Annotated in this window: 50 protein-coding genes and 1 other annotated feature (2 of these 51 cut by a window edge); of the genes, 12 read left to right on the forward strand and 38 right to left on the reverse strand. The window is 43.6% G+C overall.

All coding sequences use genetic code 11. The annotated features are described in order from the left end of the window. Together RL70_RS03785 and RL70_RS03790 are read right to left on the reverse strand one after the other, a co-directional pair. A protein-coding gene (locus RL70_RS03785) for a GTP pyrophosphokinase family protein (protein WP_025786076.1) crosses the window boundary here: on the reverse strand, positions 1-360 show its 5' portion. Its footprint begins 315 nt before the window's first position; only the first 360 of its 675 coding nucleotides appear in the window; the start codon lies at positions 358-360; its stop codon lies off the left edge, out of view. 27 nt (positions 361-387) lie between these two features. After that, positions 388-780: a hypothetical protein gene (locus tag RL70_RS03790; RefSeq protein WP_052245751.1), complete on the reverse strand. Its 393-nt coding sequence runs from the start codon at positions 778-780 to the stop codon at positions 388-390. A gap of 127 nt (positions 781-907) precedes the next feature. Here RL70_RS03790 and RL70_RS18305 point away from each other — a divergent pair, with 127 nt between their 5' ends. The 3 genes from RL70_RS18305 to RL70_RS03805 all read left to right on the forward strand — a co-directional run bounded on the left by RL70_RS18305 (position 908) and on the right by RL70_RS03805 (position 2,941). Further along, positions 908-1,645, forward strand: a complete 738-nt coding sequence (locus RL70_RS18305) for a lytic transglycosylase domain-containing protein (RefSeq protein WP_304413260.1) — start codon at positions 908-910, stop codon at positions 1,643-1,645. A gap of 94 nt (positions 1,646-1,739) precedes the next feature. Further along, positions 1,740-2,132, forward strand: coding sequence for a globin (locus RL70_RS03800; RefSeq protein WP_025786079.1), 393 nt, complete (start codon positions 1,740-1,742; stop codon positions 2,130-2,132). Then, on the forward strand, positions 2,129-2,941 hold the full coding sequence (locus RL70_RS03805; RefSeq protein WP_039042086.1) for a DsbA family protein: 813 nt from the start codon (positions 2,129-2,131) through the stop codon (positions 2,939-2,941). Before RL70_RS03800 ends, RL70_RS03805 begins: the two co-directional genes overlap by 4 nt. 849 nt (positions 2,942-3,790) lie before the next feature. Here RL70_RS03805 and pepF read toward each other — a convergent pair. The 4 genes from pepF to spxA all read right to left on the reverse strand — a co-directional run bounded on the left by pepF (position 3,791) and on the right by spxA (position 8,320). After that, on the reverse strand, positions 3,791-5,599 hold the full coding sequence (gene pepF / locus RL70_RS03810; protein ID WP_039042087.1) for an oligoendopeptidase F: 1,809 nt from the start codon (positions 5,597-5,599) through the stop codon (positions 3,791-3,793). 53 nt (positions 5,600-5,652) lie between these two features. Continuing rightward, complete coding sequence (locus RL70_RS17205) at positions 5,653-6,819, reverse strand: competence protein CoiA (RefSeq protein WP_369795187.1); 1,167 nt, start codon at positions 6,817-6,819, stop codon at positions 5,653-5,655. A 159-nt stretch (positions 6,820-6,978) separates the two neighbouring features. Further along, positions 6,979-7,641, reverse strand: coding sequence for an adaptor protein MecA (mecA, locus tag RL70_RS03820; RefSeq protein WP_039042088.1), 663 nt, complete (start codon positions 7,639-7,641; stop codon positions 6,979-6,981). 280 nt (positions 7,642-7,921) lie between these two features. After that, positions 7,922-8,320 (reverse strand): transcriptional regulator SpxA, encoded by a 399-nt coding sequence (spxA, locus tag RL70_RS03825; RefSeq protein ID WP_025786060.1) that lies wholly within the window; start codon positions 8,318-8,320, stop codon positions 7,922-7,924. Between the two features lie 439 nt (positions 8,321-8,759). Then, positions 8,760-8,979 (forward strand) — a binding site (T-box leader). Positions 8,980-9,033: 54 nt separating this feature from the next. Between spxA and trpS the strand changes: the two genes are divergently transcribed. Beyond that, complete coding sequence (gene trpS / locus RL70_RS03830) at positions 9,034-10,020, forward strand: tryptophan--tRNA ligase (RefSeq protein WP_039042089.1); 987 nt, start codon at positions 9,034-9,036, stop codon at positions 10,018-10,020. Between the two features lie 301 nt (positions 10,021-10,321). Here the strand turns inward: trpS and fabF are convergent, their stop codons facing one another. Continuing rightward, positions 10,322-11,560 (reverse strand): beta-ketoacyl-ACP synthase II, encoded by a 1,239-nt coding sequence (fabF, locus tag RL70_RS03835; protein WP_039042090.1) that lies wholly within the window; start codon positions 11,558-11,560, stop codon positions 10,322-10,324. 79 nt (positions 11,561-11,639) lie between these two features. After that, positions 11,640-12,572, reverse strand: coding sequence for a beta-ketoacyl-ACP synthase III (locus RL70_RS03840; protein ID WP_039042091.1), 933 nt, complete (start codon positions 12,570-12,572; stop codon positions 11,640-11,642). A 187-nt stretch (positions 12,573-12,759) separates the two neighbouring features. Between RL70_RS03840 and RL70_RS03845 the strand changes: the two genes are divergently transcribed. Next, positions 12,760-12,945: a DUF2929 family protein gene (locus tag RL70_RS03845; RefSeq protein WP_039042092.1), complete on the forward strand. Its 186-nt coding sequence runs from the start codon at positions 12,760-12,762 to the stop codon at positions 12,943-12,945. A 98-nt stretch (positions 12,946-13,043) separates the two neighbouring features. Here the strand turns inward: RL70_RS03845 and RL70_RS03850 are convergent, their stop codons facing one another. From RL70_RS03850 to RL70_RS03865, 4 genes are all read right to left on the reverse strand, one after another. After that, positions 13,044-13,229, reverse strand: a complete 186-nt coding sequence (locus RL70_RS03850; protein WP_039042093.1) for a hypothetical protein — start codon at positions 13,227-13,229, stop codon at positions 13,044-13,046. A gap of 253 nt (positions 13,230-13,482) precedes the next feature. Next, positions 13,483-15,624 (reverse strand): ATP-dependent Clp protease ATP-binding subunit, encoded by a 2,142-nt coding sequence (locus tag RL70_RS03855; protein ID WP_156137887.1) that lies wholly within the window; start codon positions 15,622-15,624, stop codon positions 13,483-13,485. A 196-nt stretch (positions 15,625-15,820) separates the two neighbouring features. Continuing rightward, positions 15,821-16,129, reverse strand: a complete 309-nt coding sequence (locus tag RL70_RS03860; protein WP_039042094.1) for a metal-sulfur cluster assembly factor — start codon at positions 16,127-16,129, stop codon at positions 15,821-15,823. 52 nt (positions 16,130-16,181) lie between these two features. Beyond that, entirely contained in the window at positions 16,182-16,952 is a 771-nt protein-coding gene (locus RL70_RS03865; protein WP_039042095.1) for a prolyl oligopeptidase family serine peptidase, read from the reverse strand. Positions 16,953-17,089: 137 nt separating this feature from the next. Here RL70_RS03865 and RL70_RS03870 point away from each other — a divergent pair, with 137 nt between their 5' ends. Beyond that, on the forward strand, positions 17,090-17,905 hold the full coding sequence (locus RL70_RS03870) for a Cof-type HAD-IIB family hydrolase (RefSeq protein WP_039042096.1): 816 nt from the start codon (positions 17,090-17,092) through the stop codon (positions 17,903-17,905). Between the two features lie 18 nt (positions 17,906-17,923). Then, the gene (locus tag RL70_RS03875) at positions 17,924-18,772 is read left to right on the forward strand and encodes a DegV family protein (protein ID WP_025786049.1); all 849 of its coding nucleotides are present in this window, start codon (positions 17,924-17,926) and stop codon (positions 18,770-18,772) included. 117 nt (positions 18,773-18,889) lie between these two features. Here the strand turns inward: RL70_RS03875 and RL70_RS03880 are convergent, their stop codons facing one another. The 7 genes from RL70_RS03880 to RL70_RS03910 all read right to left on the reverse strand — a co-directional run bounded on the left by RL70_RS03880 (position 18,890) and on the right by RL70_RS03910 (position 31,704). Beyond that, positions 18,890-20,341, reverse strand: coding sequence for an alpha-amylase family protein (locus RL70_RS03880; protein ID WP_082003294.1), 1,452 nt, complete (start codon positions 20,339-20,341; stop codon positions 18,890-18,892). 542 nt (positions 20,342-20,883) lie between these two features. Then, on the reverse strand, positions 20,884-21,255 hold the full coding sequence (locus tag RL70_RS03885; protein WP_039042097.1) for a YisL family protein: 372 nt from the start codon (positions 21,253-21,255) through the stop codon (positions 20,884-20,886). Between the two features lie 79 nt (positions 21,256-21,334). Then, positions 21,335-22,234: a fumarylacetoacetate hydrolase family protein gene (locus RL70_RS03890; RefSeq protein WP_039042098.1), complete on the reverse strand. Its 900-nt coding sequence runs from the start codon at positions 22,232-22,234 to the stop codon at positions 21,335-21,337. A gap of 43 nt (positions 22,235-22,277) precedes the next feature. Continuing rightward, positions 22,278-23,474, reverse strand: coding sequence for a DUF418 domain-containing protein (locus RL70_RS03895; protein WP_039042099.1), 1,197 nt, complete (start codon positions 23,472-23,474; stop codon positions 22,278-22,280). Next, positions 23,471-27,181, reverse strand: a complete 3,711-nt coding sequence (gene addA, locus RL70_RS03900; RefSeq protein ID WP_039042100.1) for a helicase-exonuclease AddAB subunit AddA — start codon at positions 27,179-27,181, stop codon at positions 23,471-23,473. The genes RL70_RS03895 and addA overlap by 4 nt, the downstream gene beginning before the upstream one ends. After that, positions 27,156-30,656: a helicase-exonuclease AddAB subunit AddB gene (addB, locus tag RL70_RS03905; protein WP_039042101.1), complete on the reverse strand. Its 3,501-nt coding sequence runs from the start codon at positions 30,654-30,656 to the stop codon at positions 27,156-27,158. The genes addA and addB overlap by 26 nt, the downstream gene beginning before the upstream one ends. A 421-nt stretch (positions 30,657-31,077) precedes the next feature. After that, positions 31,078-31,704, reverse strand: coding sequence for a TVP38/TMEM64 family protein (locus RL70_RS03910; protein WP_039042102.1), 627 nt, complete (start codon positions 31,702-31,704; stop codon positions 31,078-31,080). 120 nt (positions 31,705-31,824) lie between these two features. Between RL70_RS03910 and RL70_RS03915 the strand changes: the two genes are divergently transcribed. Next, the gene (locus tag RL70_RS03915; protein WP_039042103.1) at positions 31,825-32,547 is read left to right on the forward strand and encodes an AzlC family ABC transporter permease; all 723 of its coding nucleotides are present in this window, start codon (positions 31,825-31,827) and stop codon (positions 32,545-32,547) included. Beyond that, complete coding sequence (locus RL70_RS03920; protein ID WP_025786040.1) at positions 32,547-32,855, forward strand: AzlD domain-containing protein; 309 nt, start codon at positions 32,547-32,549, stop codon at positions 32,853-32,855. Before RL70_RS03915 ends, RL70_RS03920 begins: the two co-directional genes overlap by 1 nt. Positions 32,856-32,949: 94 nt before the next feature. On the opposite strand, the gene RL70_RS03925 is transcribed toward RL70_RS03920, so the two are convergent. From RL70_RS03925 to flaG, 19 genes are all read right to left on the reverse strand, one after another. After that, on the reverse strand, positions 32,950-33,210 hold the full coding sequence (locus RL70_RS03925; RefSeq protein ID WP_039042104.1) for a CsbA family protein: 261 nt from the start codon (positions 33,208-33,210) through the stop codon (positions 32,950-32,952). 24 nt (positions 33,211-33,234) lie between these two features. After that, positions 33,235-34,404, reverse strand: a complete 1,170-nt coding sequence (locus RL70_RS03930; RefSeq protein ID WP_039042105.1) for a PDZ domain-containing protein — start codon at positions 34,402-34,404, stop codon at positions 33,235-33,237. Between the two features lie 107 nt (positions 34,405-34,511). After that, positions 34,512-35,960, reverse strand: coding sequence for a S41 family peptidase (locus RL70_RS03935; protein WP_231567227.1), 1,449 nt, complete (start codon positions 35,958-35,960; stop codon positions 34,512-34,514). A 267-nt stretch (positions 35,961-36,227) separates the two neighbouring features. Beyond that, positions 36,228-36,800 (reverse strand): redoxin domain-containing protein, encoded by a 573-nt coding sequence (locus tag RL70_RS03940; RefSeq protein ID WP_039042107.1) that lies wholly within the window; start codon positions 36,798-36,800, stop codon positions 36,228-36,230. Next, positions 36,797-37,447 (reverse strand): hypothetical protein, encoded by a 651-nt coding sequence (locus RL70_RS03945; protein ID WP_039042108.1) that lies wholly within the window; start codon positions 37,445-37,447, stop codon positions 36,797-36,799. The genes RL70_RS03940 and RL70_RS03945 overlap by 4 nt, the downstream gene beginning before the upstream one ends. A gap of 189 nt (positions 37,448-37,636) precedes the next feature. After that, the gene (locus RL70_RS18310) at positions 37,637-38,980 is read right to left on the reverse strand and encodes a murein hydrolase activator EnvC (RefSeq protein WP_304413258.1); all 1,344 of its coding nucleotides are present in this window, start codon (positions 38,978-38,980) and stop codon (positions 37,637-37,639) included. A gap of 33 nt (positions 38,981-39,013) precedes the next feature. Beyond that, positions 39,014-39,898, reverse strand: coding sequence for a permease-like cell division protein FtsX (ftsX, locus tag RL70_RS03955; protein ID WP_039042109.1), 885 nt, complete (start codon positions 39,896-39,898; stop codon positions 39,014-39,016). Next, positions 39,888-40,574, reverse strand: coding sequence for a cell division ATP-binding protein FtsE (gene ftsE / locus RL70_RS03960; protein WP_039042110.1), 687 nt, complete (start codon positions 40,572-40,574; stop codon positions 39,888-39,890). The genes ftsX and ftsE overlap by 11 nt, the downstream gene beginning before the upstream one ends. Before the next feature lie 272 nt (positions 40,575-40,846). Beyond that, positions 40,847-41,179: a cytochrome c551 gene (cccB, locus tag RL70_RS03965; protein ID WP_369795188.1), complete on the reverse strand. Its 333-nt coding sequence runs from the start codon at positions 41,177-41,179 to the stop codon at positions 40,847-40,849. Between the two features lie 315 nt (positions 41,180-41,494). Further along, a complete protein-coding gene (locus RL70_RS03970) occupies positions 41,495-41,938 on the reverse strand; it encodes a hypothetical protein (RefSeq protein ID WP_039042111.1) in 444 nt (147 codons plus the stop codon). A gap of 138 nt (positions 41,939-42,076) precedes the next feature. Next, positions 42,077-43,178 (reverse strand): peptide chain release factor 2 gene (prfB, locus tag RL70_RS03975; protein WP_156137898.1). Its coding sequence is split into 2 segments (ribosomal slippage): positions 42,077-43,105 and positions 43,107-43,178, totalling 1,101 coding nucleotides; the frame shifts between segments, so codons are not numbered across the junction. A gap of 39 nt (positions 43,179-43,217) precedes the next feature. Then, the gene (secA, locus tag RL70_RS03980; RefSeq protein ID WP_039042112.1) at positions 43,218-45,725 is read right to left on the reverse strand and encodes a preprotein translocase subunit SecA; all 2,508 of its coding nucleotides are present in this window, start codon (positions 45,723-45,725) and stop codon (positions 43,218-43,220) included. Positions 45,726-46,345: 620 nt separating this feature from the next. Then, positions 46,346-46,918, reverse strand: a complete 573-nt coding sequence (gene hpf, locus RL70_RS03990; protein WP_039042114.1) for a ribosome hibernation-promoting factor, HPF/YfiA family — start codon at positions 46,916-46,918, stop codon at positions 46,346-46,348. A 123-nt stretch (positions 46,919-47,041) separates the two neighbouring features. Beyond that, the gene (locus RL70_RS03995) at positions 47,042-47,404 is read right to left on the reverse strand and encodes a PilZ domain-containing protein (protein WP_039042115.1); all 363 of its coding nucleotides are present in this window, start codon (positions 47,402-47,404) and stop codon (positions 47,042-47,044) included. A gap of 228 nt (positions 47,405-47,632) precedes the next feature. After that, positions 47,633-49,105: a methyl-accepting chemotaxis protein gene (locus tag RL70_RS04000; protein WP_039042116.1), complete on the reverse strand. Its 1,473-nt coding sequence runs from the start codon at positions 49,103-49,105 to the stop codon at positions 47,633-47,635. Positions 49,106-49,233: 128 nt separating this feature from the next. Then, positions 49,234-49,587 (reverse strand): hypothetical protein, encoded by a 354-nt coding sequence (locus RL70_RS04005; protein WP_052245753.1) that lies wholly within the window; start codon positions 49,585-49,587, stop codon positions 49,234-49,236. Beyond that, positions 49,584-49,985, reverse strand: a complete 402-nt coding sequence (gene fliS / locus RL70_RS04010; RefSeq protein WP_039042117.1) for a flagellar export chaperone FliS — start codon at positions 49,983-49,985, stop codon at positions 49,584-49,586. Before fliS ends, RL70_RS04005 begins: the two co-directional genes overlap by 4 nt. A gap of 35 nt (positions 49,986-50,020) precedes the next feature. Beyond that, complete coding sequence (locus tag RL70_RS04015) at positions 50,021-51,472, reverse strand: flagellar hook-associated protein 2 (RefSeq protein WP_039042118.1); 1,452 nt, start codon at positions 51,470-51,472, stop codon at positions 50,021-50,023. Between the two features lie 13 nt (positions 51,473-51,485). Continuing rightward, entirely contained in the window at positions 51,486-51,848 is a 363-nt protein-coding gene (gene flaG, locus RL70_RS04020) for a flagellar protein FlaG (protein WP_052245754.1), read from the reverse strand. A 225-nt stretch (positions 51,849-52,073) separates the two neighbouring features. On the opposite strand from flaG, the gene RL70_RS04025 reads away from it, so the two are divergent. The 3 genes from RL70_RS04025 to RL70_RS04035 all read left to right on the forward strand — a co-directional run. Next, positions 52,074-54,053 carry a methyl-accepting chemotaxis protein gene (locus RL70_RS04025; protein WP_039042119.1) on the forward strand — a complete coding sequence of 660 codons (1,980 nt, stop codon included), beginning with the start codon at positions 52,074-52,076 and terminating at the stop codon, positions 54,051-54,053. A gap of 225 nt (positions 54,054-54,278) precedes the next feature. Further along, positions 54,279-56,261 (forward strand): methyl-accepting chemotaxis protein, encoded by a 1,983-nt coding sequence (locus RL70_RS04030; RefSeq protein WP_039042120.1) that lies wholly within the window; start codon positions 54,279-54,281, stop codon positions 56,259-56,261. A 338-nt stretch (positions 56,262-56,599) separates the two neighbouring features. Continuing rightward, positions 56,600-57,671, forward strand: the 5' portion of a protein-coding gene (locus tag RL70_RS04035; protein ID WP_082003298.1) for a glycosyltransferase family 2 protein. 383 nt of this gene lie beyond the right edge of the window; 1,072 of the gene's 1,455 nt are visible here — the first part of the coding sequence; the start codon lies at positions 56,600-56,602; the stop codon falls past the right edge of the window.

Below are 57,671 nucleotides of genomic sequence, written 5' to 3' on the forward strand. Positions count from 1 at the left end.
CGAGCGGTAACCGCTCTGCTTTTTGTTCGATATGTAGTCTCTCTCTTCGACAATCTTTAAGTCATTCCGCTGTCTAAGCATGCCAACTACACTGCCGATATCATCGACAAACTGACACATTATCCGAAGTCCTGCAATGTCAGGGACTTCAGCAGCAAGTTCTGGAGATGGCTCGAATGGAATGTTTTTTTCGAGAGTTTTGTCATAAATGCTTGCAAGCGGTTTAACGCGTCCTGTCACAAACTCAACTGGCGCATGCAAGTCTTCCAACTTGTATTGATGCCGCAAGCCTTTTAACTTCACCTTAAGCTCCACAACCGCTTGCTTATAGGGAGCAAGAAAATCATTCCACATTCTCATACAAATGCCTCCTCCCGTCCGTTCATGTTAGCTAGTTTGTTGTAGTGTCTGTTTGAATGCTTGCTCCACAGCGAGCATGAACTCTTCTCCGTAATTTCCATTACCTTCTATATTAAAAATCAACATCATCAATTCTTCTGTAAATCCAATTAGTTGAACAGATCCATCTTCACTCTCTATTAAAGGATCCCCATTATCCATTTCAATTAGTTGTTGCATGAGTGCCCATACTTCTTGCGTAAAATGCAGGTACTGATATTCTTCTCCATCTTCAAATAGATACACAAAACTAAGTGCATCTGAATCAGTAATCATCTTCCCTGAGGGGGAATCTCCAAGCATTTTTGTTGTCCCATCATAAGTGAAACAAACGGTTCCTTCTTTTAATTGTCCTTCAGTAATTCGATGTTCTATACGCACTTTTCCCTCTTCCCTTCCCCTATCAGTCAGTATGAATAGTTTACCATAGAGTCGTCACTGTTGCAGTCAGGTTTGTGCTTTCAGTCATGAAATTGATATACTGACAGAAGAACTAGAATTGCCACGGATGATTAAGTATCGGAAAGGATCGATTAGTATGGACACGAAAATGATTCGTACATTGTTCGAATTGAATTCACTACAGGCTCTAGGGGCTGTTCACTCTGCAACCGAAACGAAAACAGGAGGCACGGATTTCTTTCAATCGTTATTAAACGAAATGACGAGTGAGAGCTCCATTTCTGATTCGCTTTCAAGCTTCTCAGCGACAACACTTGGTAGTATTCAATCTCCACAAGGGATGAATTCGTTTGCGTTCTACTCCCCTCCATCTGTCCATTCGCCTACTGATGCAACTCAATACATTGAACAAGTTTCAGCGAGCAGACCTCCGCTCTCGTATAACGGAGGCAGTGTCAGCACTGCTTATGCGCCATTAATCAGCAAAGCTGCAAAAAGATATGACGTTCCACCTAGTCTGATTGCCGCTGTCATCAAGCAAGAATCAAATTTTAATAAAGATGTAGTCAGTCACGCTGGTGCAACAGGACTTATGCAACTCATGCCCGGCACGGCCAAGTTTCTTGGTGTTTCGAACGCATCCGATCCAGAGCAAAATATAATGGGCGGCGCTAAATACTTACGACAAATGCTCGACCAGTTCGGAGGCGATTTGAAATTATCGCTTGCTGCTTATAACGCAGGTCCAGGAAACGTCCGTAAATACGGAGGAATCCCGCCATTCCGCGAGACACAAAATTACGTCACCAAAGTTATGAACAACTATAATACCTTTAATGCGTAAGTTGAACCAGACGAATGAAAGCTATTTATTTGTGAAAGTTTTATGTGGTTGCTAAAATAGAAGTACAGAGTTACAACAAAGGAGAATGACATCCATGACACGAAAGCCTTTGATACCCTTTGAGGAGATCGGTGAAGCACGTTTGTCGGATCTTATCGACCGGTTTTACGCCAAAGTGGCTGTTCATCCGGACTTAATTCCCATTTTCCCATCAGACCTAACAGAAACTGCCCGTAAACAAAAGCAATTTCAGACACAATATCTGGGCGGACCTAATATATATACAGAAGAACACGGACATCCGATGATGAAAGCTAGACATATGCCATTCGCAATCACACCCACACGAGCCAAAGCCTGGCTAGCTTGTATGGCTGAAGCGATGGATGAGGTTGGTCTTGATGGACCACTTCGTGAAATTTATTACCAACGCCTCGTCTTAACAGCCAATCACATGGTGAACCGGAGCGAGGAGGGAGATCAGTGAATCGAAGAACTTTTGCAGAAGTTGAACAGCAGCCGATTGCGCATCCTCGGCCAATTGAATTATACGTATTTCTAGATCCGTTATGCCAAGATTGCTGGGCACTGCAACCCATCCTTAGAAGATTACAAGTGGAATACGAACGCTATTTCACGTTGCGAATCGGTCTGCTTACGTCCCTACCGAAGATGAATTACAAAGCACTTCCTTTAGTAGACGACGAATGTGAAGAGATGAGCGGATTTGAAAAAGCACATCCTGCGTTCCCAAGCATTGCGATCAAGGCAGCGGAGTTCCAAGGAAAACGTGCGGGCTTTAGATTTCTCACAAAATTATTCGAGTATTCATTTCTAAAATCACGTAACGTCAAATCATTTGCAGTACTCGTTGAAATTGCCGAGAAACTGAAATTGGACAAACAGGAATTCATAAGCGATTTCTTCTCCAGAAACGTACTGCAATCCTTGCAAGTCGATTTACATTTAGCAAAAGAGATGGAAGTTGTGAAATCCCCTACCTTCGTATTTTTCAACGAAAACATTGAAGACGAAGGCCTCATGGTGGACGGTTCATACAGCTATGAAATCTATGAACAAATTTTAGAAGAGCTCACGGGATCTCCTATCATACGGGACCGCGCACCTTCATTGGAAGAGTTATTCAGCCGGTTCGAAATGCTTGCAACCGCTGAAATTGCAGCCATTTACGGTGTCCCTGAAAAAGAGAGCGAACGTGAACTCAAGAAACTTTTACTGAAACAAGAAGTAGAACGCATTTTCATTGATGATAGAGTCTTATGGCGCAAACGCTAAAATAATTGATATAGCAAACAGATGGAGAGTTTTTCTCCATCTGTTTTTTTGTTTTGAGGTGAGGATTGGGTGGGTGTAGTGGAGAGGATTGGTTGGCTTATTCTAGGTTAGGAGCTTTTTTTTGGGGTTATGATCAATTCCCACTCTTTATGAGCACATTTCCTGGGTTATGATCACTTTTCGTGATTTATGAGCACTTTCCCTGGGTTATGATCACTTTTCACGCTTTATGAGCATTTTCCCTGGGTTATGATCACTTTTCGCGCTTTATGAGCACTTTCCCTGGGTTATGATCACTTTTCACGCTTTATGAGCACTTTCCCTGGGTTATGATCACTTTTCATGCTTTATGATCACTTCCCACGCTTTATGATCACTTTCCCTGGGTTATGATCACTTTTCATGCTTTATGATCACTTTCCCTGGTTTATAATCACTTCCAGCGCTTTATGATCACTTCCCACGCTCTATGAGCACTTTCCGCAATTTATGATCACTTCCCACTCTCCAACCACACACTCACCATCATGCAACCTTCGATATTCCTCCAAAAATAAAAAGAACACCGCTCCTGGGGGGAAGCGGTGTTCATATAAAGGGAATGGGAAAAATGTTCACGTTCAAACAAAAGGGGTGTATGTTTGGTTTGTGAGTTTCATTCACAAGTTAAATCTATCACAAAATAATTGTTACATCAACAATTCACAAGCGATTTCATGGATTTGTCACATATGATCTCTTTGAAAACGCTTACTTAAAGGACTTTTTTCCAAACATAAAAACAGACATTCATGCAAACTGCACATGAATGTCTGTTTAAACACTATTTCGGTATACTAAATTTCACATTTATTGTTTCGCGAGCAATTGTTCTAACTCATTCAAACGCTCTTCGAATACTCGGCATGCTTCTTCAATTGGCGCAGTCGTTGTCATATCGACTCCTGCTTTCTTCAACACTTCAATTGGATAATCCGACGATCCAGCTTTCAAGAAGTTTGTCACATAGCGCTCTACAGCAGGCTCACCTTCAGTTAGGATCTGATGGCTCAACGCAACCGCAGCACTGTATCCAGTTGCATATTGGTACACATAATAATTCATGTAGAAGTGAGGAATCCGTGACCACTCTAACCCAATTTCCTCATCGACTGTCATTGCGCCACCAAAATACTTTTCATTCAAAGCATAATACTCTTCCGTAAGCTTCTCAGCCGTCAATGCCTCACCCTGCTGATCCAACTGATAAATCCTATGCTCAAACTCAGCAAACATCGTCTGACGGAATACAGTTCCACGGAATCCATCCAGCCAATGATTCAACAAGTAAATGCGTTTCTGATCATCATCTGTAGTCTTCAACAAGTAATCGTTGAGCAACGCCTCATTTACAGTTGAAGCCACTTCAGCTACAAAGATTGAATAGCCGCTATAGATGTATGGTTGGTTTGAACGCGAGTAGTAACTGTGAGCACTGTGACCAAATTCATGAGCAAGCGTGAACATGTTATTTACATTGTCCTGCCAGTTCATTAAAATGTATGGGTTCGTACCATATGAACCTGAAGAATAAGCACCAGATCGTTTTCCTTTGTTCTCACGGACGTCTACCCAACGGCTTTCGAGTCCTTTTTTGATGATTGAACGGTACTCTTCACCCATCGGCTCAAAGCTTTCTAGCATAGTTTTTGCTGCATCCTCATACGTAATTTTCATATCTAAATCTTTCACAAGTGGTGCGTAGAGATCCCACATGTGAAGATCATCCAATTCAAATACTTTCTTCCGAAGTGCGATATAGCGGTGCAACAACCCAACGTTATCCGAGATTGTATTCACAAGGTTCTCATACACTTGCTCCGGAATATGATTGTTTGACAACGCAGCATCACGAGCGGATTCATAATTACGGATAGTCGCATTGACGTTATTCGTCTTCACATTTCCTGATAGAGTAGATGCAAATGTGTTTTTGAACGAACCATACGTTGCGTACATCGCTTTGAATGCTTCTTCACGAACAGAACGATCCGGGCTTTCTAGGAAGTTGATGAAGCGGCCTTGAGATAGCTCAACTTCTTCCCCTTTTTCATTTTTTACAGTTGGAAACGTCAAGTCTGCGTTATTCAACATGCTGAAAGTTTTGGATGAACCTTGGGCAACTTCAGACATTTGTGCAATCAGTGATTCTTGCTCTGCAGGAAGCACGTGAGGACGCATGCTGTTCAATTCTTTCACTTCTTGCTTGTATAGGGAGAGTCCTTCATTTTGTTCTACCATTTGATCGAGCTTTGCTTCCTCTATGGAAAGCAACTCTGGTAAGAAAAACGAGAGCTTCGTGGAAACTTTTACAGCCAGTGACTTGGCACGGCTATCCATCGCCTGGTATGTGCTATTTGTTGTATCTTGATCGGTCTTTAAATGTGAATATGTGTATAGCATCCCTAACCGTTGTGAGAGTTCGTCACGATAAGTAAGTGCGTTCAAAAGGGCTTCAGGTCCATCATTCAAAGTTCCTTGGTATGATTCTGCTTGTGTTGAAAGTTTTTCAATTTCCTCATACTCTGCAGTCCATGCCGCATCGCTTTCAAAAATGTTTTCTAAGTTCCATGTTTCTTCAACTTTGACTTCATCACGCGTAAGTAATTTCTCTGCCAATGTAATTCCTCCTTGATCCCGATAATTCGAGAATCGAATCTTTTTCCATTTTCTCAATTTTCTATCTGCATTGCAAGGAATCGCTCTAGAAGTATGTGAACAATCTCTTTCTCTATTCGCTCATTCGGGATGGACTCCTTCTTTTCCCAGTCAATTCTTTGAAGGAACTGTAAATAATCCATACAGGCTTCAATTTGTTGCTTACTGCGACCCGTATAGGCGTGTACAAATTGGCGCAATCGCTGGATGGGAACACCGGTTGGTGAAAACTCGAAACGTCGCAACAAGTAAATTAAGCCAAGCTGCCATTCGCAATCATGAACAGCGAATGCACGATTCCCTTTCACTGGGACACCTATCCACAGAGGGAGTTCTGCCGGACGTAATTTCAGTTCATAACAATGACGTAAAAAAGGATCCTGGACGCCACGTCGATTCAAAAAAATTGAACGCTGTAAGTACGTCGTTCGATGTATTTTGTAAGACTTGTAGTAGTGAAGGAGCAAATGCTGATCAGGGAGTTTTGGACGTGCGAACGGAAAGGTTTGTAAATGAGCCGGTAACTTCCGATGGATTGCGATGAAACGATTTCCTTCAATGGGGAGAAGATGACTAAAATAATGGAATTGCTTTGTCTCTGGGGATAATGTGAGCAGTGTATGTTCTGGGGATACGCTCGTTGTAAAGAACAATTGATGGAAGGCTGAAAAACTAAACAGCCCCATTCCTTCAGAGCGCTCTTTATATTTTTCAGGAGTTTGTAATATCCAAATAGGCTCCATTCCTATGGAGCGGTACCCTTCTGTGCGACTGGATTTCACTTCTTCCGGCAAGCGGCTACATTGGAATTCAATCGGGATTGCACTTCCCTCATGTTGCACAAGTAGGTCAGGTCGCTGTGCAATCTCGGGTATAAGTGGTTCTAAAACAGAAGTTTTTTCTAAGCGCTGAAAGAACGAGTGCAGGAGCTGCTTTCCTTGAAGATGTGGAATTGACTCCCCTTCGGAAAAGCTGCCTGTACATGGTGAGTCCACTTCATGAGCAAAATGAGGAATTCGTATGGAGCCAACTTTCAATAAAACTCGATCACCACATTGGGGACAACGGAATTGTTGCTCGGTTCGCCACGTTCTCAGGTGCTCTCGTTTAACAGTATCATCGAGAACAACGGGCGTTCCATCGTTTAAATTTGCAGTTAGTATATAAAACACTCCTTTCACTGAATAGTTTACGAATTTAAATGTGAAATAGCAAATTTAACCTCATCACCGGTTTATCCTTACAATAAATTACGAAGAAACGCTCAGTTTAGTCGTTGCACAACATGAAGTTTGTTTTTGGACATAAAAAAACCACCTCGAAAGGTGGCTGTGAATCATTTAGAAATAAGATTCGATGGTTTGGAACACATTTGAACCCATTACTTCTGTTCCATACTCTCTCAAGCGATGGATTGTCAAGTTGGTAGGTGTTCCATACTCAAGGATTACACTTTCCACATCGATTTTATCTGAAACTTCTTTATCTGATGAACTATAGTCAATATACAAGTAATACTTGCCTTCGAATGAATACAATGAAGTTGTTTCATCAAAATTAGAAAGTTGAGAAGCCAAAGGGATTAAATCATCAAACTCTTTGAACACGAACAACTCTCGTGCTGTCGTCTTTTTGTTATCTGAAATAGGCTCATTTGTCGACTCAGAAGAGTCATCCGTTCCTTCAAGTTCAGGCTGGAAGAGTTTACGAGGATCGTCAATGCCATAAGGATATTCCGTCGATTCCCCTTCTTCTGGTAACTGAGCTCGCGTAACGAGAACTTCAATTCCACCACTCATTGCATGGACTTGAATCCATAAAGGACCTTCTATTTCAAACTCAATATCAGACTCCGAATCGATTTCTTCCATCATATCCCAAAACAATTCCTCACTCTTATCGCGGTTATACCACACTTCCTCACGAGTAAAGCCCCGCTCTTCGATATCCATGTAGGACAAGTAAAATTTGACCGTATTCTCATTGATTCTCTCGATTTCCACGATTTCTCTCTCCTTTCCCCTGAAGTAGACGTACCGTCCAACTTCTTTTTCGTTCCCGCGATGCTTCTTCTACTATATGTTCAATTCTTCAGTAACGAAAGGGTTTTGCCTCGAAGGTTGCAGACAAATTTTTTTTAGTAAAAAAAAGCCATTCCCTACGCTAATTTACTAAGTAGAATCTATCCACTGCACCGTGCACGGAAACTAGGAGAATGGAAAAAGCTGATAGGTTTACGGCATTCACCATGACATCCCCTATCAGCTTATTTATAAGTATTCGTTAGTTAACCATGCGACGTGCTTCTAGTAACTGATAGGCTCTAACCTTTCTTGGTAAGAAGCGGCGAATTTCATCTTCATTATACCCTACTTGAAGACGTTTTTCATCTAGAATGATTGGTCTTCTTAATAGACCAGGATGTTCTTGGATCAGTTCATATAATCGTTGAAGTGGCAAGCTCTCAACGTCAACATTTAGTTTTTGGAAGATCTTAGAGCGAGTAGAGATGATTTCATCTGTTCCATCTTCAGTCATTCGAAGAATTTGTTTGATTTCATCAATATTTAGAGGTTCAGAGAAAATATTACGCTCCTCGTAAGGAATTTCATGTTCCTCCAACCATGCTTTCGCTTTTCGACATGATGTACAGCTTGGTGATGTAAATAATGTAACGCCCATTTGCTGACACTCCCTTTCAATCGGCTTCATATAATGGTGACTACCTTTTTTACATTAGAATTATTTTAAATTAATGTTCATATTGACTATTATACACACATTTGTTCTCAATGAATACACTTTTAAAAAATTATTTCTGGCACTCTTCAAGTTTGTAACAATTCCGCAATAATCGTCACTTCTCAACACCGTATTTATGTAATCTCTACTGTTATTCCCATATCAGAAAGAAATTAAACATCAAATTTTTTCAAATCGTATTATCAATTACAAAACCGAAGTGAAAATGTGTTCTTGTCTACTAGTACGTTTCAAACGTCAAAAGGTTCCAATTTTGAAGAAGTTTCGTTGATTATTTTGAGTATTCCCGAAGAATCCATTTTGAAACCGATTGTACTTGCATTCCATGTGTGAGCATATTATAATTACTCCAATTATAAGAACGGCTTAGACGGAACAAGTACTTTTAATGGAGCTTCTTAAGAGAGCCTGTGGGTGGTGTGAACAGGTGAAGCGGTTAAAAGGAATGGGCTCCCGAGCTCGGTTGAATGTGTAGAACACCACTACTATTCCACTGCGTTCCCCCGCGTTAAGGGGTTTGAGTGGCCTTCGGGCAATTCGGGTGGCACCGCGGTTCCTACACATCGACCGTCCCTATTTTTATAGGGATGTGTCGGTGTTTTTTTGTGTTTAAATTTGAGGAGGAAATAACAATGACAACTATTTTTTCAGGTGTTCAACCGACAGGTATTATTACGTTAGGAAATTACATTGGGGCATTCCGACAATTCATCGAGCTTCAGCATGAGGCGGATTGCATTTTCTGTATCGTTGATCAGCATGCGATTACCGTTCAACAAGATCCTGATGAGTTGAAACAAGCGATCCGTTCGCTAGCTGCAACCTATATTGCAAGCGGGATAGATCCTGAGGAGTCTGTACTCTTCATCCAATCGGAAGTCCCTGCTCATGCACAAGCAGGATGGATTATGCAATGTACGTCTTCCATCGGCGAGCTCGAGCGCATGACACAGTTCAAAGATAAGTCGGATGGGCAAGATGGAGTTTCTGCTGGCTTGCTAACGTATCCACCATTAATGGCAGCTGATATTCTCCTTTACAACACAGATGTTGTCCCCGTTGGAGAAGACCAGAAACAGCATTTAGAATTAACACGTGACTTAGCGGAGCGATTCAATCGCCGTTATGCAGATGTGCTGACGATGCCAGAAGTACGCATACCAAAAGTCGGCGCGCGCATTAAGTCGCTGCAAGATCCGTTGAAAAAGATGAGTAAATCGGATCCGAATCAGAAAGCAACGATTTTCTTAATGGATACGCCGAAACAAATCGAGAAGAAGATTAAAAGTGCCGTGACAGATTCTGAAGGAGTTGTCCGTTTTGACGTTGAGAATAAGCCAGGTGTCTCGAATTTATTGATCATCGAATCTGCACTGACCGGTGTTTCTGTAGAGAACCTAGTTGCTAGGTATGATGGTCAGGGGTATGGTGCTTTTAAAGCGGGTGTTGCCGAAAGCGTCATTAATCACCTAGCGCCCATTCAAAAGACTTATCATGAATTGATGGAGTCCGACAAATTGGATACGATTCTGGATGAAGGCGCCGTTAAAGCGAACGCAATTGCATCAGCGACACTTACGAAAATGGAAGCCGCGATGGGACTCGGACGTAAACGGTAAGCAATAGTAAAATAATTGCCCCTATAAATAGCGCAAAGTCCGCGGATTTCAGGATAAAAAGCCCAACAGTCCGCATATCGAAGCCCATCGATGTGTAGTTCAAATACGTGATCATTGTTGTACATGTGGTGACAATGAGTCCATAGCTAAGTAGGAATAAGAATAGTCGCGTCATGACATCGATCCTTTTTTAGTTTTGTCCTACTATATGAAAACTATCCACTTTTTAAGACTGACACACTACGCATGAAAAAAAGAGCTACTTCGGATTATCCGAATAGCTCTTTTTGAGTGGAATGAATTAGATTTTCTTGAAAATAAGTGATGCGTTATGACCACCGAATCCAAGTGAGTTGCTCATTGCATACGTGACGTCCGCTTTACGAGGTCCGTCTGTAATGTAGTCGAGGTCACACTCTGGATCTGGGTTTTCAAAATTGGTTGTTGGAGGCAAGATGCCTTCTTGCAACGCTTTTGCAGTAAAGATTGCTTCTAGTCCACCTGCAGCTCCAAGCAAATGCCCTGTCATCGACTTTGTTGAACTAATAGCGAGTTTGTACGCATGTTCGCCAAATACGGTTTTCGCTGCCATCGTTTCAAACAAGTCGTTATAAGCAGTACTTGTTCCGTGTGCGTTAATGTAGCCGATTTCATCAGGTGTAATTCCTGCTTGCTGAATCGCTTGTTGCATTGCACGCACTGCACCTTCACCTTCAGGAGCAGGAGCTGTAATGTGGTGTGCGTCACCTGTCGATCCATAGCCAATTACTTCTGCATAGATTTTAGCTCCGCGTTTTACTGCGTGCTCATATTCTTCCAAGATGAGAATTCCTGCACCTTCACCAATGACAAAACCATCGCGCTCTTTATCGAACGGACGTGAAGCTGTGTTTGGATCTGGATTAAGTGATAATGCTGTATTTGCACAGAATCCTGCGACAGACATTGTTGTGATTGGAGCCTCTGCTCCCCCTGTGATCATGACATCTGCATCGCCTCGAAGAATGACTTCGAATGCATCTCCAATCGAGTTTGTACCTGAAGCACATGCTGTCACGGTACAAGAGTTAATGCCTTTGGCACCAAAGTGAATCGATACTTGACCAGAAGCCATGTCAGGAATCATCATGGGAACGAAGAACGGGCTGACACGTCGATAGCCTTTTTCCTGGAATGTAAGGAACTGCTTTTCGTGTGTTTCCATTCCACCGATTCCAGAACCGATCCAGACGCCTGTGCGTAGCCCCGTTGCTTCATCCAATTCTGCAAGGCCAGCATCTTTCATTGCCATGATGGAAGCCGCCATTGCATAGTGAGTGAAACGATCCATTTTACGAGCTTCTTTTTTTGGTAAGTACTCTTCAATGTCGAAATCTTTTACTTCCGCTGCTACTTTTACCGGGAATAACTCAGTATCGAGTCTCGTCAACGGTCCGATACCTGACTTGCGGTCAAGAACGGACTGCCATGATTCCTCAGCTGTATTTCCTACCGGGGAAACGGCCCCGATTCCGGTAATGACTACGCGTCGTTTTTCCATTAGTTGAACTCTCCTTCGTCTCATAGATAGCATAGTTGCTTCCATCTGTATGGGTTAGTGTCATAAATGTCTTGTAAACTTACTTGCCCCAGCGCATGCAAATGCCGCCCCAAGTGAGGCCGCCGCCGAAACCGACAAGTACGAGAATGTCGTCGTCTTTCACACGACCCTCTTCGATATCGTCATGTAACGAAATCGGAATCGATGCTGCGGATGTGTTGCCATATTTGTGTACGGATTTGGACATCTTTTCGGGTGGAAGTCCTAGACGTTCACGAGATGCTTCCATGATTCGGATATTCGCTTGGTGTGGAATGAGGAAGTCCACATCCTCTTTTGTCAGCCCGGCTTTTTCGATGACATTTACTGCGGACTCTCCCATCTGTCGAACTGCAAACTTAAACACTTCGCGCCCGTTCATATGCAAGTAACGATCCTGATAAAGATGCTCACCACCTGTGCCATCTGCACCCAACTCGAATGCAAGAATACCACGATCCCCACTTACTTTTCCAACGATTCCCGCGCCAGCACCGTCTCCGAATAAGACAGCTGTATTACGATCTTTCCAATCTGTAATCTTGGATAGTTTTTCAACACCTACTACAAGGACATAATCGTGTGTACCAGCTTCTACGAAATGCTTGGCAGTGACAACGCCATACATGAATCCTGCACAAGCTGCAGAAACATCCATTGCAGCAGCATTTTTTGCACCAAGACGAGCTTGAAGCATCGTTGCTACAGATGGAAATGGACGATCTGGTGTTACAGTTGCCACTAAAATCATTCCGATTTGTTCAGGCTGGATGCCTGCTTTTTCTATCGCTTCTTTTGCAGCTGCGTAAGCCATATCTGATGTATCTGTACTATTATCAGCAATACGGCGTTCTTCAATTCCTGTGCGTGTACGAATCCATTCGTCTGATGTATCCATTCTTTTTTCAAGATCTGCGTTTGTCAGCACGTGTTCAGGGACATACTTGCCAATACTTAGAAGTCCTACACCCATTGCTCATACCCCGTTCCTTGTTATCTATTGTTAGTACCTGGTATCAATCATAGTGGATATCGTGATATTTTTCAACAATGGAGACACGAAACCGTCAAACTCTTTTATCGAGGATGTAAATTAAGTTTCGAAACGAGCGTCGCTATGATATGATGAAAGGTGAAAAAGTATTCTAGAGGTGATTTCTATGAAGTTCATCATGACGTTTGTTTGGTCATTCCTATTGGTTTCTATGCTCAACTATGTAGCAGGTTCCATTGCGAACGTACCAACGTTTGAATTTACAACTGGAATCATTGTCTCACTCGTTTTGTCTGTGATGGTATTCGCAATTACAGCGATTATTCCGGACGAGCCAGTTGCAGAGCATTGATCCATATCGCAGCGAAAGGGTTTGTTCCCTTTTGCTGTTTTTTTGTGGGGAAGATCGCATATTTTGAATGGAGAGATGTGGTATAGCGTCACATCTCCTTAAACAAGTGATGCGCCTCCAATTAATTCATTTACGTAGTTGATTTGTGTCTCGATGCCGATTAATTCACTGTTATTGCCGATTGTGCTCTCCATTTTGCCGATTCTTCCCTCGATACTTCCGATACTCCCTATCATATTGCCGATTGCTCTGTTTATTTTTCCGATTCCGATATTCCATGGCATATCCCATTCCAAAACAATCTTAATGCAACCAATCCTCCCTTAACGTCGTTGAATTGTGTCCCGTTATCGAGAAACTTCTCCATGTGTCGGAGAAGTTGTCAGGGGTGATGGACAAGCTTGCTTTAGAGTCGGAGAAAACCCACTTAGTGTCGGACAACTACAGAGTTCTGATCGAGAACTGCTCCCCATGCCGGCATTCATTCTCTCAAAAAAAAGCCACCTTTCGCACTACACGAAAAGTGGCCCCAATTTTTTATAGTATATCTACAACCAACGCCCCGTCTTCCATCCGAAGATGCAAGCGTTGATCTTCCGCTAGATCGCCTTTGATGACTTCCTTCGCAACTGCTGTTTCCACATACCGTTGGATGAACCGTTTCAATGGACGCGCTCCGAAATCGGCATCTGTCCCTTCTTCAACGACCCAATCGAGGACAGGCTCCTCATACGTCAACGGGATATCCTGACCTTCCAATCTACGTATTAAATCGTCCAACATCTTCCGTGCGATTTCAACAAACGCATTGCCCGATAGTGAATGGAAAATGATAATGTCATCCATCCGATTCAGCAACTCTGGCTTAAAGTGATTGCGCAATTCCGCCATCACCAAGTCTTCTGCAGCGTGTTCATCAGACTCGAACTGACCGCTCATTAAGTACTGCGAACCAATGTTGGACGTCATGATGACTACAGTATTCCTAAAGCTCACAAGACGACCTTGGCTATCCGTAATGCGACCATCATCTAAGATTTGCAATAAAATATTCGAGACATCCGGATGAGCCTTCTCGATTTCATCCAACAAGACAACTGAGTACGGATTGCGACGGACCGCTTCCGTCAATTGTCCACCCTCTTCATAACCGATATATCCCGGAGGTGCTCCGACAAGTCTGGATACGCTGTGTTTTTCCATATACTCTGACATATCGATACGGATGAAATGATCCACAGAGTCGAATAATGTACCTGCGAGCGTTTTCGCAAGCTCCGTTTTACCGACACCTGTTGGACCAAGGAATAGGAACGATCCAATTGGTTTATCAGGGTCTTTAATGCCCGAACGAGCACGCCAGACCGCTTCCGTCACAAGTTGAACGGCATTATCTTGACCAATGACACGCTCTTTCAACGTATCAGCCAATCGTAACAACTTCTCACGTTCACCTTCCATCAGTTTCGTCACTGGGATACCTGTCCATCGCGCTACGATCATCGCGATTTCATCTTCAGTTACTTCTTCGCGAATCAAACGGTTTTCTGCCCCACCTTTAAACTGCTCTTCTAATTCATGCAGTTGGTGTTCCAGCATAGGGATTTTACCGTGACGTAATTCTGCGGCTTTGTTCAAATCGAATTTGTTTTCCGCGTCTTCCAATTCACGACGAAAGCGATCTAACTTCTCGCGCACGTCTTGCACTTCTTGTAGTTTTTTCTTTTCATTATCCCATTGCTCGCGCATACCTGATGAAGAATCTTTCAACTCTTTAAGTTCATCTCGCAATGCTGCGAGTCGATTTTGACTAATAGGGTCCTTTTCTTTCGTCAACGCCTGTTCTTCAATTTCAAGCTGCAAAATACGACGTGTCACTTGGTCAAGTTCTTGCGGCATCGAGTCAATTTCTGTACGAATCATGGCACTCGCTTCATCCATCAGGTCAATCGCCTTGTCTGGCATGAATCGCTCTGTCAAATAACGATCAGACAACGTTGCGGATGCAACAAGAGCACGGTCATGGATGCGTACACCATGGTGCAATTCAAAACGCTCTTTTAATCCACGTAAAATCGAAATCGTATCTTCCACAGATGGTTCGCGCACCATCACTTGCTGGAAACGTCGCTCTAGAGCTGGATCTTTTTCGATATACATCCGATATTCGTCCAACGTTGTGGCACCGATACAGTATAATTCGCCTCGCGCAAGCATCGGTTTCAACATGTTACCAGCATCCATCGCGCCTTCCGTCTTCCCTGCGCCGACAATTGTATGGATTTCGTCGATGAACAGAATAATTTCACCGTTACTATCTTTTACTTGTTTTAACACCGCTTTTAGGCGCTCTTCAAATTCACCGCGATATTTTGCGCCTGCAATTAAAGAACTCATATCGAGTTCGTGAATTTGACGGTCCTTCAGCCCTTCTGGCACGTCACCTTTCACAATACGTTGAGCAAGTCCTTCAACGATGGCTGTCTTACCAACACCAGGTTCTCCGATCAATACTGGATTATTTTTCGTTTTTCTCGATAAAATTCGGATCACATTTCGAATTTCTTCATCTCGGCCAATAACAGGATCCATTTTTCCGTTTTTCACATCTTCAACTAGGTTTCGTCCAAATTGTTCTAATGGGGAACGCTGATCTTCTTGTACGCCGTCCATTCTCATGAACCATCACCTCATTATAATTTTTAGTTAGTTTGACTTTGACTATCTTTGACTAATCTTAGTATACCTCGCTTTTCATCGTGTGTAAAGTCAGATGCTTAGGTCTCATTAACTAGTATTTCCCGCGCAGATTATATTAAAACGACAAAAAATCCGACCAGTGAAAAACTCACCAGCCGGATCTAATTCTGCTTATTTATCGCACGCCTAGTGCCATTTTTGCATAGCGTGACATGTTTTCACGTGACCAAGGTGGATTCCAGACGATGTCGACTTCGACTTCTTTCACTTCTGGAAGCTCCATCAGTTCTTGCTTCACATTAGCAACAATTTGTGGTCCCATCGGACAACCTATTGATGTAAGTGTCATCGTGACTTTACCGATGCCACCTTCAAGCAATTCTGCGTCATAGACGAGCCCAAGATTTACGATATCTACACCTAGCTCAGGGTCAATAACATTTTCAAGTGCGCCCATCATGCTTTCTTTCATTTCATCAGCCATTGGAATTCCCCTTTCTATTTCAATTCGTTGTACTCATCATAGCAAAACGAACTCAATCGTTCAAATGGTCTGCAAGAAAGTCCACTGCACGCAACATTCCTTGCCTTGAAACTGCGTGACCTGCATGCTCGTCCACCATGAACTCAAAGTCTTCTGGATGCTCATTGTATTTCACTTTTACAGCATTGTAGAAATGGCGTGTCGGTTCAAACGGTACCATTGTATCGTTCATGCCATGCCAGAAAAAGACAGGACGGCCATTCAAACGTTCTGGATGTTGAGTCAAATCAAACTCAGCGAGCGTACTCAGTAGCTTGTGGACATCTTCGTCTTTCATCGGAAGCTTGAATCCTTTATTCTCAAATTGCTTCATTTGACCTTTTGCAAGTTTTACATATCCAGGTGTACCCATCATAACCGCTGCGCTTTTGATCCACGGATACGCTGCTAAGCAACCAAGAGTCGTAATCCCCCCCATGGACGTTCCTGAAAATGCGATTTGATCAGAATTCAACAACCCTTTTTCTTTCAATTGTTGGTGTAAAAATCCTGCTTCTTCTATGGAAGTCAGTATGATCTCCCAGAATCGCAAACTGAGTTGAACTTCGTCGAGTGCTTCGGACCGAACACCATGAAGATGCGCTTCAGGCAATAATACACGGATTCCCTTCTTCGCCAGATTGAAAGCGTAATGCAAGTTATGTTCTTTCGCACTCGTAAAGCCGTGGAAAAAGATGACGACCGGCATTTCAGATGATTCCTGCTTCTCATCTACAATATGCAATAGAGGGACTGTTCCCCATTGTTCTTCTCTGATAATCATCCTTTTCACCTCGTTTACAGTTTTGTTGAGCATACCAATATTTTTCTAGAAAAACAAAAGTTGCGCATGGGTAATTACTTTTTTGACTTGTACACTTCCAAAAGGCTACACTTGAATAAGGAAGGAGGCGTTTTGCCATGAAACCACATTTAATTGCACTCGATTTAGACGGAACGTTATTAAATGATAAAAAAGTAATCTCTGAGAAAACGCTAGCTACACTCAAACAGGCGGAATCAGAAGGGCATCAAATCATGATTGCAACTGGACGCCCCTATCGCTCCAGTGAAGTCTATTACCGTCAGCTAGGACTAAAAACACCGATTGTTAACTTTAATGGAGCGTTCGTACATCACCCAACTGATCGTACTTGGAAAACCGTCCATGAAACTATTGATTTATCTGTCGCTAAAGAAGTTATCGATGCCATGCAAGACTTTAACTTAAAAAACATTGTCGCGGAAGTCATGGATGACGTCTATTTACATTACCACGATGAGAAATTGCTCGATATCTTCAGTACCGGGAGTTCAAAAATTCAAGAAGGTGATATTCGCCAATATCTACAAGTGAACCCGACGAGTCTTCTCATTCAAGGTGGCGAAGGCATGGCCGATCCGATTCGTAAGCACTTGGAAGAAGTTCATGCAGAAGTCATTGAGCATAGACGCTGGGGAGCTCCTTGGGAAATTGTTGAAGTCATTCGTCATGGGCTAAACAAAGCGGTTGGAATTTCTAAAGTTTCCGAGTGGATTGGTATACCACAAGAACGAATTATTGCATTTGGGGATGAAGACAACGATTTGGAAATGCTCGATTACGCGGGGATCGGTGTTGCAATGGGCAACGGGATTGATCAGCTGAAATCGATTGCGAATGAAGTAACTTTGACGAATAACGAAGACGGTATTGCCATAATGTTACAAGAACGACTTAATTTAAAATCTTCATAAAGAGATTGGAGGATTCTCATGAAAATTTTCGTAGATAGTGGTTGTGACTTGCAAAAATCGTATTTAGATGAAAATGATGTCACATTGCTTCCTTTGACAGTGTTACTTGATGGAAAAGAATATCAAGATATCGTGGATATTGACGCAAAAGAAGTATTCCAAGCCATTCGAGCTGGCAAACAACCGAAAACATCTCAAGTCTCTCCAGATCGAGTGCTTGCTCTCTGGAAAGAATTTGCCGAGACTGGAGAAGATGGAATTTACATCTCATTCTCTTCCGAATTGTCGGGTACATATCAGACATCTGTCATGATGCGGGATCAGGTGAAAGAAGGCAATCCGCGCATGAACTTAATCGTTGTCGATACACGCTGCGCTTCCCTTGGCTGTGGATTAGTCGTTCAGGAAGCTGTTCGTTTACGAGATGCAGGAGAAGATGTCCGGACCATCGAGCGCAAAATTCGTAAAATGGCAAGTAACATGGAGCATTTGTTCACAGTAGAAGATCTCGATTACCTCGCTAAAGGCGGTCGTGTCTCGAAAGCAAGCGCATTTTTCGGCGGACTGTTGAACATCAAACCGCTACTTCACGTAGAGAGCGGTCGATTGGTGCCGATTGAAAAGCATCGCGGAAGAAAAAAAGTGTTCCGGCGTATTCTAGAGCTCATGGAAGAACGCGGGGATCATGTTTCCGAACAAGTGATTGCGATTAGTCATGGCGATGACGAAGAAGGGGCTCTTGAGTTACGGGACTTGATCGAGGAAAAGTTCCATCCTAAAGAAATTCAAGTCCACATGATCGGCTCTGTCATTGGCTCTCATGCAGGACCAGGAACTCTCGCCGTATTTTTCTTAAACAAACAGTAAGTTAAGTATAAGCAACTCCGTCGTTCATATCCATTGACGTCTGAGCTGCTTTTTTTTGGGCCTTGTTACAGATTTTCTCCAAACAAAAAGAGAGCACCTATGCGCTCTCTTTCAGCCTTACTTCTTGGCTTCCGCTTTCCGTTCTTGTCGTGCTTTTCTACCTTTTCTCCAAACTGCCCATAGGAAGCTTAAGAATAGGACATATACCATAATCGATGCGATCAGATAAGGGATATTGAATCCTTTGTCTTCTTTCACCAAATAGATTTCTGCCATTTCACGGTCCAAAACGACGTGATATTTGTCATCTTCGGTTTCCACAATTTGGTCACTATCCAGTAATCCACGTAGACGCTTCTTACTGCCAATCTCATCTGGATCTAATGCATAACTTTGTGTTTCAGATGTGTTGTTGATGGCGACGATCCACGATTCGTCTTCATCGTAAATTTTGTATACCATGTATCCATCTTTATTGTGCAGCATTTTGAAATTACCGTTACGAAGCGTATTCGATTGGTTTCTTAATGCATTTAAATTTCCAATAAGCTCTTTCAGTTCCATATCGGTCTTAAAGTTGAATAGCGGATGGCTTTCAGGCGCTTCTTTTCCATTCACCGCAATCTCTGTTCCATATGGCATGACTGGAATGCCAGGTAACGTAAATAGCGCAGTTACGGCTGTTTTCCAACGTGTCGGTGGAAACATTCGCTGCTCCACGATGTCGTAAGTGAAACGTGGACCTGTTAACTGATCAAACTGGATCAAATCATTCGGTTCACTTGTTTCGAATTGGCTCATTTGAGATGAATTAGGATCCACTCTAACAAACGATTCACGTAGGGCCTCCATGGACGAATTGTTTGGCTGGGAGTCAACAGCAGCGTCAGTTTCTTCTTCAGACAATACATACAAATCAGGTGATGCTTCTTTCAACGAAGCTATAAATTGATCGAGCACATCTTTCGAATAGTCTTCAGTTTTCGTCAACCGAATCCCGTCCAACTCATAGGTTTTCACAAAGTTGACCATAGTCTCTTCCAGATTACGTTGCACATCGACATCGTCTGGTTTCCAATCAATGGTATTTCCTTCACCTTGTGTAAACGGGAGTTTGCTTGCCCATACATGATCTTTGCTAACTCCAGCTAACGGGAAATCAGCAATAACACGGACATCCTTGTCGTGCAGTTCATCGAGCATCGACTTGAAATCTTCTTCGGTACCAAAATGTTTCTCGAATTTTGTATAATCGAGTACTTCTTTGCCATCATAGGTTGCTGTCTGGAATACAGGCCCGATGGAAACAGCTGTGAAGCCCATATCTAAAATATGTTGTAAACGGAGGGAAATCCCTGAGAAATCGCCACCGTTGAATGCGTACAAGTCCTGTGCATCTGTATCTATATCATTTCGTCCATCCCCGTTATTAAAACGGTCAACTAGTAAATCATATATACTTTCGTCTTTCAAGGACCGTTCAGTCTCAGCTGAAGCTAAGCTTGGAAGTGCTGTCGTTACCAGTAAAAAAACCATCATCATTACACTAAGTAGTCGTTTGACGTTCACCCAAAAAGCCTCCTTCTACAATTCACCCATGAAATTTGCTCATAAATTCTTTAATGTGCTCATAACTCACGTATTCCGCTCATAAATCTCGAATTGTGCTCATAACTCACGTATTACGCTCATAAAACTCAAATTGTGCTCATAACTCACGGTTTTTGCTCATAAATCTCAAATTGTGCTCAAAACTCACGGTTTTTGCTCATAACTCTCAAATTATGCTCATAACTCACGCTTTCCGATCATAACTCATCACTTCATACTACCAAACCGCACCAGCCATCGCCATGGTTTCTGAAGAAAACTAAAACCATGTTACAGAAATAAGGCAAACTTGTGAAAACTGCAAAGTAAAACCCGCTGATAATTAAATCAGCGGGTTACTTGATTTCATTCCAACTCATCATGATCATCATTCGTTTGCATTCTCCGCGATGTCACAACTACAGAGAGCGCGAATAGCAGCATGATGCCGAAAACTCCTAGCAATAGCATCCATCCTACCATTCAAACACCCTCCTTTGTGGTTCATCTGACAATCAGAATTAGAAGAGTTTAAGGCCAAATGGCAAGTGGAAACCGAGTCCTACAGTAATCAATAAAGAAATGGCAAACAATATCCAAAATAATTGAGTGGGCTTGTTTTTCGCCTGACGAGCAAATACCATTTCCATCATTCCGATAGTTACAATACCGAATATGAATTTCACGCCATACAATGCAGCGTCGCCACCCATAAGTTCTATGAACAACGCAACTCCAGTAATAATAATCAGAATGTAGAATACACGTAGCACCATCTTCGTAATTTTACGACCTTTAGAGTCGAGGGGTTGTGTCGCTGCAATCAAGAACATAATAATGCCGACTACCCACGAAAAAATGTGTAAATGTGTCGAGTTCGATAAAAAATCCAAGTTAGTCACCTCGTTTAAGTTTCATATGTGCATCCCTTATCTTAACATACATCATAAGCTAGGGAAAATAGAGGGACCTTTACTCGAAGTAGTTGACGAGTGTTCCGATTCCTTCAACAGATATTTTCACAGTATCGCCCGCCTTCAAGTAAGTTGGGGGATTCATCGCTTTTCCAACACCTGCTGGAGTCCCTGTTAAGATGACATCTCCGGGTTCCAGTGTGACAAACTTAGACAGTTCCTCAATAATTTCATCGATTGGAATAATCATAGATTTGGTATTCCCATTTTGGCGAACGTCATCATTCACTTTAGTGACAATCGACAAGTTATGTGGATTTGGAATCTCATCTTTCGTAACGATATACGGTCCGAGCGGGCAGCTACCATCCAACGTTTTTCCGAGGAAGAACTGTTTGCGCTCTGCCTGCAAATCACGCGCAGTCAGATCGTTCGCGATGGTATATCCGAAAATCGTGTCGTATGCGAGCTGTTTTGGAATGTTTCGACCGCCTTTTCCTATGACCACCGCAAGTTCGCCTTCATAATCCAGCTGACTTGTCAGGGCTTCATGGATTGGCAATGTCTGCTCATCCCCTGCAATCGCAGTCGGAGCTTTAGTGAAAATCATCATCTTGGCGGGTACACCTTCGCCCCCCATTTCGGATGCGTGATCAGCGTAGTTTTTACCAACACCTAGTACATTTTTAGGTGTTCGTGGAATTGGAGATAACCATTCAATTGCTTCGAACGAGTATTTAAAGGTATCCATGTCTTCATGAGAGTGGGCTTTTTCGCACAAGTTACGGATTTTTTCTACAAAATCCATTCCAGATGCAACGCCTTCTGCGATTGAAGCAGGAAAGTTTTGCTCCCCAACTGCCTCTGCAATTTTCTGTACATCCCACACCGCTTCTTCCTTTTTCACTTTAGGTCCGAATAACGTTTTCCCATCATACTTGAACGAAAGTAATTTCATTGACTAGCCCATCCCTTCCATCATTGGTTTGCATTACGTACTGTTACGACAAGTCTTGTCGTTTCTCCTTTTTATTCGATAAAAATGTACCATATGTGCCAACACGCCAAATCCATTCAATTGGCCCCATTTTGTAACGGGATAGCCACAAGTCAGCTAGTAACGCCTGAACAACAAAGATTCCGATTGCGATGAGAGTTCCCGTGATAATATCCACTTTGCCGTACATCCCGAACCCATAATTATAAAAAATGAGTGTCGCAATGACGGATTGACTGATATACGTCGTGAGTGACATACGACCGGCCTTTGCAACTGGACGGAACACTTTCGAAAACCATGGCGTTGTGCACAGCAGCAACACTAGTGCTCCATATCCTAAAGCAACGAGTGGACCGCCAAAATAAGTTTGAACAAGTTGCATTGAAAAATTTGGGGCTATCAAAAAAGGTAATGCCTTTAGTATTAACCCAATAATGAGTAGACTACCTCCAACTACAAGTAGTCGTCCTTTCAGCTCTTTCGCTCGTTCAAAAAGTCTCCATTTCGCAAATGCCGCCCCGATCATCATAAGTGGTAAAATCATAAACGGTGTTAAGAATAAATTTGCACCACTTATAAACAACCATTCTTTTGCACGAAATGCGAGTGCCGCCAAGTAGCTTCCGTGTCCATACACTTCAATGGACTCCTGAATTTGCTGAATATCTGCAAACTCCGAAAATGTGCCACCTACTTCCAAGCGTTCTACTACGTACGTCAGCCCTGTTATTAGACCGTTCGGCACGATGTAGAGTGCCAGTGCTCCGAAAAACAACCACTTCGGAGGAATTCGGACGAGTGCTATCATAAGAAAGCCCATCATGGCGTACGTGAATAAAATATCCCCAGACCAGATGAAAAACGCATGAATCAGACCAAACAAAAGCAGTATCACCATGCGACGAACCGCTACCGGTCCAAATGGCGACTTTTGCAGCAACGACTTTTCATACTGCATACTCAGTCCATACCCGAAAAGCATCGCAAATATCGGATAAAAACTAGCTTCTATGAAAATATCTAGCCACATAAACGGAAAACCTTCACCGTTGCTTTCAAACCAACTATATGGATCCATGTACATGTACGGTGAATGAAATACGAGCATGTTGGCGATAAAAATACCGAGCAATGAAAATCCTCTTAACATATCTAACGATTCTATACGTCCGGTCTCACCGGTTGGTAGTCTAGTCAAACTGTCTCCTCCTGAACTGTCAATGCTCGACCTTCATCAAACAAGTACAACAGCATTTCTTTTATCGTCACATGTGTAATCGCTTCAATCGCGGTTTTGTATAAGCTCAGTTGCACGTGATAACGCGAACGCATCTCATCATCGATCGCTTCCCGTGATGCAAAACGGCCTTTCAATCGATCCGTTTTGTAATCCAATAACACCCATCCATCCGGCTCTTCAAACAAACAGTCCGCGATTCCTTGTAAAATCTGCGAATCTCCGTCTTCTCCTTCAACCGCAAACGTGAAAGGCAATTCCTTCAACACACGTGTTGCCTGTTGCATCCGCTCAGAAACCGGTGAGTTTGTAAATTGTACAATGGCAGCCCTATCAAGGGAAGTCACTTCGACTGCCGTCAACAACTGACGCTGCAACAACTCCTCTAACAAGACATCCACACTTGCCAGATCTTTCGTCTTCGCTAAGTCGATATGTTGCATCACGGTGTGCATCGCCGTTCCAACTTCAGCTGCGATGATCGAACGCTGTTGTAAAAACGCAGGTCGTGCGTGCAAGTACGCTTGGCTCACTTCCCCATTTCGACTTGCAAACGGATCATTGAATGTGAATTCAGCTTCCAGTTGTGCAATCCGTTTCAATTCCGTCACCGAGACTTTCGATCGCTTTTTGACAGATGCATCGTATGGATACTGATAGTCAAAGCGCTTCGTCACTTCTGCAAGAATAGATTCATCTACAACAGGAATCGGCAATTCTTCGGTTTCGGATATATCCTCCATGAATTCTGGCTCAGACAAAGACTCGCTGAAGTAAGATACCGGCAATGCATTGATAGCCCACTTAGAAGGGTGTTCTTTCACCAGTGCACCTTGCGTCGTCCCGAACTTCATGAAATCCGCATGGCGCGCTACCGCTGGACCAATCCAATCCAAGTACCCATTTGCACGGGAGCGCATGTAATCTGGCAATCGCTCTCCCGGATCCACGAGTTGTGCATCTTGCCATTTCGTTATCGACTTTTCGATATCCTTCACCGTCGCAACCAGTTCTAACTGTTCTTTTGCACGAGTCATCGCGACATACAAAATACGCATTTCTTCAGAACGCATCTCCAACTCTTTCTGTTCTTTCATCGCGAGAAACGGCAATGACGTATACATAATCCGTTTATCCGGATCAATCGCTTTAACCGCTAAACCGAAGTGCTGGTCAAACAAATAGGGCTCATTGAAATCCATTTTGTTAAACTGCCTGCCTGTACCTGCAACAAACACATTCGGAAACTCCAGTCCTTTTGACGAGTGAATCGTCATAATGCGCACAACGTCTTCCTTTTCACTCAAATACCGTGCAGCTCCTAGATCATCTCCACGCCGTTGCATCCTATCGACAAATCGTAAAAAGCGGAATAGTCCACGGAATGAAGTCTTCTCATATTCAATTGCGCGATCATGCAGCGCACGCAAATTCGCTTGGCGCTGTTTACCATTCGACATACTTCCGACCATTTCATAGTAGTTCGTATCCCTATACACTTGCCAGATAAGCTCGGATAATGATCCACGACGAGCTAGATTCCGCCACTCTTCAAAAGCAAGCATGAAACGCTGCAGTTTTTGCTGTGTTTCAGGCGCCATTCCAGATCCTTTAGTTGCTATAAACGTCTTCAACGCTTCATAAAACGGTACATTCTTCGCAGCGAGACGCACTTCTGCTAACTCGTTTTCCGTCATGCCGACGAACGGGGCACGTAGCACAGAAGCGAGCGGAATGTCTTGATACGGATTGTCGATCACACGTAATGTATTCAGCATAATCGTCACTTCAAGTGCATCGAAATAGCCACGGGATAGTTCAACATAAACAGGAATTTCAGCGCGCTTGAATTCCTCTGCAATTTCAGCGGACCACGTCATCGAACGCAGGAGAACTACAATGTCACTGTATCGGATCGTACGTTTCTCCCCACTGAATGCATCGCACACTTCATGTCCGTCCGACATCCACTGTTTAATTTTCTTCACCATATAACGTGCTTCCGCCTGAGAACTCTTCAGATTTTCCAAGTCCTCCGTCGTTTCATCTTCAAACTCTTCCTCATCAGAGTAAAGGACGGTCAAATGCGCAGCCGTTTCCATCTCTGGATAACGAGCACCGTACTTCAACGCGGCAGCCTCATCGTATTCGATTTCACCGACGCGCTCTCCCATGATTTGGGAGAAAATGAAGTTCGTCGCATCCAACACTTCCTTACGACTCCGGAAATTCGCGTTCAAATCGATTTTCAAACCTTGATCCATACCTTCTTCAGTAAAACGACCGTATTTCCCTAAGAACAACCCTGGCTCTGCAAGACGGAAGCGATAGATGGATTGCTTTACATCTCCTACCATGAACAAGTTACCGTCTGATTCCGACCCACTTTTTACGAACTGGACAATTGCTTCTTGCAATAAATTGGTGTCTTGGTATTCATCGACTAGCACTTCTTTGAATTTCGACCGATAGTCCATGGCAATATCAGACGGGACAAGAACGTCACCTTCACGATTAGTTAAGATATCCAGCGCGAAATGCTCAAGGTCGGAAAAGTCGACAATTCCTTTCTCCGATTTAACTGTGCGATAGCGATGACCAAATTCTATGACCAGCTCAATGAGCGTATGCATCATCGGTGCCATTAAACGGATTTCCGTAAGCAAACGCGCAGGCGTTCGGACGAAATAGGCATCCTTGATTCCAGTGACAAGCTTTTTCACGGAATCTCTTAATGATTTCGCGCGCTTTGCGAGTTCTTCATCACATGAATCTTTTTTCACTGCTCCCGCTTTCACCCAGACTAGCTGTTGGAAAAACACATGAGTTTGTTCCCAAGTACTTGTTGAAATTGAACGAATGGCTTCGTTGATCCAAACCAAGTCCGCTTCTGCTGTCTTAATGAGGGGCGTTGGCCCATCTGGTAAATCTGCAATACGGTGCATATCTGTTGCGAGCGCAGCCGCTTCTTCCAGCTTTTGCTGAATGGCAGATTTCAAAGGTCCGATAAATTCCAAGTCATCGATCGTAATTTCATCGCCAATTTCATATTGTTGCGGAATTTGCAGCAACCACGATTCAGGATCCGGATGCACACGGGAATAGTCGTACAGCCGATCTATTAATAATTCCAACGACTGGTCATTTCGATCAGACGTGAAACTGTCCGCCAATCGATAAACCGCTTCAGGATCTTCTACGCTATAGGCATCTTCCAACACATCTGCAATCGTATCGTCGCGCAGTAACGCCGCTTCTGTCGGATCCGCAATTCTAAATCCTGGGTCAATATCTAGCAGATACGCATATTGCCGGACGACATTCAGACAAAATGAGTGCATCGAAGAAATTTGAGCTTTGTTCAATAAACTGAGCTGTTTTCGCAAATGCGGGGACTCTGGGTGCAAGGTGATCGCCTCTTCCAGCGCAGTCCCCATACGATGGCGCATTTCAGCAGCCGCCGCATTCGTGAAGGTCACGACGAGCAATTCATCCACGTTAATCGGGTTTTTATCATCCAAAACTTTTTGAATTAGACGTGTGATCAACACTTTCGTTTTCCCAGATCCCGCTGCAGCTGAAACGAGGATGTCGTGACCTGAAGCGTAAATTGCTTTCCATTGGTCGTCTGTAAACGTCACATCACTCGGTTTCGGTGGTATGTGCATCGCCTTCAACCTCCTTCCTCATTTTTTCAAGAGATTCTTTTGCTGAGAGTTCGGTATAATTTCGGTACTTTGCTTCTGGGTCCGTTGTGTCGAACTGACAGACCCCTTGATACGGACAGTAGTTACATGGCATCCGCTCTTTCAATCGATACGGATATACCCGTGCATCACCTGCAAGCATAGCGTCACCCGCTTGGCGGTGGCGGGAACGAACGGCTCCACGGAGTAGTTGCATATCATCGGGGGCCAGCACTTTAGAGGTCGCATAGAACGAACCATCTTTCTTCACACGAGCAGGAATGATTTTGGACGATTGTTCAATGTCACTGTCCATTTCTTTGACGACAGATAAATCCTCAAGCACATAACCTTTCATAGAAAACGACTTCAGCATCTCTTCTTCAACCGCTTCTTCCGTCAACTCCTGAATGCTGCGCACCATTGGATTGTGAACGTGGACATACAACATGCCGGCAGGATCTGCCTGCACGTGTAGCCATTCGTCTGCATGCTCAAGTGCAACGTCTAGATACGTCAGCATTTGCAGCGACAATCCATAATACACTTCCGTCAAATCTAGCGCTTTGGCAGAAGATTTGTAGTCGACAATGCGAATGTACGTTTTTTCATTCACTTTCGATGCATCGACACGGTCAATTCGTCCGCGCAAGTTCATGTGTCCACCCTGTTTTAAAGGAATTGACAGTGGTGGCATTTGCTCACCTTGTCCAAATCCAACTTCGACTGCGATCGGCTCAAAACTAGATGCCGTCGCTTGGCTGCGGAGCGCAAACAGCGTCCGTTGGATAATACGTGTCAATTTGCGTTTAATGTAAACATGACGACTCGTCGACAACAAAATCCGATGGAAGAAATACGGTGCAATACCGTCTACCGCTTCCCGCGCCAATCGGAAGCAGTCCTCTTTCGATAACCCGGCCCATGTTGCTCCGGTTCTCATGATGTCATCTGATACCCATTTCAGAGCCGCGTGGAATAAATCCCCGATTGCAGGTGCTTCCAATGTGAATTCAGATCGTTCACGTAACCCGAGACCGTATGTCGCATAATGTTGAAACGGACAACTGTAATACGATTCGACACGCGAGACACTCGACGACATCGTTTCACCATATAAGCCTGAAGTTAACTCTGGCGTCAATCGCTCGGTATCTGTCCCATGCTTCCGCTTTCCTTGAATACTGCTAAGTATCGAAGCCCAGAGCGGATCGTCCTCATAATACGAAACTACCGCCTGCCATAATGGGGATAAGAATCCTCCAGTTTCCGCTAGACGAAGTTGAGCGGACGCATACGGCAACACAGCTCTCGGATGGCTAATGTACGAGAATTCATCTGCACCTTCTAGTAAGTCTAATGGATCGGCAACGACGATTTCCGTAGTTATTCCATCAAGTAGTTGACCGATTCTAGGAATATATAGTGAAGGTATGAGCGCTTTTCCTGCTTCGTCTGCTATCGGATAGGATATCGTCAATCCTTCTGAGGCTGCAGTAAACGCACGGTATGCTTTGTACGTTTCATCCATTAAACGTGATTTAGCAGAAGGGGCCAGTTCAAATCCGACCGTTTCAAACCATTGTCGATCGGCATCGGATATGAGCCCTTCATTGTCAATTCGTTGTGGCAACACACCATCGTTTGTCCCAATGACAAATATTTCATCAATACTTAAAAAAGTCGCAAGGTCGATCGTCATCACCGTCACTTGGTCAAGCGATGGCGGAATCCTTGAAAATTCGAGCGTATCGAATCCTTCATCAAGCACTCGAACCGCGTCTTTTGGTGCCATTTTGACATCTCCGAACATAAGCACAAACTGATCGAGGATATTGATCCATCCGTTCCATGCCTGTTCATGCTCTGATGCGCCGAGCAATCGTCCTGCGCGTTCTTCTTCTGCGCGAAGGTCGATGATTTTATCGTACACATGGTGTTCTTCCATGAACGCAAACAACGCTTCCGCAGCTTGCCTACCGTCTTTTGCAGTTTTCAACTGCTTTCCGAACGTCTCAAGTGGTCCGCGAACCAAGTCACGTACACTATGCAACTCTTGTTGCATTGCAAGTTCTTCATCCGTTTGAACTTCCGTATGCAATTCGAGACCACGATACTTTTTCACCCGCCACCGAACATCGTCAAACCACCGGTGTCCATGGATTCCATGCGCTAACACATAGTTCTCCAAGCGATCCGCACGTTCTCGCCATAGTTGACGGTCTTCTCCATGTGGGAAAAACAAGTCCGTCTTCACTGCGCGAAAAATGGCTTCATATGACCAATTTCCAGTAACCGCTTCTAGTACCGATCGTGTGAATTCAATGAGGGGATGGTGTAGCATCGGCTTTTTCTGACTAATGAACACCGGAATGTCGTACTGCGGAAAAATCGTCTCCAGCAATTCATCGTACACTTCCGGTTGCCGATACAAAATAGCGATCTCGTTATACCGTTTTCCCGACCTGACAAGAGTGCGAATCGAACGCGCCACTGCATGCAATTCAGCACGGCGATCCGTCGCTTCTAAAATTTTGACATCTCCACTACTCGCTTTGGGTGTCGCCGGATACTTATCGAATTGGGCTTCCAAATGCAACACATCAGGATTCCGGAATCGGTGAGTTTTCGTCAATCTCAACTCGTGCTCTACTTCTACCGATACCTCACGTGCTAGATCCGTTATGATTTGTTTCGTGCGCATTGGACTGAAAAACAGCTCGTGGTCAGCAGTTGCTTCCCCTTCGTCGTCTGTTGGAAGCGCCACTGTCACTCGTTTTGCGTATTTCAATAACTCCCTAATTATCTCGTGCTCACGGTTTGTCAGTAGCTCAAAACCGTCTATGTAAATGTCCGCTTCTTTGATATATGAAGAGAATTGAACTTGCCCGGAAAGCATCGATAAATGTCCTTCACTATCGACATAGGAAGTGCCAAGACGCTCTTCAACTTTCTCCAATAGGAGCGATAAGTCTCCTGCTTTGTCTACCAGTGAACGCGGTGCAGAAGCTGCCGTTAACTCAGAATGGAGCTGTGCCAGTGTCGTGTGGTCCAAGCAGTATCGGCTGAACTCTTTCAACACCCCTTCTACTTGCTCCGTAAATCCGCGCTTATCAGCTGCCTGTCGGAACAACTTGAAGTCCTCTCGATTTTCTTCCAGCACACTGCGAATGAGCATCCGGTATCCGAATCCGTCCACTTCGCGTCGTGTGATGCCTCCTGTTTCTTGAAGCACTCGCCAAGCCAATCGCTTAAATGTCAGCACTTGTGTGCGCACCATTCCGTTCAATCCGAATTGAGCTGCTAAACTATGCTCCAACGAATACGACATTTGGTCCGGCACGATTAACACAATCGGTGCGCCAAGCGGATCTTGTTGAAGTGCTTCCACAATTTCATGCTCAATGGTGTACGTTTTCCCAGTCCCGGAACGTCCCGTTATAAATCGCAGCGTCATCAGATATCCCCTCTCTGTCCTACTAGTCTCCTCATTGTAATTGTTTTCGCAAGAAGAATCAAAGTTTGAGAGGTGTTTTTACGAATGAATGTTCGCAGTTTTGTAAATGGTACAATTTGAAGGTTGTTAGATGAAAAATTGTGATGCAGTTTATGAGCATTCATTGAGATTTATGATCAGTTTCTAAGTTTTATGATCACATTTTAGGAGTTATGATCACTTTCTCAGGTTTATGAGCACTTTCCATGAATTATGATCACTTTCACAGGTTTATGAGCACTTTCCACGAGTTATGATCACTTTCTCACTTTTACGAGCACCCAGCCAAATTCCAAGCTTGTACTCCAAATTCTATTTGCTTTTAATCAAAATAAAAACGCTTCGCAAAGGCGAAGCGCACATCCTTATCAACTGGTACTACTTACTTGTCCCAATGTTTCTGTCCATTCCATTCTCTCGCATGGCGTTCCACTTTTTTATTCAAACGTCGCTCGAAATATTTGCCTGCTAACCACATTAGCAATATCACCACACCGACAATGGCGGAGCGAATCGGTTGTGTAAACAACGCTTTCAGATCGTAGCCGACAAAACTGATCATGAATACCATGACAAACTTCCCTGCTATCAAAATCATTAAGTAATACGTCTTCTTCATATTCGACAGCCCCGCAACGAGATTCACGAGAGCAGATGGCGTAAATGGGAAACAGATGAACAAGAACAACGGACCAAATCCATTGCTCTCCACCCACAAAATGAGCTTTTTCACTTTCTTATGCTTGGTGAGGAAGTTTAACATGCGACTTTGACCATATTTCCGTACGATTAAAAATACGACATAGGAGCCGACGACTGTTCCGCCCCAGGAAAGAATGAAGCCTAACCACAATCCGTATGCAGTTATATTCGCGATAACAAACACAAATAACGGTAAAAAAGGCAGAAACGACTCGATGAACGGCAACAAGAAGCCTATGAACGGACCGAATGCCTTATAATGTTGTGCAAGTTCAGTAACTTTATCCACACTTAACCACTCTTGCATTTTGAGTCACCCCTACCTTCTCTCCCTTTTTTAAAACCATTCAAAAATTCAGTCTTGTTGTCTTTAGTAGTTGTAGTATAATCACTAGTATTGAAATTCATAAGAAAGCTGGGATGTGAAATGGAACGCAGTGAATTTAACAACGGACTTCGCGCCGGTCTCAGCATTGCCATCGGGTATTTCCCAGTCGCGCTTACATTTGGGCTACTCGCCAAAACGACCGGTCTTTCACTGTTCGAGGCGACCGCGATGAGCATTTTCGTCTTTGCAGGCGCAGCGCAATACATATCGCTCAGCTTGATAACCGCTGGCGTCGATCCATTATTAATTGTCATGAATACATTCATCGTCAACATCCGTCACTTCCTTATGACGGCTTCGCTGAATGAAAAGATGCAACCTGCACCAAAACCCATCAAAGCTGCATACGCATTCGGGGTGACAGATGAAACCTTTTCCGTCATCGCGACGAGTAAACAAGACAAAGTATCAAGCGGCCATGCGTTTGGTGTCATCACCATTGCTTATGGAAGCTGGGTGGTTTTCACCGCTTTAGGGCATGTCATTGGCGCCAATTTACCGCTATTTCTTCAAGCCGCCATGTCCATTGCGCTCTATGCCCTCTTTATCGCATTACTTGTCCCTTCGATGAAAGGCAACCGGAAAGTCGTTTTACTCGCCAGTCTTGCTGCACTCCTACATTGCTTCTTTTATTATACCGAATTATTATCCACAGGGTGGGCAATTCTTGCGTCTACATTACTATCATCGATCATAATCGAACTGGTCTATGCTAAGTACGGACGAGCCCCAATTCCAGCTGTTGAAAAGGAGGAGAGCTGATGGGTCCAACTTATTGGTGGATGCTGTTCGGAATGGCGCTTGTGACGTACATTCCACGTATGATTCCACTCACGGTCCTCGATGGGAGAAAGTTACCGCCACTCGTGACAGGAATTTTAAGTAACATCCCATTTGCTGTGCTCGGTGCACTCATTTTCCCAGCAGTGTTCTATGTACAAGAAGGCAACTTTCTTTTCGGGTTGATCGGAGCTGCGACCGCATTTCTCATTGCGATCTTTGGTTTCGGACTGATGACTGTAGTCCTCGGGACAATCGGTGTACTCGCAGTCTACAGTCTGTTCATGTAACCCCTTTGAACCTATCATACCCAAAAAATCCGTTTCTCATACTTGTAGAATAGAAGAAATGAAAAAGCCTTACACCATGTGCAAGGCTTTTTCGTTATTCATGCAGATTTTCATTGGACTGACGATGAGAATTTGCGACCATTCGATTCGCAATCCAAAATCCAACCGTCAACGACAACGCATCTGCCACATACAGCAACCAGTTATGCGTATATCCTGCATACACGGAGGCGGCGATTAGCGCAATCGTCAGCACCAATCCGACCAGTTGATGGAACGTAACCCGCGTGAAAAACACGACTAGAATTCCTGGGATGAACAACGCCATCACTAATTTAGTCGCTAGACTCTCCACTTCACACCGCCTCCTTTCTATCCCTCATCGAACGAGCAACAGTCCGAGCTGGTAATGATCATGCCGGTATAGCACTTGCTGCATGAGACGAACTTCTCCGTTCCGATCTGCAACTTGTAAGCGGCAATGCGCTGCGTTCACTTGAATCGCATCATACAATTCCTTATCGTTCGCAACTTGTATCCCGTTCACAGCACGAATCACTTCACCCGGTTGCAACCCTAGCTTTTCTGCAGGTGATCCAGGAAGAACTCCCGCAATGACAACACCTTTCGCACTCGGCGATGCTGCATAACCGCCACCGCGTTCTTGTACAGCAACGACAATGGTTAACACCGTTCGTATGAGGACACCTAGGACCAATGCTCCCCATCCAATCATAGGTTCATAGAGTGCACCTAAACCAAGCGCTGCAACAGCGACCCCTGTCCAAATAACCTGCACCCCGAGCTTCGGAAAGATTTGATCCGGAAAACGCTTGCGTGCAATTTGGCTAAAGCCAATCAACACGGGCACTGGAACGAAACTGAACGATGCTGCACCGAGTGTAAACTGTGGCCAATATGGTACATATGCTGAAATCATATCACCCGGCACAAGTAAGATCACGGGTAATAACCAAATCTTCTTCACTTTGAAGACCGCTGCACGAAGTCCTCTGCTCGTCTTCTCAAGATGTGGCGACGCATAGCGCACTGAAGACGTCCGAATGAGCACTCCTTCTGCAATGAGGAAGAGCCCCGCAATGACCGGAATCGTTACGGACAAGTGTCCAAACAGATCCACGTCCTGTAGCGACCATCCATGATACGTAAACGCACCACCAAATTCTTGCCATGCGTACAATCCGAAAAACGCAATCGCAGTTGTGTAAATCGGAGATCCCCATTGATAATAAAAACTCACTAAAACGACAAGCATGATCGCAGAAAACATCACGATCCATCCTGCATCCACCACAAATCCGATTCCACTAAGCAGGACGGACAAAATGAGTGCATGCAACCATGAGTCCGCAACGAGCCGTCTCAATTCCGTGAGCCCCGGCAACTTCCTAATATTGAAGTCTTTTCGCTCCCGCTTCACTCTCATATACCCGAGCGCAACCGCAACGAGGAGAATTAGCAGAAATAGTGGATTCAAGAAGAATACAGCCACTGCTTGTAAGACATCGAACAACCAATTCTCTGACACGTTCTATCACACTCCAATCCAATCCCGCTGTTTTCTTCTATTGTAACAAAGATTGGAATGGAATGGATAGTCGCGACAGACTGTTATTTACGAGTAGGGCGAATCGATCATTTTTCAGACAGTTTGTGATGCAAATAACCGACAGCCATCGACAGCTGTTCATCGTTCGCACGATCGTTGCGATATGCCTCAGCACTCGTCTTCAATGTTTGGAAGAATTTGCCGTCCATTTCCCCCGTCGACTCCACCTTTTCAGCTTTCATGAAGTCCGCTACTGTCTGACCCGTCGTTTCATCAAAGAAGCCATCCACTCGACCCGGATCATGCCCGAGCGCCTTGAGTAATCGCTGCGCATATGCGATATCTTCGTTGAATTGCTGTTCTTTGTAGACGTCTGCGATCACTCTTAAATGCTCCGAAAACAAGCTGTTCTGCTTCACTTCTAAATCCGAAGCGATTCCTTCCGAGTGAATCCATCGCTCTTTAGGTGTTAACCACTTATGTGTAGACAACTTCACTTCGCCGCCATTCGATAATTTCATCGTTTCTTGTACTGTCCCTTTTCCGAAGCTTGTTGTCCCTACAATGAATCCTCGGTCAAGATCCTGGAGTGCACCACTCAATACTTCACTCGCAGAAGCACTTCCTTTGTCCTGCAACAAGACTACTGGAATGCTCTGCAACTTCGGATTATACTCCAACTCTTTAGCTGGCTCAGTTACAAGTGGTGTCAATTGGCCCTTCACGTCTTCCATATACGCAAACACTGTATCTTCCGGAAGCATACTCCCTGCAATATTTCCAACCGCATGTAAGTAACCTCCAGGATTTCCACGGACGTCAATGAGTAGCGCTTCTGCACCTTCCTTAACGAGTAACTCTGTCGCCGCCTGCCACTCTTTCGCACTGTCTTCCCCAAACATCGTCAACCCTATGTAGCCAATTTTCTTGCCGCGTTCTTCCAAAATTTCCGATGATACCGTGTGAACAGGAATCACATCTCGTTCAATCGTGAATTCTACATGCTTCCCGGATTCCGGACGATAGACAACCATTTTCACAGATGTCCCTTGTTTCCCGCGGATTTTTTTGACGACTTCTTTGAGTGTCAGTCCATCCACTCGCTCCCCATCAATTTGCACGAGTTCGTCATAAGGAAGCAATCCGGCTTTTTCTGAAGGCGATCCTTTGACAGGTGAAACAATTACAAACTTGCCATTGGTACGCGTAATCTCAGCTCCAATACCTACCCGTTCTCCGGCGAGCGATTCTTTGTGAGACGCCGCTTCTTCTTTTGTCAGATACGTTGAATACGGATCGCCGATCACGTCCGCCATTCCTCGTAAGGCGCCTTCGATTAACTCATCGTCTTTCAGTTTATACACCGCGTTGCCTGTGATGACCTCGTACGCTTCGTCGAGGACTCCAAATTTCCCACTCGAGTTGTGGGTCTTTTCATCACTTTTTCCACAACCATCCAACACCAGTACTAGACAAACCGCAACTGCGGCTAAAATAACAAACGCAAAAAAACGGCTCCTGCGCATCGTCACCATCCCCTCCTCTTTCCACTATATGAAAGAAGGGAGAAGGTTACGACAAGCAAGAACCGGGAAATAAAATTAGAATAGACAGGGTTGATTTACGCTTCAGACGGACGCTTTCCGCGGGCTTGAACTCAGCCTCCTCGATCGCTTCGCTCTCTGCGGGGTCTTCGTTCTTCGCTGATTCCGCAGGAGTCGCCGTCTTACGCTTCAATCAACGGATTGTAATTGGATAAGCTATTACCATTGAATGAGGGTATAAAAATTTTTTAAAACCTTTTATTTAACATCCTTCACTAGCTGTTCCATCATTTCTTCGTCCATGGGGCCTACGATTTGGTTGTCTATGGTGCCGTCGGTTCCGAGGATGTATGTCGTTGGAATCGAGAACACTTTGTAGTCTGTCATGCCAAGTTCTTCTGTGTCGAGCAAGATTGGAAACGTTAGCTCATAGGCATCAACAAACTCTTCGACTGCTTTGACTCCGCGGTTTTCTGCAGTCGTTAAGTTGACGGAAATCAGTTCTACATTGTCTTCAGGCTTCAGGTTTTTATAGTAGTTCTCCATATGGGGCATCTCTGCTTTACATGGTGGGCACCACGTTGCCCAGAAGTTCAGAATGACTTTCTTACCTTTCAACTCGGAAAGACGAACTTTATCTCCAGCTAATGTCTCGAGTTCAAAGTCTGGCGGTGTATCTCCTTGTTCAAGTCCAGCTGTGCTTTTGGACATCGTTTTAGTTGAAGCCGTATCGATGACTTCGGGTTTATCTAAATTTGACTTCACCATTACGACAATCATCGAACCGATTAAAAGAATTGCGATTGCGTATCCAATCCACTTTTTATTCATCGTATCCCTCCATCTGTTACCTTAACTTGTGTAAAACGCCACGCAATTATTACTACTAAGATGCTCGAGACAACTGTTGCAGCGAATGGAATACCCGTAAACCCAGCAGGCTGCAGTGCAGCAATGAAGGCGTGGATAGCTACAAACAATCCTGCAGTATAGATAACGGGTACGCTTTCATCTTCTGCATGAATAAAGGCTAGCGCTGCAATCACTGCGAACAAGATGATTGTAGTCACCTTTGTTACAAGCGTTCCATCATTCAACAGCGCCATCATCACTTGATAGCCTGCTTGTGCACTGATAATCCCTAGCATGAATCCTTGGCTAACTTTTGGCGGCTTGGGCTTGCGTGAAAAAAGAATGAACAAAGCCGCAATCAGAATCCCAGCAAGGAATCCAAACATGCCTCCATTAAAATAAAGGATGGCCATCGGTGCACGACGTACCGTTTCAAAGTCCGTTACAATCACGGACAGTTTCCATACAATAATAGTGGTAAAGATCGCATCCACAACAATGTCCGCGACTGGTTTACCAAATTTCATTTTAACAGCAAGCCATGCGAGAATAAATCCAATGATGGCTGCAATCCAGGAAGAAGGTACAGTAACCTTCCATAGTAGAAAATAGTCGGTGACAGGCATTGGAATCTCCTTTAGTCCAGTATACCTCTCATGGTATCGTAAAGTGCCCATCAAAACCACAAAATCCACTTATGTTTACAAAAGAAAAAGGCCCGCACGTATGCGAGCCTTTCCATGTATTCGGTGCTCCCTTATTCCAAAATGTTTGTTTTAAGGAAAAACCGGAAATAGAACTTATAGAAGTGTTACTTAGAATGATACATAACGTAACGGATTCACGGCACTTGGACCGGATGCAGAGAAGTTACCTACGTGAATTTCAAAGTGCAAGTGTGGCCCTGTTGAATTTCCGGTATTCCCTGATTTCCCGATGAATTGTCCTTTTCCAACGTGCTGTCCTGTACTCACACCAATATTGGACAAGTGTGCATAAACGGATGTAAAGATTTGCCCGTTTATGGAGTGTGTAACCATAATCGCATTACCGAATCCACCCATCGGTCCTGCATGGGACACTACACCTTCAGCAGCAGAAACGACTGTTGTACCAACTGGAATTCCGATATCTTGTCCACGGTGCTGCTTTTGTGTATGGAAGATCGGGTGCATTCTCCAACCGAATGATGATGTAAGTGGACCACTTGCTGGACGAGTCCATGTGCCACTTGAAACTGGAGGTGCAGATGGTTGGTTATAATCATGGTTATTTGATGACGAAGAACTTGATGAATTCGCTGCTTGTTGTGCACGGCGCTTCGCTGCAGCTTCTGCTTCACTTTTACGCTTGATTTCTGCTTGACGAGCAACTTCTGCCAAACGATTTTGTTCAGCACTAATTTGATTCACAAGATCTGCGGAAAGTTCGTGTGTTTCGTCATATTCGCTCTCTAAGTCTGCTTTTTCAGTAGAGAGTTTCGCTTGTTCAGTTTCTAACTGATCAACAAGCTTGTCCTTCTCAACTTTTTGACCTTCAAGCTTTTTCTTCAAATCTGTTAGTTTTTCTTTACGTTCTTCTTGTTGCGCAAGTTTAGTCTCGACCATTTGCTTTTCTTCTTCAAGCTGGTTCATGTCATCTTCTTGCTGTTGCATGATTTTACGGTCAGCATCCATCAAAGTAGATACCGCTGAGAAACGGTCGATGAAATCTGAAAAACTGTTCGCGCCAAGAAGTACGTCCAGATAGCTGACGTCTCCGCCTTTGACCTGCATCGTACGAACTCTTTCTCTTAACACTTCATCGCGCTCTTTAATCCGCTTTTCCAACGTCTTGATAGAAGCACGAAGTTCAGTGATTTCTTTAGTCGTTTGAGTGATTTTTTCTTTTACGTCACGAATTTTTTCGTTGTTGGTTTCGATTTCACCATTCAACTTTGTAATTTGCTCCAAAAACGATTGTTTCTTTGTTTGCTTTTTATTAATCTCGTTGGATTTGTTTTGGATGCCTTTATTCAACTCTTGTTGTTTTTGTTGAAGCACCTTTTGTTCATCTTGCATATCTTTCAACGAGCTCGCTGATGCTACTGTTCCGGATAATGTAGTTGAGAGCAACAACACCCCCATTGTAGATAGTAGCATTCCCTTGTTCTTTCTCACAGTCCCAGTTCCCCTTTCAATTCGATCGGCTATTTAGACTTTCAAGAATTTACGTACGGACATCAAACTGCCCCACACGCCGATAAACACTCCCATGAACAACAACAGACCATCTACCTGAATAATGAATGGTATTGGATCTAGCAATTGGAACATTTCATTGACCAATTTAGGTTGCCAGTAGGCATAGATTTGTTGATACGCAATAGCGATGGCGGCCATCGGAAGAATGGATCCGAAGATTCCTAGCCAAACGCCTTCTAATATAAACGGTATGCGAACAAAATTATTGGTCGCCCCTACAAGTTTCATAATTTCAATTTCTCGACCACGTGCAATAATCGTCAAACGAATTGTGTTGGAGATGAGGAACATTGCCGTAAATAGTAGCGCCAGTATTAAAATCAGACCAACGTTCCGACTGATTTCTACGACATCAAACAATTTCTCGACTTTTCCTGCTCCATAGACAACATCTGCTGTGTACTCGTATGTATCGATCTTTTTTGCAATTGCAGCCGTATCATGTGGATTTTCCGCTTTCACATACAGAGCATCTCCCAACGGATTGCTTTGTTTGTAGAGTGAAAGTTCTTTACCATAGGACTTGATAATCTTATCAAGTTCATCTTCTCTGGTCGCATAATTGACGCTTGCGACACCATCAATCTCTTTTACTTTATTCTGTAATTCTTTCACGGCCTCACTACTTGCTCCGGGGTCCGCAACCACTTTAATCTCTACGTCGTTCTCGATGTTATCTGCCATCTTGTTCAAGTTCATCATCATAACAATGAAACTACCTACAAGTAGGAGAGTAACCGCAACGGCGCTGATGGAGGCGAACGTCATCCAGCCATTTCGTCCGAGGCTTTTGAAACTCTCCCGGAAGTGTCGGCTTAGCGTTCTACCCTTCATAACTGTATTCTCCTTCGTATTCATCTCTTGTAATCATTCCGCCTTCTACTAACAAAACGCGATGGCGGATGCTGTTCACAATGTCTTTGTTGTGTGTCGCCATAATAATGGTCGTCCCACGGTTGTTGATTTTTTCAAAGATGTTCATGATGCCTAACGACGTATCCGGATCGAGGTTTCCTGTTGGCTCGTCTGCAATGACCAATTTAGGTTCATTCACAATCGAACGCGCAATCGACACTCGCTGCTGTTCTCCGCCTGATAACTCGTTAGGAAACATTCTCGCTTTTTGGGACAAACCGACCAGCGCTAAAACATCTGTTACCTTTTTACGTATTTCTGTTGGTGTCTCTTCAATTACCTCAAGCGCAAATGCCACATTCTCATAAACATTCAGTCTTGGAAGCAATTTGAAGTCCTGAAACACGACCCCTATCTGTCTTCGCAAGTATGGGATTTCTTTGTTTTTTAACGAACTAAGGTCTGTTCCGTCGATGAAAATTTGTCCGCTTGTCGGAGATTCCTCACGATACATCATTTTGATGAATGTCGATTTACCTGCACCACTTGGACCCACGACGTAAACAAATTCACCGTTATTAATGTCGATATTAATACCATTTGCGGCAACGACACCGTTGGAATACTTTTTGTACACGTTTTTCATTTTAATCATTTTTTGTAACCACCTGATTCAAAACTTTTCTTCAGCTTTTTAAGTATAACAGATATAAACCTACACAATATTACAGGAATATTTCATTTTCCCTAAAACGTTCACAGCTTTTCAACAATTCTGTAATGTGGAACTCGTTTTTGGTAGTCTGAGTGAGTTTATGTCGAAGAGTGGAAATGTATTTTGGTATGTACAAACAACAAAAAAACAGAGGTAGCCGAAGCATACCTCTGTTCGTTATGTGGATAGTAGGTCATTTGTGTTACAGCAGCTTATTTCTTGTCAGCAAGCCATTTAGCAACTGCGTCAAGCTCTTCACCTTTAATGAGACCTCCAGGCATTCCGCCGGATTTACCGTTTTCGATGATGTCATGGATTTCGTCTTCAGAAAGCTCTCCACCGATGTTTGCTAGTGCAGGACCGTTCATACCTTCCAATTTCCCACCGTGACAAGTTGCACAGTTCGCTTGGTATACTTTGTCCGCGTCTACGCCGCCAGCAGCTGAATCTTTGTCTCCAGCTTTGTCATCTCCGCCGCCTCCACAAGCACCTAATACAAGCGCTGCTCCGAAGATTGTTGCTAAGAATTTGTTTTTCATTTTCATGAAATTTCCTCCTTAAGATAAATGAATTACGTGCTTTTCTAGTATAGCAAAAAAAGACCAATCCCGCTCTATACCGTGTGACAAAATCAGGACGAATACCTTACATAGAGCGCTCTCCTACTATTTAGTATTCTCTTTTCCGCAAAAATCAAACCTCTTTTGATGAAGTATTCGTTTTAAAATGAGCAAAAGACTGTTTTTGACAACTATTCACATGATGCTTTTTCAACCTTCATCCAATTGACTCCTGCGACTGCCTATTCCAAAAGCCATCTACCTCTTTAGGCTGACCAATTGGCAGTTATTTATTCATACTCAATTATCGATCTTCGCCTGTTTGACTAAAAAAAGTTCAGCTTCATCCAAATTATTTGTACAGAAGAGCGCTTTCGATGCATCTGAAACAATACGGTCTTCGATTTCAAGATAATTCTCTAAAGGGATTAGGTTGAAAAACTTCCGCCATTTCTGAGTGCTTTCCATTTTTGCCTCTTCATTTCGAATCTCCGTGTAATCAATTTCATTGATTTGGAAAAAGGGTTGCTGCTGATCTACTGCCGGAAACCGTTCCTTAAGAAACTCAAGTTCCCGATTGTCGTATTTCTCTGCAATGATCCATTCAGCCGTCCCGACATTCTCAGCGGCGTCCATTAGCTGGTCTGTCCACTCTTGTAACGTGTCTTCATCCGTCGAATCGCTTGTAAAGACTAGAACGTTATAAAGTACTTGAATCGGTTTTTCTTTCTTTTTAAAGAACAAGCTCCCACCTCCAGCAAATGATTATTCGATGTATAAGCCTACCGAATTTTCAATCAAATCACAGTAAAAAACGGGGCTGACCCGGAATGCCGTTTTCGCGACGTTCCAGGGCAGCCTCGCTATCCATCTGATTCAGTTTTAAGAAATACGTGAACGCAAGAAGGCGTTGATGAACGGATCGAGTTCTCCATCCATGACTGCACCGACGTTACCCGTTTCTTCATTCGTACGATGATCTTTGACCATGGAATATGGGTGGAACACGTAAGAGCGGATCTGACTGCCCCATCCGATTTCTTTTTGGTCTCCGCGGATTTCGAGAAGGCGTGCCTCTTCTTCTTCGACACGGATCTGATAAATTTTGGCCTTCAACAAGTTGATCGCCCGTTCACGGTTTTTGATCTGAGAACGTTCTGTCTGACACGTTACGATTGCACCTGTTGGAAGGTGAGTCATTCGAACAGCTGAATCCGTCGTGTTAACGTGCTGTCCACCCGCACCACTAGATCGGTACGTATCGATTTTAACATCTTCCATCTTCAAATCGATGTCTACGTCACCTGAGAATTCAGGCATCACTTCAACAGAAGAGAATGACGTGTGACGACGACCTGACGAGTCGAACGGTGAAATACGAACAAGACGGTGAACGCCTTTTTCAGCTTTTAAGTAGCCATACGCATTGTGGCCTTTAATGGAAAGTGTTACAGATTTCACACCCGCTTCGTCGCCTGCTTGGTAGTCCAGTGTTTCCACTTTGTATCCATGCTGCTCTGCCCATCGTGTGTACATCCGTAAAATCATCGATGCCCAGTCTTGGGACTCCGTACCACCAGCACCTGAGTGAATCTCAAGAACAGCATTGCTGCTATCATATTCTTCACTTAAAAGCATCTGCAAGTCGAAGTCTTCCATACGCTTCAAGAATGTTTTCAACTCGCTTCCGAGTTCTTCTTGAAGTTCTACATCAGGCTCTTCTTTTAACAGTTCAACTGTCATTTCAAGGTTCTCTTGCTCTTCATTCATCGCATGGAACTCACCGACGCTGTCTTTGAGTGCGTTCGATTCAGAAATGACCACTTGCGCTGCATCTTGGTTATCCCAAAACGTAGGGTCCATCATCATTTCATCGAGTTCCTGCATACGCGCCTCTTTGTTTTCTAAGTCAAAGAGACCCCCTAAAGTCCACTAATTTCTTAGCTGTTTTGTCGAGCTCGTTGCGTACATCTGATAATTCCATCATATATTGTTCCTCCAAAAATTCAGGTTCACGACCAAATTACTCTTGACCGTGACAATTCTTATATTTCTTCCCACTGCCACATGGACATGGGTCATTACGACCGATATTGACGGAGCGACGAACCGGTTTTTTCGCTGGTTTCTCGCCGTCCTCTTTCGGATTCACTGCTTGCCCTTTCGCGACTTCTTCACGCTCCAGGTTATTGCGGATTTCCGCTTTCATGACGTACTTCGAAGCATCTGTTTCAATGGCATTGACCATTTCTTCAAACATGCCGAATCCTTCTGATTGATACTCACGAAGAGGATCGTTTTGTCCATACGCACGCAAGTGGATCCCGTGACGGAGCTGTTCCATCGCATCGATATGGTCCATCCATTTCGTATCAATTGCACGAAGTAGGACAACTTTTTCAAACTCGCGCATTTTCTCTTCGGACATTTCCTCTTCTTTTTCATCGTAACGTTTAATAACTTCTGTTTTGATGAAATCAGTGAGTTCCTGTGCCGATTTACCTTCTAAATCTGAAACCTTTAAATGGTCTTCAGGTAGGAAGTTTGCGCCTAAGTAATCAACAAGAGCTTTAAGTGCCCAATCTTCTTGTTTTTCCTCAGTCGTATGAATCGCTACAGCATTTTCGAGAACACGTTCAATCATCGCTTCCAATACAGGGCGTACGTTGTCTGATTCGAGTACGTCATTACGTTCTTTGTAAATGATTTCACGCTGTTGGCGCAATACATCATCATATTGAAGCAATCGCTTACGGGAGTCGAAGTTATTACCTTCTACGCGTTTCTGAGCAGATTCAACAGAGCGTGAGACCATTTTCGATTGGATTGGTGTTTCATCATCCATACCGAGTTTCGTCATCATGCCTTTCATTTGCTCAGAACCGAAACGGCGCATCAGTTCATCTTCAAGAGACAAGTAAAACTGGGTAATACCCGCGTCCCCTTGACGACCAGAACGTCCACGTAACTGGTTATCAATACGACGAGATTCATGGCGCTCTGTACCAACAACCGCGAGTCCGCCAACTTCTTGTACACCTTCGCCAAGCTTAATGTCAGTACCACGACCTGCCATGTTCGTTGCGATTGTAACCGCACCTGGCTGGCCTGCTTGTTCGATGATTTCTGCTTCTCGACCGTGGTTTTTCGCGTTCAACACGTTATGAGGCACCCCATACTTCTTCAAGAAGTTTGAAATGATCTCAGACGTTTCAATCGCAACCGTACCGACAAGAACCGGCTGGCCGTTCTTGTGACGCTCTTTAATGTCATCCGCAACCGCTTTGTACTTCCCTTCCGTAGAAGAGAAAATCAAATCCGGACGGTCATCACGGGCAATCGGACGGTTCGTCGGAATCGCCACAACGTTCATGTTGTAAATGTTGCGGAATTCCTCTTCTTCCGTCTTCGCAGTACCCGTCATTCCTGACAACTTATCATACATCCGGAAATAGTTCTGGAATGTAATTGTCGCAAGCGTCATTGACTCATTTTGAACTTCCAAGCCTTCTTTTGCTTCAATCGCTTGGTGAAGTCCATCACTGTAGCGACGACCTTTCATAAGTCGACCTGTGAATGAATCGACGATGACAACTTCGCCTTCCTGTACAACGTAGTCTACGTCAACATGCATACTTACATGCGCTTTTAATGACTGATTAATCGTGTGGTTGAGAGTCACGTGCTGCAAGTCGAACAAGTTATCGATTCCGAATGCTTGCTCCGCTTTCTCAATACCAGTCTCCGTCATTGTTACGCCTTTAGTAGTTTCATCAAATGCGAAGTCTTCCTCTTTTTCCAACGTCGTCACAAAACGGTTCGCCAAACGGTACAATTCTGCTGATTTCGCAGCTTGCCCCGAAATGATGAGTGGAGTTCGTGCTTCGTCAATTAAGATTGAGTCAACTTCGTCAATGACAGCATAATGAAGTGGACGCTGTACTTTGTGCTCACTGTACAACACCATGTTGTCGCGCAAATAGTCAAAGCCGAGCTCATTGTTCGTCGTATACGTCACGTCAGCAAGATACGCTTCACGCTTTTCATCTTTACCTAAACTGTTCAAGTTCAAGCCAACAGTCAATCCAAGGAACTCATACAACTGTCCCATTTCCTGAGCGTCACGGGAAGCCAGATATTCGTTGACTGTCACGACGTGTACGCCTTTTCCGTCTAGGGCATTCAAGTACACCGCAAGCGTTGACGTTAACGTCTTACCTTCACCCGTTTTCATCTCCGCGATGTTGCCTTCGTGTAGTGCAGCTGCACCCACGATTTGAACACGGAATGGATACAAGCCGAGAACACGGCGCGCCGCTTCACGGACAACCGCAAATGCTTCAGGCTGGATCTCGTCGAGAGTTTCACCTTTAGCTACACGTTCCTGAAATTCCACTGTTTTTGCAGTGAGATCAGAATCCGATAGCTGCTCCATTTGGGTAGCAAGTGCTTCGGTCTGATCAGCAATCTTGTCTAGTCGTTTCAAATCACGTTTATTCGGATCAAACATTTTATTCAATACGCTTAGCATAATTTGGTCACATCCTCACAAAGTTCACCCTTCATTTTAACATTGTGAATGGACAGGCGCAAATGCAATGCAATGAAATTTCCGACTTTTGGATTATGGGAGGAGGTATGGGGGTTGCTTGAGCGGATTTGGTGGTTGCTTGATCACTTTTTGGATCGCTTGAGCGGATTTGTTACTTGCTTGATCACTTTCTGGCCCGCTTGAGACGAAATCCTGAATTCCCCACTTCTCATCACTAAATGCGGAGCGTAGCGGAGCACACCAATCAGGCTTGGTTTTAAGATCCAGGAAAGATGGATTGGTCGCGAGCTTGATTACCCATTGAGAAAAAGGGGGGTTGCCGCGGGATCGAGCAGATTTTGGCTTGTATGATATTATTCTGGTCCGCTTGAGCAGATTCACCACTCGCTTGATCACTTTTGACCTAGCTTGAGCGGATCTTCTACTTGCTTGATCACTTTCGGCCTCGCTTGTGCGGATTCGTTACTTACTTGATCACTTTCCGTCTTGCTGGAGCGTTTAGCCACGAAATGGAGCGATTACCAACATAAATGGAGCATTTAAAGGCAAACACAAAATTGCCCACAAAAAAACCGCCCAAAATTACGGGCGGTTTCCAATTACAGATTAGCTCCAGTTTCAATCAAGCCGTACTTGCCGTCACGGCGTTTGTAGACGATGTTTGTAGAATCAGACTCACCATCAGTGAAGATGAAGAAATCGTGTCCGAGCATGTTCATTTGAAGGATGGCTTCTTCTTGGTCCATCGGCTTCAAATCGAGTTGCTTAGTACGAACTACGTTGAACTCGTTTTCGTCGTCAGCATAATCTTGCTCTTTCGATTCGTTTTCCATTGTTGCCTGCAAGAATGCGCCAACGCCTTCGCGCTCACGGAACTTGCGATTCACACGTGTTTTATATTTACGGATTTGACGCTCAAGCTTATCGACGATTAAATCGATCGCTGCGTATAAATCGTTATGACGTTCTTCTGCTCGGAGTGTCAAATTTTTCATTGGAATTGTAATTTCAACTTTAGTTTGCTTATCGCTGTATACTTTCAAGTTCACGTGAGATGTTGCTTTCACACCCTCAGTGAAGTACCTTTCAAGTTTACTGACTTTCTTTTCAACGTACTCTCGAATTGCTGGAGTAACCTCGACGTTTTCGCCACGAATGTTGAAGTCTAACATATAAACTCCTCCTTTAATTTGACACTATCTCTATCTTCTCCATTGACCGAACAAAACCCTTCTTTTCTTTGTGAAATTTAAAAAGAATTTTGTCGGAAATTGCCGAAGTGCTTTTCTAGCTGATTAACGCTCAGCTTGCCTGCGAAGCTTTAGATCATTGACGATTGTTTGAGCAACTGACTCGTTCTCGTCAAAGTCTATGCCGTACATCCAACCGTTTCCAACCGCTTCCTTCCAGACAATGACTCCGTCTGTTTCAATTGGTTGTTGATAAAGATTGAAGCGCAATCGAATAGCTACTTCTTCTCTCTTTACTGGAATATTATAAGACGTCTCCATACGGGTTCCGCCCGGACTAATATCCAGCAACTTAGAGTCACCCGTTCCGGTTCCAGGACGATCACTGTTTTTGAGATAAATACTGAATTCTGCTGGGATAGGTTCATTAAAGTGAAATCTGAAAGCTTCATCACGTTTGTAGTGCATATCTTCACACTCCATCCACTTCTCTAGTCCCTTCAGTATATCAAATAGCTACCAGTTCCGCGTCCTTCATTTCACCGTATACCTGAATAGGTGCTCCGTCCTCTACTATTACCAAACAGACGCGATACGAAACCTCTTTCTCTAAATGTTGGCGTCGTTAACAATATGATTCGGAACTTGGTCTCATGTATAAAAACACCCACCCAGCAACAGCTGAGCGAGCCATTGTTAACCGCGTAGGCTAACTGCTTCATTATACGTTTCTTGTAAATATGAGTCGATTTCACTTTGCTCGTCAACAAGATGTGTAAGTGTCGCATCCAGCTCTTCAATGGCAGCAGTGCTTCCTTCAATAACCGAAGCGAATTCCATCGTCCGCCCTCGAACATTGTCAGTGTTCACTGTGATTTCTTTGAATGCCTCGATGAACGATTGCATTTCTTTCTGCAAGTCGCTCATTCCTTCATGCAATGCAGTAAATGTTGTGTTCGACGTATCCGCTACTTCCGTTTGCTCAGAAATCTGCTCTTTCCCAGCAACTAGCTTGGACACTGCCAATTCATTGAACGTATTTACTTCAGAGAGGTTCGTATCGATTTTAGATAACGTTTGATCCGTCATTCCTGCAAGCTTACGAATTTCATCCGCAACTACAGCAAAGCCTTTCCCATGCTCCCCCGCTCTCGCTGCTTCAATAGAAGCATTCAACGCAAGCAAATTCGTCTGATCCGTAATCTCTTTAATGGAACCTGCAAACGCATTTGTTTCCGCAATCTTTTCGGATAACACCAAAAACGTACTATTCAACTCATCAAAGAAATCCGCAAATGCATCAATCCCACTCTTCAATCCGGCAATCTCGGTACTTCCTTCTCCTGCTCGTTCTCCCGCGTCATTTGCTTTTTGGACAAGCAACGAAAGACCTTTAGAAATGTCCTCAACCGCTTCACACGTCTGTTCAGAGCGTTCAGCAATATCTGAAATGTGGTCTGCCTGATGTTGACTAGCTCCACTTACTTCATGAATGGCTGTCAGCATTTCACGTTGAGAGCCTAACGATGTCGCGGAAGAATCACGAAGTTTACTTAAGTTACTCGTGATTTTCTCAACTGATAAATCCAGACGTTCAGCAAGTTCCGCTTCTTCTCTTCTCAACGCTTCCGTTTGCTCAGTAAAGCGTTCAATCTCCGAGAAGTTCTTCGCATTTTGACGGACGACAAGCATTAAAATCAGTCCACTCAAAAAGTGCAGTAAGATTAAATTCGCACCACTTCCTTCAACTAATTCGGGGTTCACAAACACCATATTATTCAGGAAAAGTGCTCCTAAACTTAATACATAAGCGACTGACATAATAAGTAAGCGTCCATGAATTGCACCAAATACTAATAAGAAAAAGATAATACCGATAGAACCCAAATTAGCCTCTGACAATAAAATAACTCCTAGTGATACAGCAAATGTGGATGCTAATAATATGTACGGCAAACTTAGTGTCAGCCATTTAGTTTTCGTAAATCGAAATGCAACATAAAACGCAGATCCAATTAGTAACGGGATGGCTACGGAAAGAATTGTTTGTATATTAGATTGTAAAATAAGCTGTGCGATGAGCCCCAGTCCCCCACCAATCGCAAAACCGATAAACAGAATGTGATTTTTCCTAAGCCAGTCAGCATGTTTCAACTGCTCAATCGTCATAGCATCACTCCTTATTTTGATAGTTCTTCCAATTTATTAATACTATTATACCTTACGCAAGAACTACTAGTAATAGATCCAAAGACATATGAAAGCCGACGAAATATTAATTCGTCGGCTTTGTGTTCTTATTGTTTCGTATCGTAAAACGTACCATCACGGGCAACTTTGCTGTAGGGATTCACATAACTCCGCACACCATCTTTTTTCGTTTGAGACGCGGAGAGATCTTTTCGAATGGCAGTTAGATAACTTTCCAACTTCACAGCGACTTTCGGCTCCTGAGCAACCAACTCTTTCCCAAATGCTTCTTCTTCAACAGAAAAGGGTGGCTGGATTCGAGGTTGCAATTGCGCCCGTTCATCTAAAATCTTTTCGACGGAAGCAATCATCGCGTCGCGTTGGTCGTCATCATTTACGATGGGAAGTGCAAGCAACCGATCCGTTGCCTCTTTCCATTGAATGAGCTCCGTTCGAATCATATCTCACTCACGTTCCCGTATTGCTTTTGGCGGTTCAATTGGATGACTTGCTTCCATGTATCACGGAACTCCTTGATAATATCAGATGCTTCATCAAAAAGTTTCGTGTCATTTTTAATATTGCCCTCGATTAGACGGCTGTTTGCGAATTCATACAAGACGAGCATGTCTTTCGCTACCGGGAATGAAGCATCTAGCGTGATCATTAGTTCGGAAATAATCGCTTGTGCTTTTTGGATGGCTGTATTTTTCTCCGCTATATCCCCTGCATCTGTCGCTTTTTTCGCTTGCTGAATGAATTTCAGGCAACCGTTATAGAGCATTAGTGTCAATTCACCAGGCGTGGACGTTGTAACTGTATTGTTTTGGTACGTTGCGTACGGATTATGCATGACCATTTAAAAGACTCTCCTTTTTGTAATACGTGTTTCAATTAAGCACCGCCGCCAAATGCATTCATCAAGCTAGCTGATTGACTGTTAGCACGTTGAATGGCTGTCTCCATTGCACTGAATTGTTTCCAGTAACGGCTTTCCACGACTTTCATCCGCTCTTCAAACCGTTCGATTTGTTTGTTCATACTTTCTAGGGTGCGGCCAAGAGTGAACGCATTATTGTTGTCGCCTAATTTACCTGCACTTTTTTGAATGGACGATTGTGTAGCGTCTACCGCTGTCCGCAATATACGAGCTATCCCTTGGTTCTCTTTGCTATCATTTACTTCGTTTGAGAATAGTTTTTGGACATCTGCTGGGTTTTTGGAAATCGCTTCTTTCAGTTTTGTTTCATCGATCACCAGTTTTCCGTTTTCTAGATAGTTTTTGGATGTTGTGATACCTATGGAACTCAAACTAATTTTTTCTCCGTTCCCCAAATCAACAGAACCAGACAACGCAGTTCTCATTTTTGTTAGAAGATTAGATAACTCAGGGTCATTACGTAACGTACCGCTCATTGCTTTTTCTTCCCATTGTTCAATTTCTTTTTCTTTCATATCGGCCTTTTGTTCAGTAGACAGAGGTTGGAAGTCGCGATATTTGGGTTCACGGATTTTTTTATTCAAGTCTTCAATCAACTTATTATAATCTTCGACAAATTTTTTGACTGTGTCGAACACTTTGTCAGTGTCAGTTGTTGCGCTGAATGTTATGGGTTTTGTACTAACAGCTTTGAGGCTGATTTCCATACCATCTAATGCAAATGTGTTAGACGAGCGAGTTATGGCCATTCCGTTATATTGAAATTCAGCATCTACACCCGCCTTAGCCACGCCTTGCGTCTTACTTGATATACCTAAATAGCCGGCTATGCCTGTCCCTTTGCTACCTTCAGAGATGACGATTTCACCCTTACCACTTTGCTTTGCAGTGAAACCAAAATTACCTGTCTTCTCATCATAGAATGCACGAACACTAGATTTTTCATTAATCTTCTTTACAATGTCGTCCATGCTATCGCCTTTAGCAAATTCTATCTCTACAGGTGCTGTGTCGCCAGGACCTTGAATTTTAATTGACGAATCTCCTTTTAAAGTTTTACCGATATTAATCTTATCTCCACCAGTATATGTAGCATTCGTCGCCAGTTGCGTAACATTTATTGTCCCAGAAAAATCCTCAGAATTCCCTTTGGACTTAATCGAAATTTCATCGGGTGCAGAGACAGTTACATTCTTCGCATTAAAATTCTTCTCTAAAATCACATTATCAAACAACTTGTCACTAAACGATTTCAAATCACGATTCGCACTACGATAATCATTCAACTGCCATTCGAAATACTGCTTTTTCTGCGTTATTTTATCTAGCGGGATTCGCTGAGCCTGCATTAATTCTTTAACCATCGACTCAGTGTCGATTCCACTGGCTAATCCACTAATTCTCATGTGCCATTCCTCCTTAAATTTTACGATCGATGAGCAGTCCTAGGAATTTCTTCATTTCCGCGTGCATGTCCATCAGTTTTTTGGATGGGATTTCCCGGATTACTTCGTCGGTTTTGGAATCTACAATCGTCACATAGTATTCGTGCAATTCGTCGTGCATCTTAAACCTCAACTGCGTGTCTACGCTTTCTAGGAACTTATTCAATCCCGCCGTTAATTCTTTGGCTTTCTTGATGGGTAAATCCTGTTCTCTAGACGCTTGCTGTTGTACTTGGTCGTTAATGGCTTCAACTTTTGTCACAATTCCGGATGACGTTCCATCCGTTGGCCCTGCCGCATGTTGGCGGTCTGGACTTCCCCCTATTTGACTGACCATTTCTCCGTCCCCCTCAAAAGTCACACTATACTAATTGTTATATCGGCAAAGATCGAGAGAAGTTTACAGGAATTTTGCAATGCAGAATGGACTTCTTAATTGGATAAGAAACAATCATCGTCTTTTTTTCGATTATTATTTCAAGATAATTAAATTATCTCTAAACTATTAGTTCAATCTACCGAAATAGCTTTTGTGTACATAATAGAAGAAAGAAGGAAAATCATGACAAAGTCTCTTAAAACCAAAATCATTTCAGTAACACTTGCACTATTTTTAGTGGGTGTTCTACTGATGGCTTACATGCTGAACGGTATGATCAAAATTCGCTCCGTTGAAAGGGTCATCAGTTCCAGTGAAGGGACTACTGATCAAATGTCCGATTCTGTAGAAAATTTCTTATCACAATACAGTAAAGGGTTGACTTTCCTTGCAGATTCAAAGGAGATAGCGGACTTCACAACTACTAAAGAAAGTGCACCTGCTGAAACTCTGCTGCAGGAACAACTAGAAATTTTTCTTAATGCTTACGATGATGCCGTTGCAGTCTACTTTTCGGCTCCATCAAAACATACTGTACAATTTCCAAAAGGGGATACTGCTTCTTTCGATCCGACAGAACGTCCTTGGTATCAGTTAGCCGCTGCATCCCCTGGTAAAATCCAATGGACTCCTCCTTATGCAGATGAAGCAACCGGCAATCTGATGACGACCGCTTCACTCGCAGTTGAAACGAACGGAACGCTAGCAGGAGTCACGGCAGTCGATCTTGAACTCACTGCAATTTCTCAGATGCTGAATGAAACAGACATTCCTTATGACGGACAACCGATTCTCTTTGATAAAGAAGGGACTGCCCTTTCTCATCATAAGAAAATCGGTGAGAACCTTATGGATCTGTCCTATGTGAAAGATATGTATGATTATGAACAAGGCGATCTTGCTTATAAGGAAAACGGGAAAGAAATGGTTAGTATTTTCAACACACTTCCCGAATTTGGTTGGAAAGTCGGGACAGTGTATGAAAAAGACAACTTGATGGGGATGGCGAAACAACTTAGAACCTCCATTCTAATCATCTCAGCAATCGTTTTAATATTCGTAGCTGTCGTGTTGTATTTCCTAATTGGGAGAATGCTAAAACCAATCGCCCGTCTTCGAGCATTCATGGATGAAGTAGCGGAGGGTGATCTCACCGTTCAATCTGACATTCAGACAAAAGACGAAATTGGCCAGCTAAGCACGAACTTCAATCAGATGATCACTAATATGCATGGCATCATTTCCGTTGTGAACCAATCTGCGGAACATGTACGGTCTAACTCTGAGAGCTTGAGCGCAGTCGCTGAAGAAACGAATGCATCCAGCTCGGAAGTTGCGCACGCTGTGAACGAAATTGCACTAGGTGCGTCAAAATCTGCAGAAGATGCTGAAACGGTGACAGAACGTTCAGACGAACTAGGCCGTCAAATTAACGGCATTACAGAACGTGCCGAATCTATGACAGAAATCGCTGAACGCACAGGAACTATGAACACAAATGGACAAACTCAGATGGCTCAATTGCAAGAGACATTCCAGACATCAGGTATGAATTTGAAATCGATGAATGAAGCGATTTTCACACTTAGTGAGAAAGTAAAGGAAATTGGCGGCGTAATGGATACAATTACAGATATTTCATCACAAACGAATTTGTTGGCACTGAACGCAAGCATTGAAGCAGCACGTGCAGGCGAGCATGGTAAAGGATTCGCAGTGGTTGCAGAAGAAGTACGCAAACTTGCAGAGCAGTCTGCACAAGCGACCAAAGATGTTCAAACGACTGTTCAGCAATTGCAGAATGAGTCGCGCCTCGTTACAGAACAAATGGAAGAGACAATTACAACGTTTTATAACCAAGGGATGGTTGTCAAAGATACCGAAACGACATTTGGTCAATTATCTACTCTGATGGAGGATATGCAAGCATCCATCAATTCGATTTCATCTGAAATTCAGACGGTTTCTGAGCACAAAGACGATGTGGCTTCAACAATCCAAACTATGGCGGCGACGTCACAAGAAACCGCTGCAGCATGTGAAGAAGTGAGTGCATCGACGGAAGAACAGCTACGCGCCATTCAATCGGTGACGGATGCAGCAGAGACATTGACGAATTTAAGTGAAGAATTGAGTCAAGCCATTGCTCGGTTTAACGTGTAATAGATGTATGACAAGGGGCTGCCATAACATTAGGCAGTCTCTTTTTTCTTGATAATGAGGGATTTTTCTCTTTTAAACCATTTAGCAATCATCATCGTTTCATTGATTTAATCCTCCCCCCCTAGAGCCGAAGAAATATTTAAAAAATTCCCACTCAACTTCCCGCGAAAAATGTCGAAGTAACTAGTATATATACATATAATACAATGGGAGAGGGTAATGAGTATGACAAAGTCACTGAAAGCCAAAATTATTCTGGCAACAATCGTACTCTTTTTAGCAGGCACGGCCCTAATGGCATACATGCTGAATGATCAAGTAAAAAAACGTTCTTTAGAGCGAGTAATTGATTCGAGCGAAGGTTTGGCTGATCAGATGGGATATTCTGTAGAGACGTTTCTCGACCAGTACGGGAAAGGGATTAACCTCGTCACGATTTCAGATAAACTCGTGAACTTTACCGGTCCTGAAAGTGGAGAAGTCACTGAAAAAGAACTTTTAAAAGAGTTGGAGGAATTTCTTGAGATTTATCCGGATGCTTCTTCTTCTTATTATGCCCTCCCCTCGAAATATACAGGAATCTTTCCGGTGGTGGACTTAACAGGTTTCGATCCGACAGAGCGAGAATGGTACCAAAAGGCAGCATCGAATCCAGATGAAGTCCAATGGTCCAAACCATATGTGGATGAAGCGACAGGAAAATTCGTTATTACGGCTTCAAAAGCCATTGAGAAAAATGGAGCACTTGCTGGTGTGGCAGGCGTAGACATCCAACTTTCTTCGATGACGGCGGCATTGAATGCCACTAAAATCGCTTATGATGGATTTCCAGTATTGTATGATAGCGAAGGAACTGCCATCTCCCATCCTGAAAAGAGTGGGAAGAACTTGATGGACGTACATTATGTGAAAGATTTGTTTGCAAAAGAACAAGGAAGCTTGCATTATAAAGACGAAAAAGGGATTGAACGTGTAAACATCTTTAAGACGCTTCCCGATTATGGATGGAAGATTGGAACAGTTTATGAAGAAAAGAACTTAATGGGCATGGCTAAACAACTGCGAGAATCCATTCTCATCATTTCACTCATCACTCTAGCCATTGTAGGTACTGGCTTGTACTTCATCATAGGAAAATTGTTGAAACCTATTGGGCGACTACGCAATTCGATGGATGCAGTAGCTGAAGGTGATTTGACTGCCCAGTCTGACATTCAATCATCAGACGAAATCGGACAGCTGAGCGATAACTTCAACCAGATGCTTACAAACATGCACAGCATCATTTCAGTCGTCAATCAATCTGCTGAAAACGTTCGGACAAACTCTGAAAGTTTAAGTGCAGTCGCAGAAGAAACGAGTGCGTCAAGTGCAGAAGTCGCGCATGCGGTGAATGAAATTGCGGAAGGCGCATCTAAATCGGCACAAGACGCTGAAACGGTCACAGAACGGTCAGAAGAACTCGGTCGCCAGATAAACGATATTTCAGAACGTGCTATGTCTATGACTGAGATTGCGGAGCGAACTGGCAACATGAATGCCAACGGACAAGTACAAATGGCACAGTTGCAAGACACATTTAAAACGTCCGGTACGAACCTGCAATCGATGAATACAGCAATTGCGACACTTGGTGAGAAAGTAAAAGCGATTGGCGGCGTTATGGATACAATTACGGATATTTCATCCCAAACGAATTTACTCGCATTGAACGCTAGCATTGAAGCCGCACGTGCAGGTGAACACGGTAAAGGATTTGCAGTGGTAGCGGAGGAAGTACGGAAACTCGCAGAACAATCCGCGCGTGCCACTGAAGAAGTTCAAACGACTGTCCAACAGCTACAACAAGAATCACACCTAGTGACTGAACAAATGGAAGAAACGATCACAACGTTCCGTGACCAAGGGGTCGTCGTCCAAGAAACCGAATCGACGTTTGGTCAACTGTCTTCGTTGATGGCAGACATGCAAGCTTCCATCGATGCGATTTCGATCGAGATCCAAACCGTTTCACAGCATAAAGATAATGTAGCGATGACGATTCAAACGATGGCAGCAACTTCGCAAGAGACGGCAGCTGCTTGTGAAGAAGTGAGTGCTTCAACGGAAGAACAACTTCGCGCCATTCAGTCGGTGACGGATGCAGCGGAGACATTGACAAACTTGAGTGAAGAGTTGAGTCAAGCGATTGATCGGTTTAAAGTGTAATAGATAAGACTCTCGGGACTGCCAGTGAATTGGCAGTCCTTTTTTCATTGCAGAATCTTCCTCATCCCTTTTGGTTACCTATATCATGAATCCTCACCACGTTATATACATTCAGATCGAAATTAGATATATATCCCTAGAATTCGTTCTATTTTCAGCAGCAACTCAATAACTTATAGATAGATTAAATCTAACCATAAAGGACTTCGGAAAAAGTTAGGAAAAAGGGTATAGGTGGAAATTGAGAGGTGGAGTTTTCGCTATGGAAGAACTGTTAATGAACAGTCAAGAAATTTTTTTCTTCATTAGCAAGAATGCCGAAAGTCAGAAATACCTACATGAAACCTCGTATTGCTGTATTCATCCCTGCGCATAATGAAGAAGGTTCGATACGGGATTGTCTGGCAGGGCTCGGTGATCAGTCTTTACCAAAAAGCGTGGAGATGGATGTATTTGTTGTCGCTGACAATTGTTCGGATCGAACAGAGGAAGTCGCTTTAGATGCAGGTGTTGAATTCAAGTTAAGATTAACCGTACTTACCACTAAAAATAATAAGCAGCGTAAAGTTGGAGCACTAAATACTGCGTGGAAAAGTATTTATGGGGATCCATTGGATTTGTATAATAAAAAGCAAACAATCTATGAAACATATTATAAAGATTCAATCAAAGCGATCCTCGTAATGGATGCAGACAGTCGGCTTGCTCCTGGTGCGTTATCACATCTGTGGGATGGGTTAATGAGCTCGAGAAATATTGGTGGCGTCATGGCAAAATATACGATGCGGATGCCTAAAAAGAAGAGCTCGATTTCAAAATCGGATCCGCATTACGAAGAAAGAATTGCAACTGGTGAATATGGAGGCTTTCTATCCCGTTGGTGGACACATCAGCAAAAACAAGATATGGCGAGCTGGCTGCTGGATTTGCAATATAGTGGTGGCAGTACATACGTCCTTGGCGGGCAAGCAACACTTTTTCGTCCCGAAGCGCTTCAAGACGTCATCGATGAAAATAAATTAGACGGACCGTGGCAAGATGAAAGTGATGTAGAAGACATGCTACTGACGTGGCAAATCCAGAAAAAATGGAAAACACTCATCAGCCCTAAAGCCCGCTGTTACGTAGATGCGATGAAATCCTATCATACATTCCGGCAGCAACGGAACAAGTGGCAATCTGGGACGGTCGAGTTACTGACAAACAGCAATATCGGTGTGCGCTCCAAGCACCGAGGTAAGATTTGGCTAGCTCAAGCAAAAACACTAATGAACCTGGTCATCCGGGTCCTATTAGTCGTATTGCTCGTTCTTAGCATCGCCACCGATCAGTTCAACTGGTCCTGGATTTGGCTCACTCCTGTCGTTCTTGCCTCCATCTTAAATACAATTCTCGCCTTGAAGACGCCCA

It is taken from the genome of Sporosarcina sp. ZBG7A (assembly GCF_000813425.1).
GTDB lineage: Bacteria > Bacillota > Bacilli > Bacillales_A > Planococcaceae > Sporosarcina.

Excerpts from the sequence above, each read along its gene's own strand:
- RL70_RS18305 (WP_304413260.1), top strand. The coding sequence starts at position 908 with ATGATTAAGTATCGGAAAGGATCGATTAGTATGGACACGAAAATGATT.
- RL70_RS03800 (WP_025786079.1), top strand. The coding sequence starts at position 1,740 with ATGACACGAAAGCCTTTGATACCCTTTGAGGAGATCGGTGAAGCACGT.
- spxA (WP_025786060.1), bottom strand. The coding sequence starts at position 8,320 with ATGGGCGTTACATTATTTACATCACCAAGCTGTACATCATGTCGAAAA.
- trpS (WP_039042089.1), top strand. The coding sequence starts at position 9,034 with ATGACAACTATTTTTTCAGGTGTTCAACCGACAGGTATTATTACGTTA.
- fabF (WP_039042090.1), bottom strand. The coding sequence starts at position 11,560 with ATGGAAAAACGACGCGTAGTCATTACCGGAATCGGGGCCGTTTCCCCG.
- RL70_RS03840 (WP_039042091.1), bottom strand. The coding sequence starts at position 12,572 with ATGGGTGTAGGACTTCTAAGTATTGGCAAGTATGTCCCTGAACACGTG.
- RL70_RS03845 (WP_039042092.1), top strand. The coding sequence starts at position 12,760 with ATGAAGTTCATCATGACGTTTGTTTGGTCATTCCTATTGGTTTCTATG.
- RL70_RS03850 (WP_039042093.1), bottom strand. The coding sequence starts at position 13,229 with ATGCCATGGAATATCGGAATCGGAAAAATAAACAGAGCAATCGGCAAT.
- RL70_RS03855 (WP_156137887.1), bottom strand. The coding sequence starts at position 15,624 with ATGAGAATGGACGGCGTACAAGAAGATCAGCGTTCCCCATTAGAACAA.
- RL70_RS03860 (WP_039042094.1), bottom strand. The coding sequence starts at position 16,129 with ATGGCTGATGAAATGAAAGAAAGCATGATGGGCGCACTTGAAAATGTT.
- RL70_RS03865 (WP_039042095.1), bottom strand. The coding sequence starts at position 16,952 with ATGATTATCAGAGAAGAACAATGGGGAACAGTCCCTCTATTGCATATT.
- RL70_RS03870 (WP_039042096.1), top strand. The coding sequence starts at position 17,090 with ATGAAACCACATTTAATTGCACTCGATTTAGACGGAACGTTATTAAAT.
- RL70_RS03875 (WP_025786049.1), top strand. The coding sequence starts at position 17,924 with ATGAAAATTTTCGTAGATAGTGGTTGTGACTTGCAAAAATCGTATTTA.
- RL70_RS03890 (WP_039042098.1), bottom strand. The coding sequence starts at position 22,234 with ATGAAATTACTTTCGTTCAAGTATGATGGGAAAACGTTATTCGGACCT.
- addA (WP_039042100.1), bottom strand. The coding sequence starts at position 27,181 with ATGCACATACCACCGAAACCGAGTGATGTGACGTTTACAGACGACCAA.
- addB (WP_039042101.1), bottom strand. The coding sequence starts at position 30,656 with ATGACGCTGCGATTTATAACGGGACGTTCCGGGACTGGGAAAACGTAC.
- RL70_RS03910 (WP_039042102.1), bottom strand. The coding sequence starts at position 31,704 with ATGCAAGAGTGGTTAAGTGTGGATAAAGTTACTGAACTTGCACAACAT.
- RL70_RS03915 (WP_039042103.1), top strand. The coding sequence starts at position 31,825 with ATGGAACGCAGTGAATTTAACAACGGACTTCGCGCCGGTCTCAGCATT.
- RL70_RS03920 (WP_025786040.1), top strand. The coding sequence starts at position 32,547 with ATGGGTCCAACTTATTGGTGGATGCTGTTCGGAATGGCGCTTGTGACG.
- RL70_RS03935 (WP_231567227.1), bottom strand. The coding sequence starts at position 35,960 with ATGGTGACGATGCGCAGGAGCCGTTTTTTTGCGTTTGTTATTTTAGCC.
- RL70_RS03940 (WP_039042107.1), bottom strand. The coding sequence starts at position 36,800 with ATGAATAAAAAGTGGATTGGATACGCAATCGCAATTCTTTTAATCGGT.
- RL70_RS03945 (WP_039042108.1), bottom strand. The coding sequence starts at position 37,447 with ATGCCTGTCACCGACTATTTTCTACTATGGAAGGTTACTGTACCTTCT.
- ftsX (WP_039042109.1), bottom strand. The coding sequence starts at position 39,898 with ATGAAGGGTAGAACGCTAAGCCGACACTTCCGGGAGAGTTTCAAAAGC.
- ftsE (WP_039042110.1), bottom strand. The coding sequence starts at position 40,574 with ATGATTAAAATGAAAAACGTGTACAAAAAGTATTCCAACGGTGTCGTT.
- cccB (WP_369795188.1), bottom strand. The coding sequence starts at position 41,179 with ATGAAAATGAAAAACAAATTCTTAGCAACAATCTTCGGAGCAGCGCTT.
- secA (WP_039042112.1), bottom strand. The coding sequence starts at position 45,725 with ATGCTAAGCGTATTGAATAAAATGTTTGATCCGAATAAACGTGATTTG.
- hpf (WP_039042114.1), bottom strand. The coding sequence starts at position 46,918 with ATGTTAGACTTCAACATTCGTGGCGAAAACGTCGAGGTTACTCCAGCA.
- RL70_RS03995 (WP_039042115.1), bottom strand. The coding sequence starts at position 47,404 with ATGCACTACAAACGTGATGAAGCTTTCAGATTTCACTTTAATGAACCT.
- RL70_RS04000 (WP_039042116.1), bottom strand. The coding sequence starts at position 49,105 with ATGACGATTGAGCAGTTGAAACATGCTGACTGGCTTAGGAAAAATCAC.
- RL70_RS04005 (WP_052245753.1), bottom strand. The coding sequence starts at position 49,587 with ATGATTCGAACGGAGCTCATTCAATGGAAAGAGGCAACGGATCGGTTG.
- fliS (WP_039042117.1), bottom strand. The coding sequence starts at position 49,985 with ATGGTCATGCATAATCCGTACGCAACGTACCAAAACAATACAGTTACA.
- RL70_RS04015 (WP_039042118.1), bottom strand. The coding sequence starts at position 51,472 with ATGAGAATTAGTGGATTAGCCAGTGGAATCGACACTGAGTCGATGGTT.
- flaG (WP_052245754.1), bottom strand. The coding sequence starts at position 51,848 with ATGGTCAGTCAAATAGGGGGAAGTCCAGACCGCCAACATGCGGCAGGG.
- RL70_RS04025 (WP_039042119.1), top strand. The coding sequence starts at position 52,074 with ATGACAAAGTCTCTTAAAACCAAAATCATTTCAGTAACACTTGCACTA.
- RL70_RS04030 (WP_039042120.1), top strand. The coding sequence starts at position 54,279 with ATGACAAAGTCACTGAAAGCCAAAATTATTCTGGCAACAATCGTACTC.